The following is a 56,085-nucleotide window of genomic DNA, read 5'->3' as shown; positions in this document are numbered from 1 at the left end:
GGGAACGTGAGCGCCTCCACGCCACCCTCCGTCAGCAGCGCGCGGGCCGCGTCCAGGAGGGCGGCACGTTGCAGCTGACGATGCTCGGCCAGGGTGGCGGCTCGGATCTTCGGCACCGTCCCACTGTACGGAGCCAGCCGGGCCACCGGGACGGCGGCGCACCCTCGCAAACGCCAGGGTGCGGCTCGGCCGGGCGCGGGCTGGTCGTCGCGGGCCTGCCGTCGCGGGCCGGTCGACACCGATCAGGCGACGCGGACCGGTCAGCGCCGATCGGTCAGCACTGATCAGTCAGGGCCGATCGGTCAGCGCAGATCAGTCAGTTTCGCCCGCAGTTGCAGCACGGACTTGGTGTGGATCTGGCTGACCCGACTCTCCGTCACGCCCAGGACCTGGCCGATCTCCGCCAGCGTCAGGCCCTCGTAGTAGTAGAGCGTCACCACGGTCTTCTCCCGCTGGGGCAGGGTGTTGATGGCGCGCGCCAGCAGCTTGCGCAGCTCACGGTCCTCGGCGATCTCGACCGGGTCGTCGGCCCCGGTGTCCACCAGGGTGTCCATCAGACTCAGCCGCTCACCGCCCTCACCGGCCGGGTGGAGCAGTTCGTCCAGCGCCACCACGTTGGCGAGCGAGAGCTGGCTGAAGATCGCGTGCAGGTCCTCGATGGCGATTCCCATCTCGGCGGCCACCTCGGGCTCGTGCGGGGTCCGCCGCAGCCGGGCCTCCAGGGTGGCGTAGGTCCGCTCCACCGCCTTGGCCTTCTGCCGGACCGAGCGGGGGATCCAGTCCAGCGCCCGCAGTTCGTCGATGATCGCGCCACGGATCCGGCTGATCGCATAGGTCTCGAACTTGATCGCCCGGTCGAGGTCGAACTTCTCGATCGCGTCGATCAGACCGAAGATCCCGGACGAGACGAAATCCGCCTGCTCGACATTGGCCGGCAGACCGACTCCGACCCGACCGGCCACGTATTTGACCAGTGGGGAGTAGTGGAGGATCAGCTGTTCGCGGAGATTGGCGTCACCGGTGCTCTTGTAGGAGCGCCAGAGTGCTTCGAGCCCGCTGAGCTTCGGCGCGGTGGCGCTGCGCGCGGCGACAGGGGCGCCGAGGGTGTCCGGCGTCGACGGCGTGGTGGTCGGCGCGGGGGGTGGTGAGCTGTTCGGCGCGGCGGGACCGGCGGGAGCCGCCGGCCGACCAGGCTGAGCACGCGGGCCGGGGGGCGCGGGTGTCGGCACGCCGGCCGGTGGTGGTGTCGCAGCGGCAGCCGGCCCGGGACCGGTCGACGTGGTGACCATCGGACCGGCCTGTCGCCCGAGCCTGCCCGACGACGCGGCACCGGGTGCGAACGGGCCTTGCTGGCGCCGGGGGCCGGTCGGCGGGCCGATCGCCTCGAGGGTGGGCGAACCGCCGCTCTGGCCGGCGTCGACCAGGCCTGCGCCGTCGCGGCGCGCGCCCGCACGGGCGGGCGACGGCACCGAGGCCAGCGCGCTCGGTGTCGTGGCGACCAGCGGCGCCCGCCCTACCCCGCTGCTCTGATTTCGCACGTACGCGCGTCTGCGGGCTCGCGATCGCCCCTCGGTCGCCGGCACCGATGGCAGGACGGCAGCAGAGGGCGCCTGGTCTGCGGGCGCAGCCGCTTCGGCGGCGGCCGCGGTGTTCTGGTCGGCGGCACTGGCCGGCGTCTCGGCAACCCGGCTGGGCAGCTCGGCAGCAGCGGTGCCTGCGGCGGCAGGAGCGACGCCGCCCGAGGGGACCGTCGGGGCAGGCGAAACCGGGGAGGCCGATTGGTCTAGTGGGACTGATGGGGTGCCCGACCGTGGCCTGCCCGGCGGACCGTCCGCCCCGCTCGGGGGAGGCGCCGCGTTCGGTGGTGGCGCCAGGCTCGGTGACGCGTCCCCGCCCGACGGCTCCGGCGTCCCCAGGGGATTCGCCACAGTCGGTGTCGGCAGGACGGGCTTCGCGGGCCGGGCACCGGGGGCGGGACGCGAGTCGGTGCCGGAGCCCCCCGAGGGCAGGCCGGCACTGGTCACCCTGTGTCCGGGAATGTGTGTGGGCATACGTGGGTTTGCGCCGTTCTGCCGAGTCATGTGCTGATAGGGAAGCCATTGGCGAGCGTAGCGTGACCAAGTCCTTGCACAGCGCTACCACCACTGGCCGTCGCCCGTTCCGGTGGCGTTCACTCGGTCGCGGGAGCGTTCTCCGGACGGAGCGCGGCACCGTCGCGCGGCCCGGGCGCCCGTGACCGCATCAACGAGCGCCTGCGGCCGCACGATTCGTCAGCTGTCAACGGATCACCCTCCAGTGCGATCCCGCCCGCTGGACGAATCCCAGCGAGCACAGTTCGTAGAGCTCCTTGAGCACCTGGTCAGCGGGGAGCGCGGCGCGCAGCGCGAGCTCACCGACCGGCGCGCCGAGCGGTCCGGCCGGGATCGCCTCCAGCACCAGGGCGGCGCTGTGGTGCAGCAGGTCCCGCGGCCGGGGTCGGGAGCGGGCCGGCGGCGGCAGGTCGGCCCCGATCGCGCCGATCTGCTCGATCACCTCGGCCGCGTCGGTGACCAGGGTCGCGCCACCGCCACGGATCAGCGCGTGCACGCCGGCCGAGAGCTCGGAGGTGACCGGACCGCAGACGCCCATCGTGTGCCGGTTGAGCTCCTGGGCCCGCCGGGCCGTGCTGAGCGCTCCGCTGCGCGGCGCCGCCTCCACCACGACCGTGCCCCGGGTCAGCGCGGCGAGCACCCGGTTGCGCAGCACGAACCGGAAGCGGTTCGGGTGCTCCCCCGGTGGCAGTTCGCTGACCAGCTGGCCCTGCTCGCTGATCCGGCGGATCAACTCGCTGTTGCCGCGCGGGTAGCGCACGTCGACCCCGCAGGCGAGCACCGCCACGGTCATGCCACCGACCGCCAGCGCACCCCGGTGGGCGGCCGCGTCCACGCCATAGGCGGCTCCCGAGCAGACCACCCAGCCACGCTCGGCGAGCGCTGCCGCCAGCTCGGTCGCGACGTGCGCGCCGTAGGCCGTGCAGGAGCGGGCGCCGACCACGGCGACCGAGCGCAGCGCGAGCAGGCGCAGCGATCCGGTACCCAGGACCCAGAGGCCGATCGGCGCGGCGTCGGCCAGATCGGCGAGCTGGCTGGGCCACTCGGCGTCGCCGGGCACCAGGAACCGGCCGCCGAGGGAGTGCAGGCGTTCGAGGTCGGCAGGCGGATCGACGAGCGCCAGGCGCTCTCGCAGGACTGCCAGGCGCTGCTGATCGAGTCTCAGCTCCCGGTGCGTGCCGCCGCCACGCAGCAGCTCCACCAGCTCGACCGCCGGGCGCGAGCGCAACCAGCGGCCGACCGCGGCGCTGCCCGGCTCGAACAGCCGGGTCAACGCCACCCGGGCCAGCCGCTCCTGCTCCGGCGTCACCGGCGCGGCGGCGCCGCCGAGCGGCAGTTCGGTCTGGACGGCATCGGGCGGTCGGCCGTCCAGCGATGGGCCGTCCCACGGCACGTCATCCGCCGATCGCCTCACAGCCGACCTCCTGACTCCCCGCCGAGCGAGCGGACGCCGCCCGGAAAACCGCGCCGCAGCGCGAGCGCGGTGCGCACTTCGACGGCCCCCGGGGCGTCATGGCCCGCCAGGTCCGCCACGGTCCAGGCGACTCGCAGCACACGGTCCAACCCGCGCGCCGTGAGCAGCCCGCGCTCCATCTCCCGTTCGGCCTCCGCCAGCGAACCCTCCGCCGGCCGCCAACGGGTCCGCAGCTCCCGCCCGGGCACCTGGGCGTTGGTGCGCCACGGCGTCCCGGTGAGGCGGGCCGCCGCCCGCTCCCGCGCGGCCCGCACCCGCTCGGCCACCACCCGGGTGCGCTCGGCCGACCGCTCGCGCCCCAGCAGTTCGGTCCGGGTCACCGGGTCGACCTGGACCCGCAGATCCACCCGGTCCAGCAGCGGTCCGGAGAGCCGTGCCTGATACCTGCTCACCATGGTCGGCGTGCAGTCGCACCCCTCGCCCCGGCGCGAGTGGCGCCCGCAGGGGCACGGATTGGCCGCGAGGCAGAGCAGGAAGTTGGCCGGCAGTCGCAGCGAACCGGCCGAGCGGGCGATGATCACCTCGCCCGACTCCAGCGGCTGGCGCAGTGCGTCGAGCACCCGGACCGGGAACTCCGGTGCCTCGTCCAGGAAGAGCACGCCTCGGTGCGAGAGGGAGACCGCGCCCGGTCGGGGCAGCCCGCTGCCGCCGCCGATGATGGCGGGCATCGTGGTCGAGTGGTGTGGCGCGCAGTAGGGCGGCAGGTCGATCAGCGGGCGGCCCGGCGGCAGCAGCCCGGCCACCGAGTGGACGGCGGTGACCTCCAGCGCCTCGGCCCTGGTCAGGGGTGGGAGCAGGCCGGGCAGCCGCTCGGCGAGCATCGTCTTGCCGGCGCCGGGCGGCCCCTTCAGGTAGAGGTGGTGAGCCCCCGCGGCCGCGATCTCCAGCGCCCGGCGGGCCTCCTCCTGCCCGGCGACGTCGCCCAGGTCGGGCCCGTACTCGGAGTCGGCGGTGGTGCGGCGCACGGCGGTGCCGGGCAGCATCAGTCCGGACATCAACGGGTCGGGGGCGCCCGCCACGGCGTCCGGCGGTTCGTCCGGCACCGGCTCGTCGGTGAGCAGCGCGATCAGCTGCCGCAGGCTGCGCACCCCGAGCACCGAGACCCCGGGGACCAGCGCGGCCTCGGCCGCGGTCTGCTCGGCCACCACCACCTGGCGGTAGCCGGCGTCGGCGGCGGCCAGCACCGAGGGCAGCACGCCGCGCACCGGCCGGACCCGGCCGTCCAGCCCCAGTTCGCCGATGATCAGCAGGTCGGCGATAGCGGGCGGGGGCAGCCGCTCGGCGGCGGCCAGTACGGCGCAGGCCACCGCGAGATCGAAGCCGCTGCCGCTCTTGGGCACCGAGGCGGGACTGAGCCCCACGGTGAGCTTGCGCTGCGGCCACCGCTCGCCGGAGTTGGAGATGGCGGCGCGGACCCGGTCGCGCGCCTCGCTGAGCGCTTTGTCGGGCAAGCCGACGAGGGTGAAGGCGGCGACGCCCGGCTCGAGGTCGGCCTGGACCTCGACCACCACGCCGTCCACCCCGAGCAGGGCCACCGAGCAGGTACGGGCGAAGGCCATCTCAGACCACTCCCCGCAGGTGCTCGATCCGCGCGGCACCGCGGGCCCGGCTGACCACCGAGACCAGGTCGATCCGCACACCGCCGGGCGGCAACGGCACCTCGCCGACGGGTAGCACCGGCACGATCGGTTGTGCGGTGGTCCCGGCGGCCGGCGACGGGGTTGCGGGCGGCGCGGACGTCGCCGATGTCGGCGGCAGCGCCCAGGCGAACCGGGCGAAGTGCTCCGGCCACCGTTCGACCAGCCAGCGCTCGGCGAGTCGGCGCAGCCGGTCGACCTTGGCCGGGCCGAGGGCCTCCTCGGGCTGCTGGAAACTGTGCTCGGAGCGGGTCTTGACCTCGCAGACGGCGATCGTGTCGTCGTCCAGCAGGATGATGTCGAGCTCGCCCTCCGGGCAGCGCCAGTTGCGCTCCAGGACCCGCAGGCCGTCCTCCGCGAGGCGGCGGGCGGCCACCTCCTCGCCATAGCGGCCAAGGGCCGTGTTCGCGTTCTGCATTGGCGATCACCTCCGATTACGGAGGTTGCCGCCGGGCGGCCGAGCCGGCCACGGGGTGTCGTCAGGCTGTGGAGAACCCCGAGGGTGTGGACAGGTGCGGTCGCTCAGTTGGGGGCGGCCGCATGGAGATCATCCGATGAAACGTTCAGCCTGGACGTCCCACCCGTGACATCCCCAACCCCGACATCCCCACCCCGACATCCGCACCCCGACATCCGCACCCCGACATCCGCACCCGCGACGCTCAGCTCCCGAAGCCGGCGTCGTCCGAGGGCAGCTCGAGGTCGCTCTTCGCGAGCTCCTCGATGTTCACGTCCTTGAAGGTCAGCACCCGCACCTTGCGGACGAATCTGGCCGGCCGGTACATGTCCCAGACCCAGGCGTCGGCCATCGAGACCTCGAAGAACACCTCCCCCTGCACCGAGTGCACCTGCAGCTCGTAGTCATTGGTGAGGTAGAACCGGCGCTCGGTCTCGATCACGTACTTGAAGAGGCCGACGACGTCCTTGTACTCCCGGTAGAGCTTGAGCTCCATCTCGGTCTCGTATTTCTCGAGATCTTCCGCGCTCATTCAGGCGTCCCCTCAGGTCGTCGAGTCCTTCCCCATTGTGGACCACGGCACCCGCACTCAGAGGCGGACCGGCTCGATGGGCGGGCCCTGCCGCAGCAGCAGCTCCAGCAGCTCGGCCAGGCGCTCGGGGTAGACCTGCTCGGCCGTCCGGCACAGCTCCGCCACCGTCCACCAGCGCGCCTCGCGCAACTGCTCGCGCTCGTCCGGCGCGCTCCCGGAGCTGTCCAGGGCGGCCGGTGGAGCGTCGGGGGTGCGGGGCAGGCGGGCCAGGTGGAAGGACTGGCGCTGCTCGTACCGCTCGCCGTCGTAACTGAACTCCGCCAGGTCGACGGCCACCACCGGGCCCAGTTCGACCCCGGCCAGCCCGGTCTCCTCGGCCAGCTCGCGCAGCGCCGCCGTCCGGCCGTCCTCCCCCGGCTCCAGCCCACCGCCGGGCGTGAACCACCAGGTGCGCGCCGGCTCGGCGGGGTCGAAGCCATGGAAGAGCAGCACCCGGTCCGCCGCATCGAGCAGCAGTACCCGGGCGGCCTCCCGCCGTCGCACCGGTTCCCGCGCTGCCATCCGAACCCCCTGCCCTGCCGACCAGCCCGACCTGACGGCTACGAGCGCCCCGCCCCGCGGATCCGCCGGACCAGCGTGGCCACCGGGCCGGCCAGCGAGGTCAGCACGATGATCACCGCGCCCGCCGCCATCGCCCAGGCCAGCGGCACCAGCGGCCCGGGCCGGCTGGCCGTCGGGCCGCCCAGCGCGTCGAAGGCCACCGTACGCCCCCACAGACCGGAGTGTCCGAAGGGCCAGACGGTCGCTTCCACCCGCGCCTGCACCTGCGAGGTGGCCACCGTCCCCGCCAGGTCGTCCAGGTGCGTGCGGGAGTCCAGCGAGCCGGTGCGGTTGTCACCGAGCAGGAAGAGCCGCCCGGCCGGGACCTTCGCGCTGAACGCCGCGCTCGGCGGGCCGCCGGGCGCCAGGTAGGACTCGTCGAGCGGGACGCCGTTGACGGTGAAGCGGTGCTGCGCGTCGCAGCAGGCCACCGTGTCGCCACCGACCCCCACCACGCGCTTGACCATGGTCGCGTTGCCCCAGGTCGGGTCGTGGAAGACCACGATGTCGCCGCGCCCGATCCGGTTGCCGTCCACCGTGCGGGCCAGCACGGTGTCGCCGGCCGCGATGGTGGGGGCCATCGAACTGGTGGGCACCGCGTACGGACGGTAGTCCAGCGCGATCATCCCGAAGCCGCCCAGCAGCAGCCCGAGGCCCAGAACCAGGGCCACCCCCTGCAGCACCGCGCCGATCTCCGGGCGCCGCCGGGCGGGCCGGGCCGGGCCGGTGGACGCGGCGGCGGAGCCGGCCGGACCGGGGGTTTCTTCGGCGAGCCTGCTCATCGGGACCGTCCTGGGTACGAGGGACCGGACACGGCGGCGGGCCGTGGCACGTCCGAGCAGATTACTCGTCGGTACCACGGCCCGCGCAAGAGCCGAGCAGGGAGGAACAAGGGCCGAGCGGCCGGCGGAGCGGCTAGGTCCTGTCCGGCCGATCTTGCCGGGCGGACAGGGCCTAGTCGCGACGCTTGCGCCGCAGCCACAGGGCCACCGGCATGGTCCCCACCACACCGAGGGCCGGCGGCACCAGGCCCTCGGCCGAGATGCCCTTCTGGTCGAAGGTGGAGGGCACCGGCAGGGTGGCCCAGTGGTTCACCGGCCAGGCCACCACGAAGGCCCGCCCGACCACGTCGTTCACCGAGACGAAGCCGCCGCCCGGCTCGCTCTTGGTCGGCGGCTGGTCCTGGTGGAAGCGCGAGTCGAGCGAGTCGTTGCGGTGGTCGCCCATCACCCAGATCGCGTTCGCCGGCACCTTGACCGGCCCGAACGGCGTGCCGCCGCACGGGTTGGGGGGCACCATGCCGGGCGTGTAGACGTACGGCTCGTTCAGCGCGACCCCGTTGACCTTGAGCGGCCCGTTGCCCTGGCACTCCACGGTGTCACCTGCGACCCCGATCACGCGCTTGATCAGGTCCTTCTCGTTGGCCGCCGGCATCAGGCCGATGAAGCTGAGCACGTCCTGGACGCCCCGGACCACCGAGTTGGAACTCTGCTGGGCGGTCTCGCCGTCGCCCAGCCAGCCGCCCGGGTCGTGGAAGACCACCACGTCGCCGCGGTCCGGCTTGGCGCCGAACCACGGGGTCAGCTTGTCGACCAGCACCCGGTCGCCGATCTGCAGGGTCTGCTCCATCGACGCGGAGGGGATCGAGAAGGCCTGGACGAAGAAGGTCTTGATGACCAGCGCCAGGACCAGCGCGATACCGATCAGGATCGGCAGTTCCTTCCAGAACGAGCGCTGCTTGCGCTCGCCACCACCGGGCTTCTCCGGCACGTCGTCCACCTCGTCCGGCACCGGCGGCCGGCCTGCTCCGGACTGCCCGGGCGCGCCGTTGTCGGGCAGCTCGCCCTCACCGTGGCCGCCGCCGGGCCCGCCAGGGCCGTCGGTGGGCTCGGATGGCTGTCCGGATTCGGTGGACTGGGCCGTGCGGCCGCCGGAACCCTCAGGCTCGCCGGCCCCGCGGGCGCCGATCACCAGATCCCCCACGACATCTCCTCCCTGCTGTGCGGACGACTGTCGTCCGCGCTCACCAGTGCCGCACAGCCGGCACCACGCCTGTGACCGACCGTGAACCCGGGTCCGGCCGTCCGTCGTCGGACGGCCGGACACCAGCACAGCCTTCGGAACCGTCCCCACGGCCGCGCCGGGGAACGTCTGCACTTCTCTATCACCCCGAGTGGTCCACCCGGGTCTTCCCACACGGCGGCCCGATGGACCGGACGGACCGTCAGTCCGCGCCCGCCGACCGGCGAGCCGCCCGCCAGCGCCGCCGCGCAGCCGGTGAGCCACCGGTGAACGCCCCGAGCCGACGTCGCAGCACGGCAGGCGATACGCCCAACATCCCCATAACGAGTGAGGGTTCCAAGGGATCCGGGCCGGCACCCGGGGATTGTCCGGCCGTCGGTGCGCCCAGGGCCGCCGGGGTGCCGTAGGTCGGCTGGGAGAGCCAGTGCAGGCGGTTCAGCGGCCAGCCGATCAGGAAGGCGCGGCCGATCACGTTCGAGACCGGCACGGTGCCCTGCCACTGCCCGTCCATGTGGTAGCGCGAGTCGGCCGACAGGTCGCGGTGGTCCCCCATCACCCACAGGCGCCCCTTGGGCACCGTGACGTGGAACGGCATCCGCGAGGGCGGGTTGCCGGGTGCGAGGTAGGGCTCGTCGATCGGGCTGCCGTCGACCGTGATCCGGCCGCTGTTGTCGCAGCAGACCACGGTGTCGCCGCCGACCCCGATCACCCGCTTGATCAGGTCCTGCTCGTTGGACGAGGGCAGCAGCCCGACGAAGCTGAAGGCGTCCTTGACGCCCCGGGTGATCGGCCCGTCGCTGCCGGCGCCGGGACTGTTCTCCAGCCAGCCGCCCGGGTCCTTGAAGACCACCACGTCGCCGCGCTGCGGCGTGCTGCCGAACCAGGGGGTGAGCTTGTCGACCAGCACCCGGTCGCCGATCTGGATGGTCTGCTCCATCGAGCCGGAGGGGATCACGAAGACCTGCACGAAGAAGGTCTTGAGCGTCAGCGCGATCAGCAGCGCGACCACCGCGATCACCGGCACCTCGCGCAGCAGCGAGCGCCGGCCCTTGCGGGCGGCCCGCCGCGCGGTGCGGCGGCGCTGGGCGCGGCCGCGAGCGGCGGGCGACGGCGTCCCGGCCTCCTCGGCGGTCTCGGCCTGCGCCGGTTCCGCCGCCCTACCGCGTGCCCCCATGGCCACCGCCCCTCGCTGCCGCGGCGATCGCCGCGAAGCCGGCCGGGGTGTCCAGCGCGGACCAGTGCCCGACCGGGAAGACCACCCAGTCGGCCCGGCCGATCACCTTGGCGACCGGGACGAAGCCGCCCCCGGGGTCGCCGAGGTGGTCCCGGGAGTCGCTGGAGGCGCTGCGGTGGTCGCCCAGCACGAAGAGCTCGCCGGGCGGCACCTGGACGTCGAAGCCCACGTCGGAGGGCGTGTCACCAGGGTGGAGGTAGTCCGACTCGGCCAGCGGCACGCCGTTGACGGTCAGCGCCCGGTCGCCGGGCCGGTAGGTCACCCGGTCGCCGCCGACCCCGATCACCCGCTTGACGAAGATCGAGCCGTCCGAGCCCGCCAGGCCCAGCGCGGCGCCGAACTTGCGCAGCTCGGTGCCCAGGCCGATCGCGTTGTCGCCGCCCGGCACGAAGGAGTCGGTGCCGTCGAAGACCACCACGTCGCCGCGCTCGACGGTGCCGCCGAACTGGTAGGCGAGCTTGTCCACCACCAGCCGGTCGCCGGGGCGCAGCGTGTTCTCCATCGAACCGGAGGGGACCACGAAGGGCTGCGCGACGAAGATGTTGACCAGCAGCAGCACCAGCACGCAGACGGCACCGAGCTTGGCCAGGTAGCCCAGGCTCCAGCGAGGCGGCAGCTCCGCGGCGACATCAGCCTCGACGGCATCGGTCTCGACGGTATCGGTCTCGACGGCAGCATCTTCGACCGCGGCACCTTCGACCGTGGCCTCCTCGGTGCCGGCGGCCGGCGCCGAAACGGCCGCGGACCGCGACGGCGCCCCCGCACCCGCAGGTGCCGAGGTGCCGTCGCGGTCCGCGATCGGTTCATGCGTGCTCATCGGGCTGAGCTTAGCGGCCAACCCTGAGCGTGCCGCACCCCCCGGGCGAGCCCGGGGCGGCGACTCAGCGGTCGCGCTTCTCCTTGATCTTCGCGGCCTTGCCGCGCAGGTCACGGAGGTAGTACAGCTTGGCGCGACGGACGTCACCGCGGGTGAGGACCTCGATCTTCTCGACGACCGGGGTGTGCACCGGGAAGGTGCGCTCCACGCCGACGTTGAAGCTCACCTTGCGGACGGTGAAGGTCTCACCGATGCCCGCACCGTGGCGGCGGATCACGACGCCCTGGAAGATCTGGATACGAGAGCGGTTGCCCTCGATGACCCGGACGTGGACCTTCAGGGTGTCACCGGCGCGGAAGGCCGGGATGTCGGTGCGCAGCGAAGGCGCGTCGACGGCAGCGAGCTTGTTGCTCATGATGCTCTCCATCGCAGGCGCCACGGGCCGCCCACGGAAAAATCGTCACAATGGGGTGCGTTGCGGGTCGCTTCGGCCCTCGATGATCCCCCCGTGGCGAGGGCACCGGACCACCGGACCACCTGACGGAGTCCCGGCGACAGACAACAGCCGCCTATTCTTCCACAGCTTCGGCGGCCTGAAGAAATCGGCCCTGCCGCTCGTCCCAGCCGAGGCCGAGCACGCTGAGCGCCTCGCGCTCCTTCTTGTCGAAATCCTCGGGCCGCCAGCGCCCCACCAGGTCGGGCCGGTTGGCCAGGGTGCGGGCGAAGGCCTGCTCGCGCCGCCAGCGGGCGATCTTGCCGTGGTTGCCGCTGAGCAGGACCTCGGGCACCTCCCGGCCGCGCCACTGGGCGGGCTTGGTGTAGACCGGGCCCTCCAGCAGGTCGGCCATCGCGCCGGGGGCGAAGGAGTCGTCCCGGTGCGACTCGGCGTTGCCGAGCACGCCGGGCAGCAGTCGGGCGATCGCCTCGACCATCACCAGCACCGCGACCTCGCCGCCGGCCAGCACGTAGTCACCGATCGAGGCCTCGACCACCGGCATCCGGGTGGCGGCCTCCTCGATCACCCGGCGGTCGATGCCCTCGTACCGGGCCGGCGCGAACGCCAGCCACGGGCGCCCGGCCAGCTCCTGGGCGAGCTGCTGGGTGAACGGCACCCCGCTCGGGGTGGGCACCACCAGCGTCGGCACCTCCCCCTCGGGTCCGGCCGCGAGCACCGCGTCCAGCGCCTCGCCCCACGGCTCGGGCTTCATCACCATGCCGGGGCCGCCGCCGTACGGGGTGTCGTCCACCGTGCGGTGCACGTCGTGGGTCCAGGACCGCAGGTCGTGCAGGTGCACGTCGAGCTGGCCGCGGGCGCGGGCCTTGCCGACCAGCGAGACGTTCAGCGGCTCCAGGTACTCGGGGAAGATCGTGACGACGTCGAGCCGCATCCCCTGACCGTCGCTCATCGCTCGCTCTCCGGTCCGCCGTCGACCTCGGCCTCACCGTCGTCGATCAGCCCGCGCGGGGGGTCGATGACGCAGCGCTGGTTCTCCAGGTCGATGGTCGGCACGATCCTCTCGACGAACGGGACCAGCACCTCGGTGCCGTCGGCCTTGGTGACGGTCAGCAGGTCCTGGTAGGGCAGGTGGACCACCTCGGTCAGCTCGCCGACCGGGGTGCCGTCGAGCAGCACCACGTCCAGGCCGATCAGCTGGTGGTCGTAGTACTCGTCCTCTTCCTCCGGCCGCTCCTCCGGGTCGACCTCGGCGATCAGCATGGTGTTGCGCAGCGCCTCGGCGGCGGTGCGGTCCTTGACGCCCTCGAAGCGGATCAGCAGCCGGCCGCTGTGCACCTTGCCGGACTCGACGGTCAGCGGCCCGACGGCGGCGGGGTCGGTGAGCAGCACCGCGCCGGGCCCGAGCCGCAGCTCCGGCTCGTCGGTGCGAACCTCGACGAAGACGTCCCCCCTGATGCCGTGGGCACGGCCGATCCGGCCGACGACGAGCTGCACGGTGCACTCCTGAGTACTGGTACCGAGACGGTGTTGCCTGAGAAGAAACAGATCCGGCCGGGACGCATGACGCGTCCCGGCCGGATCAGAAGACGACGGTGGTCGTCAGTGGATGTTGTCCACGTCGACCAGGTCGACCCGGACGTTGCGACCGCCGAGCGCGCCCACCACAGTGCGCAGCGCACGTGCGGTGCGACCGCCACGGCCGATCACCTTGCCGAGGTCATCAGGGTGCACCCGCACCTCGATGCTGTTACCCCGGCGCAGGTTGCGCGAGCGCACCTGGACATCCTCGGGGTGCTCGACAATGCCCTTCACCAGGTGATCGAGGGCGTCCTCGATCACGCTCAGGCCTCGGTGGAAGCGGCGTCGGCGTCAGCCTCGGCCTTGTCCGACTTCTTGGCCTTCGGGGTGATGGCGACACCGGTGGTGGCGTCCTCGAAGCCGGCGACGGCCTTCGCGAACAGGTGCGAGAAGTCCTCGACCTTGGGCTCGGCGACGAGCAGCGGGGCCGGGGCGGGCAGGCCCTTGAACTTCTGCCAGTCACCGGTCAGCTTGAGGATGGCGAGCACCGGCTCGGTCGGCTGGGCGCCGACGGACAGCCAGTACTGGGCGCGGTCGGTGTCGACCTCGATCTTCGAGGGGTTGTAGGTCGGCTGGTAGATGCCGATCTCCTCGATCGCACGACCGTCACGCTTGGTGCGCGAGTCGGCGACGACGATGCGGTAGTGCGGGGAGCGAATCTTGCCGAGACGCTTGAGCTTGATCTTGACTGCCACGGGAGTGGATTCTCCTGGAGTTGACGTGGGTGAGCGACCGCACCACCGCGTGGGGTTGCGGGGGTCGGCCGTTCGAATGACACGCCAGCCGTAGGCGAGAGGGTTCCTGTTGGCTGCCGGGTATCAGCTATCGATTGTGCCACACCGGGCGCGGCTCCCCCGACCGGGGCGGATCCGGTCAGGGGAGCGGCGCACTCAGGTGATCTTGAACGGCTGCTGGCAGGCGCCGCAGACGATCGAGGCCTGGGCCAGCACCGACGGCACCACCCGGACGTTGCGACCGCAGCCGCAGACGGCCTTGACCCGGACGCCGCCGCCCGAGGAGCCGTGCCGGGCCGCCGGACCACGGAACGCGCGCAGCACTCCGCCGTCGGGAGTCCCGGCCACCGCCTGCTGGTGGGCGCCGAGGGCGCCCTCCAGCCGCTCGATGGTCGCGGCGTACCGCTCCTGGGTCTCGGCGAGCATGGTCACCTGCGAGAAGCCGCTACTGGCGTGCGGCTCCACCGGGTGCGCCAACCCCAACTCCGAGGCGAGCAGCAGGAATCGACGGTTGTGGTAGCGCCCGGCCCGGGAGGTGTCCCGGATGTCGCGGGCGGCGGCCAGACCGTGGGCGGCCTCGTGCAGCAGCCGCTCGAAGCCGAGCTGGGTGCCGCAGGCCGAGGACGACTCGCCGATCAGCGCCTCGGGCGAGGCGAGATCGGGCAGGTCGCGATGGTAGGCCTGGATGTCGCTCCAGGCGGCGGCCAGTTCGGCCGCGAGGACGAGGGGCTGTGTCGTGCTCACGCTATGCCAACGAGGGAGTGGGTTCCGACGTTCCATTCTTGAGCGCTCACCGGGAATTCCCGGAGAACTCTCAGCTGGGCGAGACAATGCCCGTGTTGAGCGTTCGAATTCTGACGCAAGACCAACCCCCTCGGTGTCCGCACCCGCCGTTCGTCGCCGGGTCGCCCGATTCCCGGGCACGGCGGAGCGCCGCGCCGCGTTGTTTCGGCCCGGGCCCTGACGAGATTTTGACAGGGCCACGGGCCGTTCACCGTACCGCTAGTTCGCCCGCACTGGGAGTTGACCGGCCAGTAGACGAGGCGTCGTCACCTACTGGTTACTCAATCAGTGAGGGGATAACCCATTCAGTACGCCCGCGCGACGATCGCGACATTGCCTTCCTGATCGTCGGCGGCCGGCACCGAGCCGTCCGCGGCGACGATGCAGCGCACCGAAACGCCCTGCTCGGCAAGCTTCGCCTCGCCCTGCGGGCCGAGCTCGGCCCAGGAGATCCGACCCCAGCCGGTGGCCGCGGCCTCGACGCACTCGTCGAGGGTCTTCACGTCCACCGTGCGGGACTCGCGGCGCTCGCGGGACTGGCGCAGCAGCAGCGCCTGGTCCTCCTCCAGGATGCCGGGCAGCAGCGCGGCCAGGCCGTCGATCGCCACCGGCTCCTTGCCGCCGGGGATGCGACGGGCCAGCATCGCGGTGCCGGCCTCCAGGTCGCGCGGGCCGACCTCGATCCGCAGCGGGACGCCCTTGAGCTCCCAGTCCACCGCGCGGCGGCCGAACGGGGTGTCGGTGCGGTCGTCCACCACGGTGCGGATGCCGGCCGCCTCCAGGGCGGCACCGATCTCGCGGACCTTGGCGATCACCGCGTCGTCGCCCTTGATCGCCAGCACCACGGCCTGGGTGGCGGCCAGTCGCGGCGGCACCCGCAGGCCGTTGTCGTCGCCGTGCGACATGATCAGGCCGCCGACCATCCGGGTCGAGACGCCCCAGGAGGTCTGCCAGACGTACTCGCGCTCGGCGCCCTGCAGCTGGTAGGTGGTGTTGAAGGCCTTGGCGAAGTTCTGGCCCAGCTCGTGGCTGGTGCCCATCTGCAGCGCCTTGCCGTCGCCCATCATGCCCTCGAGGGTGAGGGTGTTGATGGCGCCGGCGAACCGCTCCTTGGCGGTCTTGCGGCCGAGCACCACGTCGATGCCGAGCACGTTGGTCATGAAGTCGCCGTAGACGTCCGTGTGGATCATCGAGGCGTAGGCGCGGGCGTCCTCGTAGGTCGCGTGCGCGGTGTGGCCCTCCTGCCAGAGGAACTCGGTGGTGCGCAGGAAGACGCGCGGGCGCAGCTCCCAACGGACCACGTTGGCCCACTGGTTGATCAGCAGCGGCAGGTCGCGGTGACTCTGCACCCACTTGGAGAAGTACTCGTTGATGATCGTCTCGGAGGTCGGCCGGACCACGACCGGCTCCTCGAGCTCCTTGCCGCCGCCGTGGGTGACCACCGCGAGCTCGGGGGCGAAGCCCTCGACGTGCTCGGCCTCCTTGGTGAGGTAGGACTGCGGGATGAACATCGGGAAGTAGGCGTTCTGCGCGCCCGCCTTCTTGATCCGCGCGTCCATCTCCTGCTGCATCCGCTCCCACAGCCCGTAGCCGTACGGTCGGATGACCATGGTGCCGCGCACCGGACCGTTGTCGGCCAGCTCGGCCTTGTTGATCAGATCCTGGTACCAGCGCGGGAAGTCGTCCGCCTGGGGGGTGAGAACGGGAGCCTTTGCCATGGGGCGAATCGTACGGTGCCCGGCGGGCCGAGTGTGAATCGCTGCCGGTCGACGGAACGGCACGGCCGGCAGCCGGGGGGCGCACGCCCAGCGGGCTCGCGTGCACCGGCGTGCTCCTCTGGACGCCGCGCCCGCGCCGCGCTTCGCTTGAGTCGGGGTCGACAGTGGGGGGAGCAGTAGTGGGGGAGCATTCGCAGCACGTCCGACCGGACCTGATGGGAGGCCACCAGATGGCTTCAGCGCACGGCACGGCCATGGCAGCACGGCTCCAGGCGATCCAGCCCACGCCCGCGGCACGGGCCCGCGACTGGGCCGAGATCCAGGAGCGCACGCTGGTCCCGCTGTACGACGCGGTGCACCAGCGGCTGACCGTCGGCCAGGGCGTCAGCCTGCTGGACCTGGGCTGCCGTTCGGGGCTCGCACTGCTGCTGGCGGCCGGGCGGGGGGCGCGGGTGGCCGGTCTGGAGCCCGATCCGGAACTGCGCGAGCTGGCCAGGGCGCGCCGGCTGTGGGTGACGGCGGGGGCGCCCGCCACCCGGACGGCGCACGACGCGGTCACCGTCTTCGAACCGCTACGGCTGGCCGAGCAGCCGCTGCGGGCGGCCCAGGAGGCGGCCCGCCTGGTGCCGCTCGGCGGCCTGGTGGCGCTGGCCGCCCTCGGGCCCGAGCAGGACTGCCAGAGCGCCGCGGTGCTGGAGGTGGCTCGGCGGCGCGGCGGCCCGCGAAAGGTCGCCGACCCGTTCGGGCTCAGCGGGCCGGGTGAGTTGCCGGCTCTGCTGGCCGGCGCCGGTCTGCGGCTGGTCGCGAGCTCCACGGTGACCTGCCCGTTCGGCTACCCCGACCCGGACAGCGCGGTGCGCGGGCTGCTCGCCACCGGCTGGTTCGACGCGGCGATCGCATATGCGGGCGCCGCTCCGGTGGCCAAGGAGGTCGCCGAGGCGCTGCACCCGTTCACCCGGGCGGATGACACGGTCTGGCTGGCCAACACCTTCCGGTACGTGATCGGCCGGCGGACCTGACGCAGTGGCCGCGGACCTGACGTGGTCTCAGTCCGGAGTCCGCGCAATCCCGTCCATCAGCAACGCCGCCGGACAGGCCCTAGGCCGGCGACCCCGCCGGACGCCACTCCTCCGCGGTCAGCGCGAACCGCTCGTGGTCGCGCCAGGCCCCGGCCAGGAAGAGCATCCGCGGGGTGAACCCCTCGTGCCGGAAGCCGAGTCGAGTCGCCAGCGCGATCGACCGCTTGTTCTCCGGCTGCACGTTGATCTCCAGCCGGTGCAGCCCGAGCCCGCCGGCGGTCTGGTCCGCGAAGCAGGCGTCCAGCACCAGCCGCATGCCCTCGGTCATCCGCCCGGTGCCCGCGTAGGGAAGGTAACTGTCGTAGCCGAGCGCGGCGTTGCAGTAGCGGCCCATCACGATGTTGGACACGTTGCACTTGCCGACCAGGCCGCCGTCGGCCGTGTCGACGATCAGAAAGGTGCGCAGTCCAGGACCCTGACGCTGCAACAGGTCCGGCAGCCCATCCGGCTCCACCGGGTTCCAGCGCCCGATGTGCTCGGCGGAGCGCCGCACCGCCGCGGCGTACAGCACGGCATCGGAGGGCCTGGGGGCGCGAATGGTCACACGGCTCATCCCAACATCATCGGGCATGCGAAGGGCCGGTCGTCACGACCGGCCCTTCGACTCGTCAGCTCGAGTCGTCCTGCTCGACTCCCGAGCTCAGGTCCCGCTCAGAGCAGGTCCTTGAACTCCTTGGGCAGCTCGAAGTCGCTCGGCCCCTTGCCCGCGCCGAGCCCGAACGCACCGCCCTGGGCCGGCTCCTGCGCCGCGCCCGGGCCCAGCGCCCGGCGCTCGGCGGCGGCCGCCTCCTCCTGGGCCCGCTTGAGCGGGTTGCCGCTCTTGCGCTTGCCCTTGGCGGCCGGCGCCTTCTTGCCCGACTTCTTGCCGCCGCCACCCATGCCCGGGATCCCCGGCATGCCCGGGATGCCCTTGCCGGAGGCCATCGCGGTCATCATCTTGCGCGCCTCGAAGAAACGCTCGACCAGGTTGCCGACCTCACCCACGCCGACGCCCGAACCCTTGGCGATGCGCAGCCGGCGCGAGCCGTTGATCATCTTCGGGTCGGTCCGCTCGGCCGGGGTCATCGACTTGATGATCGCGCCGACCCGGTTGACGTCCTTGTCGTCGATGTTGTTGATCTGGTCGCGGATCTGGCCCATGCCCGGCAGCATGCCGAGCAGCTTGGAGATCGAGCCCATCTTCTGGACCTGCTCCAGCTGGGACAGGAAGTCGTCGAGCGTGAAGTCCTTGCCGCCGCCCTGCAGCTTGGCGGCCATCTTCTCGGCCTCGGCCTGCGAGAAGGTCTGCTCGGCCTTCTCGATCAGCGAGAGCATGTCGCCCATCCCGAGGATGCGCGAGGCCATCCGGTCCGGGTGGAAGGCGTCGAAGTCGTCGACCTTCTCGCCGTTGGAGGCGAACATGATCTGCCGGCCGGTGACGTGGGCCACCGAGAGGGCCGCGCCACCGCGGGCGTCGCCGTCCAGCTTGGAGAGCACCACACCGGTGAAGTCGACGCCCTCGAGGAAGGCCTGCGCGGTGGTGACCGCGTCCTGGCCGATCATCGCGTCGACGACGAACAGGACCTCGTCCGGGTTGACCGCGGCCCGGATGTCGGCGGCCTGCCGCATCAGCTCGGCGTCGATGCCCAGGCGCCCCGCGGTGTCGACGATGACGACGTCGTACTGCTTCTGCTTGGCGTACTCGATCGCGTCGGCGGCCACCTTGACCGGGTCACCGACGCCGTTGCCCGGCTCGGGGCCGTAGAAGGCGACGCCGGCCCGGTCGGCCACCACGTTCAGCTGGGTGACCGCGTTCGGGCGCTGCAGGTCGCAGGCGACCAGCAGGGGGGTGTGCTTCTGCTGCTTCAGCCAGAAGCCGAGCTTCCCGGCCAGCGTGGTCTTACCGGCACCCTGCAGACCGGCCAGCATGATCACGGTGGGGCCGGTCTTGGCGTACCGCAGTCGGCGGGTCTCGCCACCGAGGATGTTGACGAGCTCCTCGTTGACGATCTTGATGATCTGCTGCGCCGGGTTCAGCGCGCCGGAGACCTCGGAGCCGAGCGCGCGCTCCTTGACCTGCTTGATGAAGGCCCGCACCACCGGCAGCGCGACATCCGCCTCCAGCAGGGCGATCCGGATCTCCCGGGCGGTGGCGTCGATGTCCGCCTCACTGAGGCGGCCCTTGCCCCGGAGGTTCTTGAACGTCGCTGCGAGGCGGTCGGAAAGAGTGTCGAACACGTCGGTCGCGGGTCCCTTGCGGCATCGGTATGAGTACGGTCGTCGCCCACCAGGGTATCCGGCCGCCCCGGGCTTGGGTCCCACCCGGTCAGCACAAGGCCTGCCGCACCTCCTCGGCCACCTTGCGGGCCACCGCCTCGGCGAGCGGTTCGCCCGCGGTGTCGGTGAGGTAGAACGCGTCCACCGCGTCCGCCCCCAGCGTGCTGACGTGCGCGGTGCGCACCCGCACCCGCGCCGCGTCCAGTGCCCGGCCGATCCGGTGCAGCAGGCCCGGGGCGTCGTGCGCGCGCACCTCCAGGACGGTCGCGGTGGCCGAGACGCCGCCGGGGGCCACCGTGACCACCGGCGGCGGGGTGCTGATCCCCGGGCGACGGGGCACCGCCGCGTCGCGCTCGGCCAGCCGGCGGCCGGGGTCCAGCGAGCCGTCCAGGGCCCGGCGCAGGTCGGCGCGGAGCCGGGTCGCCTCGGGCAGCTCGCCGAACTCGGCGGCCACCCGCCAGGCGAACAGCAGCACCGGTCCCGCACCGATCGGGTCCAGCTCGCGCAGGGTGAGCGAGCGGACGGTGAGCCGGTTCAGCGCGAGCACCCCGGCGACCGTGCCGAGCAGGCCGGGACGGTCCGGGATGGCCAGCGCCAGTTCCACGCCCATCGGCTCGCCCAGCGGCTCCCGGGGCGGCTCACCGGCCGCGCCCACGGCCGGCTCGACCAGCACGGCACGCAGCGTCAGGGACGGCTCGCCGGTCCGGGCCGCCTCCACCGCGAGCCGCTCCTCCTCGGCGGAGGCCGCGGCGAGCGGTTCGGCGACCGGACTCCCGGCCAGCACCACGGCCACCCGCTCCACCAGCCCGGTCACCAGCGAGGCCCGCCAGCTGCTCCAGGCGGCCGGCCCGGTCGCGGTGGCGTCCGCCTCGGTCAGCGCGTGCAGCAGTTCCAGGTGCTGGGCGGTGCCGACCACCTTGGCGAGCATCTCGACGGTGGCCGGATCGTTCGGATCGCGCCGGGTCGCGGTGTCGATCAGCGTCAGGTGGTGGCGCACCAGCAGCGCCAGGGTCTCGGTGTCGTCCTGGTCGAAGCCCATCCGGGCGGCCACGTCGCGCACGATCACCTCACCGGCCTGCGAGTGGTCGCCCGGCCAGCCCTTGCCCAGGTCGTGCAGCAGCGCGGCGACCAGCAGCAGGTCGGGGCGGGAGACCCGGCGGGTCATCGCGGCGGCCTTCACCGCGGTCTCCACCAAGTGCCGGTCCACCGTCCAGGTGTGCACCGCGTTGCGCTGAGGACGGCAGCGCACCCGCTCCCAGTCCGGCAGCAGCCGGGTGATCAGGCCCTCGGCCTCCAGCGCCTCCCAGACCGGCAGGCAGGCCTCCCCCGCGCCCAGCAGGGTGATCAGCTGCTCGCGCGCCTCGTCGGGCCAGGGCACCGGCAGCGGCTTGGTCTCGGTGGCCAGTCGGCGCACCGTGGCGTACCCGACCACCAGCCCGGCCTGCGCGGCGGCGGCCGCCGCGCGCAGCGCCAGCACGGGGTCGGCCGCCGGACGCGCGCCCTGCGCGAGCACCGCCTCGCCGTCCTGCTCGACCACGCCCTCGGCCAGCGGCCGGCGGGCCACCAGGCCGCGGGCCACCGCGTCCGCGCCGCCCGACCGGCCCGCGCCGCCCAGGCCGAAGCGGAACGGACGCCGGCCGCGGGAGCCGCGCGCCGCCAGCAGCCGGTCGACGGCCCGCCAGGTCACGTCGCTCGCGTAGGAGACGGTCCGGGCCGCCTGGTAGACCTGGCGCAGCAGGGTGTCCGCGTCCAGCACGCCGAGGGCGCCGGCCACCCGGTCCTGTTCCTGCAACGCGAGCCGCTCGGTGGCCCGTCCGGTGGCCAGGTGCAGCGCGTCGCGCACGTCGCTGAGCCGGCGCTGGGCGGCGTCCAGGCCCTCCCGGGGCGCGTCGGCCAGCCAGGAGGCGGCGATCGCGTCGAGCGCGACCACGTCGCGCAGGCCGCCGGCCGCCTCCTTCAGGTCGGGCTCCAGCAGGAAGGCCAACTGGCCGTGCCGCTCGGCCCGTTCACGACAGAGCGCGCGCAGCTCGGGCAGCCGCTCGGCGGCCTTGGCCCGCCAGTCGCCCAGCACCGCCGAGCGCAGCGCGCCGGTCAGCTCGGCGTCACCGGCGATGTGCCGGGCGTCCAGCAGGCCCAGCTGCGCCTTCAGGTCGGCGGCGGCCACCGCGCGCGCCTCGGCGGGCTTGCGCACCGCGTGGTCCAGGCCCACCCCGCTGTCCCAGACCGGGTACCAGAGCCGCTCGGCCAGCTCACCGACCGGGCCGCCGTCGTGCAGCAGCAGCAGGTCCAGGTCACTGCGCGGGGAGAGTTCGCCGCGCCCGTAGCCGCCGACGGCGACCAGCGCGACGCCGCCCCGGTCACCGCCCGCCGCGGCGAGCAGCGCGGCGAGCCAACGGTCCGTCAACTCGGCCAGCGCGCTGCGGCGTTCGCGTCCGACCAGGTCGGGGTTGGTGAACAGGTCGGTGCGGGCCGACTGGTAGTCAATCATCACGGCGACTCCGTGGAACGGGCGAGCGGACCCGCGACGGGCTGGTCGCGGGTCCGCTGCTGCGTGAGGGTCAGAGCGCGTCGGGCCCGCGCTCGCCGGTCCGTACCCGGACCACGGTGTCCACCGGGACACTCCAGACCTTGCCGTCGCCGATCCGCCCGGTGCGGGCGGACTTGACCAGGACCTCGATCACTTCCTCGGCGTCGGCGTCCTCGACCAGCACCTCTATCCGGACCTTCGGCACCAGGTCGACGGTGTACTCCGCGCCCCGGTAGACCTCGGTGTGACCGCGCTGGCGGCCGTAGCCGCTGGCCTCGGTGACGGTCAGGCCCTGGACTCCGAAGGCCTGCAGCGCGTCCTTGACCGACTCCAGCTGGTGGGGCTTCACGACTGCGGTGATCAGCTTCATCGGGCGTCGACCTCGGTCTTCTCGGAGCTCTTGTCAGTGACTTTCCCGGGGGCTGTCCCAGCGGATCCCCCAGTGGCTGCCCCAGGTGCTGTCCCGGCGGCCGCAGGAGTGCTCAGCGCCCGGGCGAGGCTGGCCCCCACCGCGCTGAAGTCGTAGGCGGTCTCGGCGTGTTCGGCCTGGTCGATGCCGGCCAGCTCGACCTCCTCGGCGACCCGGAAGCCGATCGTCTTCTGGATCGCCTGGCCGAGCAACCAGGAGAGCACGAAGGAGTAGACCGCGACCACGGCCACGCCGATCGCCTGCTTGCCGAGCTGACTGAAACCGCCGCCGTAGAAGAGACCCTTGGCCGTCTGGCCCACGTGGCCGGTGGCGAAGAGGCCGATCAGCACCGAGCCGATCGCCCCGCCGACCGCGTGCACGCCCACCACGTCGAGCGAGTCGTCGAAGCCGAGCCGGTACTTGAGGCTGATCGCCGCCGCGCAGACGGCGCCGGCGATCAAGCCGATGGCGATCGCGCCGAGCATCGAGACCGAGCCACAGGCCGGGGTGATGGCGACCAGGCCGGCCACCGCACCGGAGGCGGCGCCGAGCGAGGTGAAGGCGCCGTGCCTGAGCTTCTCGTAGGCCAGCCAGCCGAGCATCGCGGCGGCGGTGGCGACCTGGGTGTTCATGAAGGCCATGCCGGCCACGCCGTTGGCGGCCAGCGCCGAGCCGGCGTTGAAGCCGAACCAGCCGAACCAGAGCAGCCCGGAGCCGAGCATCACCAGCGGCAGGCTGTGCGGGCGCATCGGGTCCTTCTTGAAGCCGACCCGCTTGCCCAGCACCAGGCAGAGCGCGAGACCCGCGACACCGGCGTTGATGTGCACGGCGGTCCCGCCGGCGAAGTCGATCACGCCCAGGTGGTCGACCAGCCAGCCGCCGTGGCCGTTGTCGCTGAAGAAGACCCAGTGCGCGACCGGGAAGTAGACCACGGTCACCCAGAGCGCCACGAACAGCGACCAGGCGGTGAACTTGGCCCGGTCCGCGATCGCGCCGCTGATCAGCGCCGGGGTGATCACCGCGAACATCAACTGGAAGGCGGCGAAGGCGGTGACCGGGATCGAGCCGTTCAGGTCGTTCAGACCGATCCCGCGCATCCCGAGGTGGTCGAGGTTTCCGATCAGGCCGGCGCCGGCGTCCTTGCCGAAGCTCAGGGTGTAGCCGTAGAGCACCCAGAGCACGCTGACGATCGCCAGCGCGATGAAGCTCATGACCAGCATGTTGAGCGTGCTCTTGACCCTGACCATGCCTCCGTAGAAGAAGGCCAGGCCCGGGGTCATCAACATGACCAGGGCCGCACTGATGAGCACGAAGGCGGTATCGCCCGCGCTGAAGCCGTCCGGCATCGGCGTCTCCTCCAGATGTCCGCCGCGCCACCCTCGGGATCCCTGTCCCGTGCCACCCGGGGTGTCGGCGATGAAGAGGAGAGTGCCGAAAGCGGGTTTCGGCCAGTGCGGCTCGGTGTTTCGCCGTCGTGACGCCGCCGACGCACCGGTTACGGGTACGTGAACTACGGCCGTGCCATGACAGGCCGTGAGGTACCGTACCGCCGCACAACACCCGGGGTGCGCAGGCGATCACCCCGGGTCCACCGAAAGGGTGAACGTTCAGACCGCCTCGTACTCCGGGATCTGATCCACCACCAGCTCGGCCAGCCGGTTGACGGCCCCGACCGAGCGGTAGTCCCGGCTGGCCGCCGCCGAGGTCTTGCGGACCCGGGTGTTGAGCCGCTCCGAGCGCACCTTCCCGGCGATGTCCACCGCCTCCTCGGCCACCGCAGCGGCCTGCTCCGGCTCGCCGCGCAGCAGGTGCACGCTGGCCATGCCGACCAGGTTGAAGGCGTAGGACCGGGTGTGGTTCTCCTTGTCCGCGCGGAACAGGTCCACTGCGGTGGCCATCACCGGCTCGGCCATCGAGGCGTACCGCGGGCTGCGCGAGGAGTGGTAGGCGAGGTCCCGGAAGGAGTGCGCGTTCTCCGCGTAGAGCTCCGCCTTGGAGAAGAACCGCAGCCAGTTGGGGTCCTGCTCGATCGGCCCGGCATCGGTGAAGGTGTCCTCGGCCAGCCGGACCGCGCGGGCGCAGCGGTTGACCTCGCCGATGTTGGAGTACGCCCGCGCCTCCATCGCGTAGAGCAGCGCCTGCTGGCGCGGCGGGGCGGTGTCCCGGCTGCCGTACTGGGCCAGGTGGATCAGCTCCAGCGCGTCCTCGCCGCGGTTCAGGTGGATCATCTGGCGGCTCATGTCGGTGAGGATCAGCGCGCCGAACGGACGGTCACCGGCCTCCTTGGCCGCGTGCAGCGCCAGCACGTAGTACTTCTGCGCGCTCGGGTGCATGCCCACGTCGTAGGACATCCAGCCGGCCAGGTGGGCGAGTTCGGCGGTCAGCCGGAAGAGCCGCTGGGTCACCTGCGGCGGGTAGGTCTCCTGCAGCAGGTCGGTGACCTCGTGCAACTGGCCGACCACCGCCTTGCGGCGCAGGCCGCCGCCGTTCTGCGCGTCCCACTGGCGGAACATCACGGTGGTCTGCTCGAGCAACTGGAGCTCCGGCTCGGAAAGCCGCCCGGTGTAGGGCTCGCCGCCGTTGGCCGCCGCCAGGATCGGGGTGGGCGAGCCGCCCGGACCCGGGGTGAGCCAGCGCTGCATCGGCTCGATCAGTGCGGCGCCGGCCGTCAGCGCCAGCGAAGTGCCCAGGAAGCCACGGCGGTTGAGCATCAGGTCGCTGCGCGAGTACTCGCTGATCAGCTGCACCGTCTGCGGCCCGCTCCACGGCAGGTCGACCCCGCCGCCGGCCACCGTGGAGACCGGGACGGCGGCGCGCAGGCCCAGGTCCTCGACCGCGACCACCGAGCCGAACCGCTCCGAGAAGAGGTCCGCCATGATCTTCGGGATCGGCTCGCGCGGTTGCTCGCCGTCCAGCCAGCGCCGCACCCGGGAGGTGTCGGTGCTGACGTGGTGCGCACCCAGCGTGCGGGCCTGGCGGTTGACCTGTCGGGCGAACTCGCCCTTGGACCAGCCGCTGCGGGCGAACCACGCCGTCAGTTTCTCGTTGGGCTGCTTCTCTGCCATTGAGGGTCCACCCCTGTCCGCGCGACCCCGCTCGGAGGTCTGCTCGTCTTCCCGCCCGCGCACCCAATGCCCTGGTCCGCGTGCTGAACGTAACCTGCCATGAGCCGTCCGGGGGATGGCTCGCCGGGAATCGCCACCATTCGCCACCCCCCGCAGTGGATCCGCGAGCCCGCCACCGGCGCTTCACTGGTAGCCGGACCCGCCCCGGCCCCGCCTGGCCGACGAAAACATTCAACGGCGCGCTCTGCCCGCCGCGCGCCGCCAAGCGAGAACGTACGCCGGACGCGAGAATTTGACGGTGCGTCACAATCCCGTAACCGCCGGCAACCGAATTCTGTTGGGGGAGGCATGGACAACCTGTTCGGCGATCTGAGGTTCGGCTCGCGCCGCCGTACCCGCGCCACTGCGTGCCGGGCCGCGGCCGAGTACGCCGGGCGCTGGGGCTGGACGGTCGCCCTCGGCGGCTCGCCGGCTCGCGCCGGGTCCGCCGCCCGGCTGCGGCCCGACGGCGGCTGCGCCTGCGGCCGCCCGCGCTGCGCCGCGCCAGGACTGCATCCACCGCTCGGCGCCCCGGGTCCCGAACTGCCCGCCGGCGCCGCCGCGCCCGAAGCCCGCGCGCTGTGGGACGGCGATCCGCAGGCCAGCGTGCTGCTACCGACCGGCCGCGGCTTCGACGTGCTGGACGTGCCCGAGCCGGCCGGGCTGCGCGCCCTGGTCCGGCTGGAGCGGATGGGCACCCAGGTCGGCCCGGTGCTCGCGGCGCCGACCGGCCGGCTGCTCTTCTTCGTGGCCCGCGGCACCGCCGAGAAACTGCCCGACCTGCTCTACCGGATGGGCTGGGACGACGCGGCGCTCGACCTCGGCTGCCACGGCGAGGGCGCCTACCTGGCCGCGCCGCCCACCGTGCTGCCGGGCCTGGGGCCGGTGCGCTGGCTGCGGCACCCCTGCCGGGAGAGCGCGGCCCGCCCGCCGGAGGCCCGGCTGCTGCTCGGCACCCTCGCCTACGCCTGCCACCGCGGCCGGGAGCGGGCGGTGGCGGCCCAACCGATGATGCAGTCGGCCTGGCTGGCCTCCTGAGACCGGCGCCACGAGCAGCCCGGCGCCCTCAGGCCCCGGCGCCTGAAAGCCCGGCGCCCTGAAAACCGGCGCCCTGAAAACCACTGGGCGCCCTCCCCGGTGGGAAGGACGCCCCGGCGGAGCCGACCGGCGGTCAGTCGCCAATCAGCGCGTCGACGAACGCACCCGGCTCGAACGGCGCCAGGTCGTCGGCGCCCTCGCCCAGGCCGATCAGCTTGACCGGCACGCCCAGCTCACGCTGCACCGCGACCACGATGCCGCCCTTCGCGGTGCCGTCCAGCTTGGTCAGCACGATGCCGGTGATGTCCACCACCTCGGCGAAGACCCGGGCCTGCACCAGGCCGTTCTGCCCGGTGGTGGCGTCCAGCACCAGCAGCACCTCGTCCACCGGGCCGTGCTTCTCGACCACCCGCTTGACCTTGCCGAGCTCGTCCATCAGGCCGGTCTTGGTGTGCAGCCGGCCCGCGGTGTCGATCAGCACGGTGTCGGCGCCCTCGGCGATCGCCTCCTTGACCGCGTCGAACGCGACCGAGGCCGGGTCGCCGCCCTCGGGCCCGCGGACGGTGCGCGCACCGACCCGCTCGCCCCAGGTCTGCAGCTGGTCGGCGGCGGCGGCGCGGAAGGTGTCGGCGGCGCCGAGCACCACCGTGCGGCCGTCGGCCACCAGCACCCGGCCGAGCTTGCCGGAGGTGGTGGTCTTGCCGACGCCGTTGACACCGACCACCAGGACCACCGCCGGGCGGCCGTCCTCGTGCTTGGCGGTCTTCAGCGTGCGGTCGGCCTCGGTGCCGATCAGCGCGACCAGCTCCTCCTGCAGCAGCGCGCGCAGCTCGGCCGGGGTGCGGGTGCCGAGCACCTTGACCCGGGTGCGCAGCCGTTCGACCAGCTCCTGGGTCGGGGCCACGCCGACGTCCGCCGTGAGCAGGGTCTCCTCGATCTCCTCCCAGGTGTCCTCGTCCAGCCGGTCCCGGGAGAGCAGGGCCAGCAGGCCCTTGCCGATCGAGTTCTGCGAACGCGACAGCCGCGAGCGCAGCCGGACCAGCCGGCCGGCGGTCGGCTCCGGCACCTCGACGGCGGGCGCCTCGACGGCCTGCTCGGCCTCGACCGCCTCGACGGCCCCCGCTGTCTCGACGGAGTCGGGGAGCTGGACCTCCTCGATGGTCTGCACCGGCGCCTCGCGCGGCGGCGCGGCCTCGTCACCGACCTGCGGCTCGCTCGGGGTCGTCGGCGCGACGGTGGTCGGGCGCTCGACCGGGGGCAGTTCCTTACGTCGTCTGCCGCTGACGACGAGGCCGGTGACCGCTCCGATGGCGACCACGGCGATGACTACGGCAAGGATCACGTATTCCATAACTCACCCAGTATCGGTGACACCGGGCCCCAGCGGCGGCAACCGTGCTCAGACCGTTGCCTCCCGCGGCTGCGGCGCCCGCCGCTCCCGGTGTTCCTCGCGCAGCCGCTGGCTGATCACCTGGGAGATCCCGTCGCCCTTCATGGTCACGCCGTACAGCGCGTCGGCGCACTCCATGGTCAGCTTCTGGTGGGTGATCACGATCAGCTGCGAGCTGTCCCGCAGCTCCTCCATGATCGCGATCAGCCGGCGCAGGTTGGTCTCGTCCAGCGCCGCCTCCACCTCGTCCATCACGTAGAACGGGCTGGGGCGGGCCTTGAAGATGGCGACCAGCATGGCCACCGCGGTCAGCGAGCGCTCGCCACCGGAGAGCAGCGAGAGCCGCTTGACCTTCTTGCCCGGCGGACGGGCCTCCACCTCGACGCCGGTGGTGAGCATGTTGTCCGGGTCGGTCAGCACCAGCCGGCCCTCGCCACCGGGGAAGAGCCGGGAGAAGACGCCCTCGAACTGGGCGGCGGTGTCGTGGAAGGCGGCGGCGAAGAGCTGCTCCACCCGCTGGTCCACGTCCCGGACGATCTCCAGCAGGTCGCGCCGGCTCTTCTTGAGGTCGTCCAGCTGCTCCCCGAGGAACTGGTGGCGCTCCTCCAGCGCGGCGAACTCCTCCAGCGCCAGCGGGTTGACCCGGCCCAGCTGCTGGTAGGCCTTCTCGGCCGCGCGCAGCCGCTTCTCCTGCTCGGCCCGGACGTACGGGCGGGCCTCCCCCGGCTCCTCTCCCTCCTCGGGCGGCTGCGCGGGCACCGGCTGGTCGGGGCCGAAGCCGGCCAGCAGCTCCTCCCCCTCGATGCCGAACTCCTCCAGCGCGCGGGCCTCCAGTTGTTCGATCCGCAGCCGCTTCTCGGCCCGCAGCACCTCGTCCCGGTGCCCGGCGTCGACCAGCTTGTCCAGCTCGTCCTTGAGTTCCCGGCCCCGCTCGCGGATCTCGCGCAGCGCGCTCTCCCGTTCGGCCCTGGCCCGCTCGACCGCCGTGCGCTCGGCGTCCGCCCGGCCCAGCGAGACCTCGAGGCAGCCGAGCAGCTGCCGGGCGCCGACCGCGACCGCCCCCGCCACCCGGGCCTGCACCGCGGCGTGGCGGCGGCGCTCGGCCGCCCGCGCCCTGGCCTCGCGCTCGGCACGGGCCGCGCGGTCCAGGCCGTCGGCCCGGCCGGCGAGCGAGCGGACCCGCTCCTCGTGGGTCCGCACCGCGAGCCGGGCCTCCAGCTCCGCCTGCCGGGCGGCGGTCCCGGCCCCGGCCAGCCGGTCGCGCTCGGCGGGGTCGGGCTCCTCGGACTGCTCCTCGGCCAGCTCCTCGGCGGCGGCGAGCCGCTCGGCCAGCTCGGCGGCGGCCTCGGCCGCGGCGGCCCGGCCCTCCTCGGCACGCCGCACGGCGGCGGCGGCGCGCTCGGCCTCGCCGGCGGCGGCCCGCGCCTGGCCCCCCAGCCGACCGAGCGAACCGGCCACCTCGGCGCGCTGCTTCTCGGTCCGGCGGCGCTCGGCGGCCAGCCGGTCCAGCTGCTCGGCGCACTCGCGGCGGTGGTCCTTGGCCTCGGCGAGCCGCTCGGCCAGTTCGGCGCAGCGGCCGGTCAGCTCCTCGATCGCGCGCGCCGCCGCGTCCACCGCGGCCTGGGTCTCCAGCTGGCTGGGCGGTCCGGCCGAGCCGCCCTGGGCGAGGTGGGCGGCCAGCAGGTCGCCGTCGGCGGTGACGGCGGTCAGCTCGGGGTGGGCGGCGAGCAGCCGGCGGGCGGCGTCCAGGTCGGCGACCACCGCGGTGCGGGCCAGCAGGATCCGCACCGCGTGCAGCAGCTCGGCGGGGCCTGCCACCAGCTCGGCGGCCCAGCGGGCCCCCTCGGGAGCGGGCCCGACCGGCTGCTCGGCACCGACCGAACCGGCCGGCCCACCCGCGATCAGCAGCGCCGCACGGCCCGCGTCCCGCTCGCGCAGCAGCCGCAGCGCGGCACTCGCCGCCTGCGGGTCGGCGACCGCGACGGCGTCGGCCGCCACGCCGAGCGCGGCGGCCACCGCCACCTCGTGCCCGGGGGTGACGGTGAGCAGCTCGGCCGCCGGGCCGAGCAGGCCGGCCAGCGGTTCGGCGCCGTCCAGCAGCGCTCCGGTGCCGTCCTTGCGCCGCAGGCCGAGCGAGAGCGCCTCGTGACGGGCCGTCAGGGCGGCGCGCTCCCGCTCCGCGACGGCCGCGGCCTCGCGGACCGCGCTCAGCTCCCGTTCGGCGCCGGCCAGCGCCTCACGCGCCTGCTCGTGCGCCGCCTCCAGCTGCTCGTCGCCGGATTCCAGGCCCGCGACCTGCTCCTGGAGCAGTTCCCACTCGGCCTGCGCGGCCTCGGCGCGCAGCGCGGCCTCGTCCCGGGCGGTGGCCAGGCGCTCGATCTCGGCCTGCGCGCCGGCGGCCCGGGAGGCGGCCGCGGCGGCCTGGCCCTGCAGCCGGGCGAGCCCTTCACGGCGGTCCGCCACCGCTCGGGCGGCCGCCTTGAGCCGCTGCTCCTCCTCGGTGAGCGCGCGCTCGGCGGCGGCCCTGGTCTCCACCGCCTCGGCCAGCGCGTACTGGGCCTCCTCCAGTGCCTCGGCCAGCGCGGCCTCCTCGGCCCGGACCCGCTCGGCCTCGGCGGCCAGTTCCTCCGGGTCGCGACCGCGCCGTTCCTCGGCCTGGTCCGCGCTGCCGGCGTGCCGGACCTTGGCCTCGGCCAGGCCGATCGTCCCCCTGGTGCGTTCGACCAGCGCGGAGAGCTGGTACCAGGCCTGCCGGCTGGCCTCCAGGCGCGGCCCGAGCTGCTCGACCTGCGCCTCCAGCACCGCCTCCCGCTGCCGGGCCCGCTGCAGTTCCTGTTCCACGGCCGACTGGCGCAGCCGCAGCGCCAGCTCGTCCGCCACCTCGGCCTTTATGGCCTGACGCAGCGTCAGCAGATCGTCGGCGAGCAGCCGCAGCCGGGCGTCGCGCAGCTCGGCCTGGATCCCGGCGGCCCGCCTGGCGATCTTGGCCTGCCGGCCGAGCGGGCCGAGCTGGCGGCGCAACTCGGCCACCAGGTCCTGCACCCGGTTGAGGTTGGCGGCCATCGCGTCCAGCTTCCGCAGCGCCTTCTCCTTGCGCTTGCGGTGCTTGAGCACGCCGGCGGCCTCCTCGATGAAGGCACGGCGGCCCATCGGGTCGGCGTGCAGCACGGAGTCCAGCCGGCCCTGGCCGACGATCACGTGCATCTCCCGGCCGATGCCGGAGTCGGAGAGCAGTTCCTGGATGTCGAGCAGCCGGCAGGTGTCGCCGTTCAGCGCGTACTCGCTGCCGCCGTTGCGGAACATCGTCCGGGTGATCGTCACCTCGGCGTAGTCGATCGGCAGGGCGCCGTCACTGTTGTCGATGGTCAGACTGACCTCGGCCCGGCCGAGCGGGGCCCGCCCGCTGGTCCCGGCGAAGATGACGTCCTCCATCTTGCCGCCGCGCAGCGATTTGACCCCCTGCTCGCCCATCACCCAGGAGAGCGCGTCGACCACGTTGGACTTGCCCGAGCCGTTCGGGCCGACCACACAGGTGATGCCCGGCTCGAAGCGCAGGGTGGTCGCCGAGGCGAAGGACTTGAAGCCGCGCAGCGTCAGACTCTTGAGGTGCACAGCGATCGACTGTATCCGCCCGCTGCGCCGGTTTCGGGAGGGCGGGCCGTGGGCAGCATCGGACAAACAGAACGTGACGGGGGGAGAGACGACGAAGGGACGCCGGTGAAGGCGTCCCTGATGATCGCGTCCCGCCGCAGGACGCCCGGTCCGATCAGTCGATCAGCACGGATGCTCCAGTGGCGGAGCGGACAACATCCGCGCGCGGCAAAGCCGGCCGGTACGGGACCGGTCGACCTGGATTGTGCTTCAGGTGAGTGCGGGCTCCCGCTGTCCGAGGCCGATACTGTCGAGCAGGGAGTGCTCGTCAGCGACAGCCACCAGTGCGTCGTTCTCGGCCTGCATCCGAACAAGTTCGGCTTCCAGGTCCTGGACGCGCTGCTGAAGCCGCCGCATCTCGGACAGCATTCGCGGGTCGGGACCGCCGACGTACCCGAGAAGCGCCTTTGCCATGATGTATGGTCCTCCACGCTGAGTGACCGAACCGGTACGGTACAGGTCGAGGGGAAGGGATTGACGCGCGCGCTCGCGAATGCCGGGCAGCCGGCTTGCCAGCCTGGTCAGGCACTGTGGATGTACGGCCACAGGGCATGGCCCTGCCCGAAATCACGGTCGCGTGCGCGGGCTTCCAGCGTCTCACCAAAGACCGTACGGGTCAACACGATCACCGCGTGCTACGGCGCCGCTGTCACCTGCATGGCGGTCGACTCACGCCACGGGTAGCGGATGACACCACCGAACGTCCGGTGGATCACTGCACGATGCGGAGTTAACCACGAGTGGACGGCGATGGCAACCACCGCTCCAGCGGCCCACCATCGGGCAGCGGACCTGCCCTGATCTCTCGGGCACCGCTGCCGCCGCTGCCGCCGCTGCCGCGGCGCCCGCGGTTCTCCCGCGGGCGCGCTCAGCGGATCGCGAAGCCGTCGTAGCCCTCGCCGGTGGCGCTCCAGATCTCGGTGACGCCGGTCACCCGTCCCGGGGTGCCCGGGCCGCGGAGCAGCGCGAGCAACTGCTCGCAGCCGGCGTGCGGGCCCTCGGCGACCACCTGGACCCGGCCGTCGCCGAGGTTGCCGGCGTAGCCGGTCAGTCCGATCTCCAGCGCGCGGGCCCTGGTCCACCAGCGGAAGCCGACCTGCTGGACGGTGCCGCGCACCCAGATGGTGGCCCGTACGTCTTCGTCGTGCATCCTCCGACCTTAGGGCGTGACCGCCTCAGCAGGCCGGGCCCGCTCCGTGCGGAGCGGGCCCGGCCTGCGGCGCGGTGGGAGCGGCCTACCAGTCGCCGCCGCCGAAATCGCCACCGCCGCCGAAGTCGCCGCCACCGAAGTCGCCGCCACCGCCGAAGTCCCCGCTGCCGAAGCCGCCGAAGTCCGCCGGGTTGAAGTCGCCACCGGAGACGTCGCCGCCCTGGTACTGCTCGCCGCCGCCCGGGAAGCCGCCGTCGAACCCGGCACCGTAGCCACCGTCGTAGCCGCCGTCGGCCCAGCCGCCACCGGAGAAGACCGAGCCGAGCATGGTGCCGACCAGCAGGCCGGGCAGCAGGCCCGAGCCGTAGCTGTCGAAGTAGCCGCCCGCCCAGGGCCCGTAGGCCGGGCCGGCGTTCCAGTACGGCTGCGGGCCCTGAGCGGTCTGCACGGTGCGGATCGCCGGGTCCAGGCCGGTGGCCAGGCGCTGCGCGTCGGCCGCGCAGACCGGCACCGAGCGGGCCGCGCCGCCCATCGGCGCCCACTGCGCGTCCTGGACCGAGGGGCCGTGGCGCGGGTCGAAGAAGCACGGCGGACGGCGCTCCGGCAGCGGGCGGCCGGCCCGCCGGGCGGCCAGCGTGGCCAGCGAGAACCGGCCGTCCTCCAGCGCCTCGGTGACCGCCTTGACGTCCGCCGGGCGCTTGGCCTCGTCCATGGTGCGCTTGGCCCGCTCGTAGGCGTCCAGCGCGTGCTCGTAGTCGGCGCGCTGCGTGTCGTCCGCGCCGGGGGCGCCCGGCGTGAAGTCCAAGCGCTCCAACTCCTCACCGAAGGCGGTGATGTCCTCGTCGACCACGGTGCGCAGCGCGCGCAGTTCGGCCGCCAGCTGCTCGGCCCGGCGCTTGCGGGCCCGGCAGACCAGCAGGAAGGCGCCGCCGCCGACCAGCGCGAGCAGCACCAGCGGGACCACGATCAGCGCGGCGCTGAACCCGGAGCCGCCCGCGCCGGGCGCGTGACCTCGCACCTTCGGCGCGGCGTTGGTGACGAAATCGGTCAACGTCGCGTTGATATCTCCGTGGTGGGAGTCGAACGCGGCCTGGGCGTAGTTGCGAGCGGTCAGCTCGCTCATCGCGGCGCCATCGGTGCGGACGGCGAACTGGTCGCCGCGCCAGACCGCGTAGACGCCGGTGATGCCGGCCTTGGTGCGCAGATCGGCGATGACGGTGCTGGCCGGGTACTGGCTGGTGGCCGGCAGCACCGCGACCAGGATCGGCTTGTCGACGTCCTTGATCTTCTTGGTCAGGGCGTCGGCCTGGGCCTGGGAGAACTGGCCGGTCATCGCCGGATCGACGTAGACCTTGCCCTGCTTGAGTGCCGCGGACGCGTCGTCGAGCCCGCCCGCGGCGACGGCGGCGCCGGGGGCGAGCAACAGAAGCAGTCCGAGCAACATCGCCAGGACCGCACCCTGCCCGGCCGCCCGGGAGCGGTGAAGAACGATTCTCATGGACCAGACGCTACCGGTCCGCTCATCGGACCAGTCGGGAGCGGGTCGGCCGGCGCCGTCCGGCCGACCCGCCTGCGAGCCGTCAACTGCCAGCGACCCCATGATGGTTACCATGTCAACCAAGTAGGATCCAAAGTCAGATCAAAACTTATTCTCTTACGCAAGCGTTACGTAGCGGGAGTCGAGGAACCGTCGAGCGATCCGAAGTCGTCCCAACGCTTGCTAGATTGCGCAACTGTCACACGCCGGCGGTCGCCGGCTCGACCGCCGGCGACACCGGCCGACCGGACGAGGTAGGGGACATGGCAGGCCAACGGGCGAGCACGCCCACGAGCGAGGCACCGGACCAGCTGCGGCCCCGGGGCCGAGCACGCGGCGCACAGCTGCCGGCCCCGCGGCGCGGCGCGGACACGCCGCTGCCCGACCAGGGCCAGGCCCCGGCGCGGCGAGCCGCCCGGTCCCGGGCCGGCACCCGGACCCGCCGCCCCAATCCGGGCGCCACCGTGCTGGCGGCGCTCGGCCTGCCCGTGATCGGCGCGTTCACCGACGAGTTGCTCGGCTCCGCGCCCGGCGGGGTCTTCACGGTGCTGACCGTGCTCGGCACCGCCGCCGCCGGCTGGCTGGCCACCCGGGCCGGCTGGTGGTGGGTGCTCACCGCAGTCGCCCCGGTGGTGCTCGGCTGCACGGCCGGCGCCGAACTGCTGGCCAACCGGGCGCAGTACGCCAACACCAAGGCACTGGCCACCGGCGCCGCCAAGTGGGCCGTGCACGGCTTCCCGGTGATGGCCTACGCGCTCGGCGCCGCGCTGCTGGTGATCGTGCTGCGGGTCGTCCTGGAGCACCGGCAGCGTCCGGAGCGGCAGAAGAGGAGCCGCCGTGGCTGACCGGCCCAGCCCCGCCCGCCGCGCCGCCGCCAAGCCCGGCAGGCCCAGGCCCGGACGACGCTCGCCGCTGCTGGTCGCCGGACGCATGGTGGCCTGCGTCACCTCGCTCGCGGTGCTCGGCACCTGCGGCTTCACCTGGTACGCGGTCCACGCGCTGTCCAGCGACATGACCACCTCCAGCGCGCTGGACGAGATCAGGAACGGCGCCCCGCCGCACCTGGACAACTCGGTGAACCTGCTGCTGATCGGCCTGGACAGCCGCAAGGACATGAACGGCAACGACCTGCCGGGCGAGTTCGTCCAGGACGAGCTGCACGCCGGCTCCAGCAGCGAGGTCGGCGGCTACAACACCAACACCCTGATGCTGATGCACATCCCGGCCAACGGCGGGCAGGTCACGGCGCTCTCCATCCCGCGCGACGACTACGTCCAGACCGTGGGCGCGGACGGCAGGATGCACAAGATCAAGGAGGCCTACGGCATCGCCAAGGCGGCCGCCGAGGCCAAGCTGGCGAGCAAGGGCCTGAACAAGGCCGAGCTGGAGCGGCAGAGCCGGGAGGCCGGGCGCAAGGCGACGCTGGCCACCGTGCAGAGCTTCCTCGGCGTGCCGATCGACCACTTCGCCGAGGTAAACCTGGTCGGCTTCTACGACATCGCCAAGGCGGTGCAGCCGATCACGGTCTGCCTCAACAACGCCACCAAGGACCCCGCGATGGCGGGCCAGGGTTCCGGTGCCGACTTCCACGCCGGGCTCAACACGCTCAACGCCTCGCAGGCGCTCTCCTTCGTCCGCCAGCGCCACAACCTGGCCGGCGGCGACTTCGACCGCACCCACCGCCAGCAGGCCTTCATCGCCTCGGTGGTGAAGAAGCTCAAGGACCAGGGCGTGGTCGGCGACCTCGGCAAGATGCAGCAGCTGCTCGACGTGGTCAAGAAGGACGTGGTGACCGACGACCGGTGGAACGTGCTGGACTTCGCGCAGCAGGCGCCCAACCTCTCGGGCGGCCACGTCGAAGCCAACACGCTGCCGATCGCCGGCTTCGCGACGATCAACGGGCAGGACGTCAACAAGGTCGACCCGGTGCAGATCAAGCGGATCGTCCAGCAGCTGATCGGACGCGACCCGTTGCCGGCCGGCAACACCGTGGACAGTGCGAGCCAGGCCCCGGCGCCGAGCCCGGACGCGCCCACCGCCCCGAGCCCGGCCGCCGACCAGGGCGCCAAGGCGAGCGGCACCGTCGACGTGACCAACACCTCCACCGTCCCGCACGCCGCCGACACCGAGGCCAAGGCGCTGACCGCACTCGGGTTCACCACCGGCCGCACCGCCCAGGGCGCCCGGCAGAGCCGGACCACGGTGGCCTACGGCCCCGGTGCGAAGGACGCGGCCGACCAGGTGGCGGCCCGCTACGGCGTGACGGCGACCGCGAATCCCGCCGTCAAGGCCGGGCACGTCCAGCTGACCCTGGGCAGCACCTTCACCCCACCCGCCGGGACGGCCAACGGCTCCGCCCCGGCCGCCGCCGCGCCGACCGCCGCCGCCACCCCCGGTGCCGGCGACCCGGCGGCCGGTCTGCCGATGCAGGGGCCCGCGGTGAGGATGGGCGGCATCCCCTGCGTCGACTGACCAGGTCCACGGGACGGGACAGGGTTTCGCCGGGCCCTGTCCCGCAGGGCATAGTGGGACCCATCCCGCCCTTCGCGCACCGCGCGCCTCGATCGGAGTTTCAGTGATCATCGGCCTGGTGACCGCCGTCGCGGCCTCCACCTGCTACGGCGTCGGCTCGGTGCTGCAAGCGGTCGGCTCGCGCCGCTCGGCCCGTGAGGAGGGCCGGGCCGAGTCGGCGGGTGCCGCGAAGACCCAGGTCACCGAGCACGGCGGGCCCAGCCTGAGTTCCACCGCCAAGGCCGTGGTCACCTGGGAGTTCATCCTCGGCACGGTGCTCGACTTCGTCGGCTTCCTGCTGGGCGCGCTCTCCGCCCGGTTGCTGCCGCTCTTCCTCTCCCAGACGGTGATCAGCGCCAACCTGGTGATCACCGCGCTGTGCAGCATCAAGCTGCTCGGCATCCGGCTCAAGCGCCCGGAGTGGACCGCGATCGGGGTGGTCTGCGGCGCACTGGTGATGCTCGCGCTGGCCGCCGGGCACGAGGGCACCGGCACGGTGCCGCTGGCCACCCACTGGTGGCTGCTGCTGATCGCGATCGCGGTGATCGGCGGCGGCGCGCTGCTGGTGCGCCGGCTCGGCACCAACGGGGCGATCGTGGCCGGGCTGCTCTCCGGCCTCGGCTTCGGCGCGCTCGGCATCGGGGTGCGGATCCTGAACGGCGTGAACCCCTTCGACCTCGGCCAACTGGTCAGCGACCCGGCGCTGTACGCGATCCTGGTCGGCGGCCTGGGCGGGATGTACCTGCACACGGTCGCGCTGCAGATCGGCTCGGTGAACGGCGCCACCGCCGCCCTGGTGGTCGGCGAGACGGTGGTCCCCGGCATCGTCGGGGTGGTCTGGCTGGGCGACGCGACCCGGGCCGGACTGGGCTGGCTCGGCCTGCTCGGGTTCGTGCTCGCGGTGGCCGGCGCGGTGGCGGTGGCCCACTACGGGGAGGGCGAGGGCGCCATCCAACTGGAGGCGCGCGAGCACCAGACCGCCGCGCACTGAGCCGGCGCCCGTCGGCCGGTGGCCCGCCGGCCCGCGGTCAGTGGTCAGGCGGCCAGTGCTCAGGCGGCGCGCTGGCGCGGCACCCGCTGGCAGCGCGGGCAGAAGTAGCTGGAGCGGTTCATCCAGGCGGCCCGCCGGATCGGGGTGCCGCAGCGGTAGCAGGGCTCGCCCTCTCGACCGTAGGCGTCCAGCGAGCGGGAGAAGTAGCCGCTCTCACCGTTCACGTTGACGTAGAGGCTGTCGAAGCTGGTGCCGCCGACGGCCAGCGCGGCCGTCATCACCTCGCGGGCGTTGGCCAACAGCAGTTGCCCCAGCGGGCGGGTGAGGGTGTCGGTGGGGCGGTCGTAGTGCAGCTTGGAGCGCCAGAGCGCCTCGTCCGCGTAGATGTTGCCGACCCCGCTGATCAGGCTCTGGTCGAGCAGCGCGCGCTTGACCGTGGTGCGCTTGGCGCGCAGCGCGGTGAGGAAGCCGGCGTCGTCGAAGCGCGGGTCGAGCGGGTCCCGGGCGATGTGCGCGAGCGAGTGGGGCAGCCCGTCGGCGTCCAGTTCCTCGACCGCGAGGTGGCCGAAGGTGCGCTGGTCGACGAAGCGCAGCTCGCGCCCGCCGTCGGTGAACCGCAGCCGGACCCGCAGATGGGTCTCGTCCGGGGTGGCCGGGTCCTGCACCAGCAGTTGCCCGCTCATCCCGAGGTGGCCGAGCAGCCCGAAGGTGCCGTCCGCGAACGGCAGCCAGAGGTACTTGCCGCGCCGCCGGGCCTCGCCCAGCGTGACGCCGCCGAGCCGGGCGGCGAAGTCGGCGCCGCCGGCGGCCTGGCGGCGCACCGCACGCGGGTGCAGCACCTCGGCCGCGGCGACGGTGCGGCCGCTGACCCAGCGGGCCAGACCGCGCCTGACCACCTCGACCTCGGGGAGTTCGGGCACGGCCGACGCCTCTCTCGAACGCTCTCAGGCGGCCGGACTGGTCGGGCCGTCGCCGTACTTGGCCTTGATCGCCCGCCACGCGCTCTCGGCGGCCTTCTGCTCGGCTTCCTTCTTCGAGCGTCCGGTCCCGCTGCCGAAGGCCTCGCCGGCCACCCGGGCGGCCGCGTTGAAGGTCTTCTCGTGGTCCGGGCCGGACTCCTCGACCACGTACTCGGGCACGCCGATGCCCACCGAGGCGGTGAGCTCCTGCAGGCTGGTCTTCCAGTCGAGACCGGCGCCCAGCTGGGAGGACTCCGCGATCAGCGGGTCGAAGAGCCGGTGCACGAAGTCGGTCGCCGACTCCAGGCCCTGGTCGAGGTAGATGGCGCCGATCACGGCCTCGACGGTGTCCGCGAGGATCGAGGACTTGTCGCGACCGCCGGTGCCCTCCTCGCCCTTGCCGAGCCGGATGAAGGTGCCGAGCTCCAGACCGCGTCCCACCTCGGCGAGCGCACGGGAGTTGACCACCGCGGCCCGCAGCTTGGCGAGCGTGCCCTCCGGCACATCCGGGTGGATGCGGTAGAGGGTGTCGGTCACCACCAGGCCCAGTACCGAGTCGCCCAGGAACTCCAGGCGCTCGTTGGTGGGCAGGCCGCCGTTCTCGTAGGCGAACGACCGGTGCGTCAGGGCACGCACCAGAAGGGCGCGCTCGAGTTCGAACCCGAGGCGCCCTTCCAGGACGTCGTATGCGGTCGAGGCCGGCCCGCCGCCCTTCAGCCCGTTGCTGGCCGAGGACTTACGGGTTGAGTTACCGTCCGACATCGATCGATGCACCCCGCCGATCAGACCGAGAGGACCTGGCGACGGTTGTACGTGCCGCAGCTCGGGCACGCGATGTGACCCAGCTTCGGCTCGTGGCAGCGGTCGCACGCCACGAGGGCCGGGACGACGGCCTTCCAGTTGGAACGGCGGTGGCGCGTGTTGCTGCGCGACATCTTCCGCTTCGGAACAGCCACGGCTACTTCTCCTGGTTCTCGGCGAGACCCTCACGGGTGTCGCTGTCCTTGTTCTCGTCACCCTCGTCGCCGGGGGCGGCGGAGAGTCCCTGCAGAGCCGCCCACCGGGGGTCGGCGGCGTCATGGTGGTGGTCCGGGTCGTCGCTGAGCCGCGCTCCGCACTCGGAGCACAGGCCCAGGCAGTCTTCCTGGCACACCGGCTGCAACGGCAGTGCGAGCACCACCGCGTCACGCAGCACCGGTTCGAGGTCGAAGAAGTCGCCCTCCAGCCGGTAAGTCTCTTCCTCGTCCTCGTCGGACTGCTCGTCCTCGGAGGACTTCCTGGTCCGACCGCGCTCGTCGGTCTCCGGGTAGTAGTACAGCTCCTGGAAGTCCACATCGAGGTCGTCCTCGACCGGCTCCAGGCAGCGCCCGCACTCACCCGTCACATGGGCCTCGGCGGTGCCCGAGACGAGCACTCCCTCGACCACCGACTCCAGGCGCAGCTCCAGGGTGATCTCGCTGCCGGTCGGAACACCGATCACGTCCGCGATCCCCAGGCCCTCGGGGGCCTTGAAGGTGCGCTCCACCGTACGCATCGAGCCGGCGCGGCGGCCGAGCTCATGCGTGTCGAACACGAGCGGGTCGCGGTGGTCGAGGCGGTTCACGGTTCCTGGCTTCCTGGCGGCGGGCGCATCTCTGCGCGGCGCGAGTGGTCTGTTGCTTGTGGGGTCCGGCCCGCCCTGCGGTTACGCGGGCAGCCGAACAATCCGGCGGCAGAGAGCCGGAGTGGTCAGCGTACCCGACGGTTCGCCCAGGCCCAACTTTCGCTCCCCGGCCCCGCGCTCAGCGGCCGCCGAGCTCCCGCAGCCTGGTCATGTCGATCATGCTGGTGTCGAAGAAGCTGGTCTCGTCCAGCGAAGCGGGCTGGACCGCCTGGACGGGCTGGGCCGGCGCCTGCTGGTAGTACCCGGGGTCGTAGGCGGGCTGGGCCGGGTAGCCGGCCGGCTGCTCCTGGTAGTAGCCGGTCGCGTACGGGTCGCCCTGCTGCTGGCCCTGCTGGTAGTACTGGCCCGCGTACGGGTCGCCCTGGCCGGCCGCCGGGTCGTAGCCGCCACCGTAGGCGTCCTGGTAGCCGGCCTGCTGCGCGGCGGCGTACTGGACGGCGTTCGGCTCGGCGTACTCCTGGGGCGGGTAGGCCGGTGCCTGCTGCTGGAAGCCGGCGCCCTCGCCCGGGGCGGCCTGCCAGCCGGCCTGCGCGCCCGGCGCGGCGAGCGCGGGCTCCTGCGGCCAGCTCTGCTGCGCCGGGACGTCCTCCCGGTACCAGGGCTGCTCCTCGTCGCCCTCGGCGGCGAAGCCGGCGGCCACCGCCTCGGCCCGGTCCTTCTGCTGCTGGGCCTGGTCGGCGGCGGCCAGGTAGGCGCCGAGCTCGTCGATGGGGGCCTTGCCGATCAGCTTGTCGCGGCCCCGGCCGACCGCCTCCAGGGTGCCGCCGAGCACCGCCTGGAGGGTGGCGAGCTTCGCGTCCACGTACTCGTCGACCTCGGGGCTGGGGCTGATGGCGGGCTGGAACTCCTCGCCGTCCTCGACCTCGTAGGCGCCCTCGCCGCGCAGCTTGTCGCGGCCCCGGCCGACGGCGCCGAGCGTCTTGGTCAGCACCACCTCGAAGTTGGCCAGCTTGCTGTCGACGTAGTCGTCGGCCTCCTGGCGCTTGACGGCGACCTCCTCGCGCGCCTCCGCGAGGATCCGGTCCGCCTGGGCCTGCGCCCGGCGGACCACCTCGGTGTCGGAGATCAGCGAGCCCCGCTCGCTGTGCGCCCCCTGGATGATCCGCTCGGCCTCGCCGCGGGCGTCGGCCACCATCTGCTCGTGGTCGGCCATCACCGACTGGGCCTGGGCGAGTTCGGCGGGCAGCTCCTCACGCAGCCCCTGCAGCAGCGTCACCAGCTCGGCCCGGTTCACCACACAGGAGGCCGACATGGGCATCGCGCGGGCGTTCTCGACCACGGCGATGATCTCGTCGACTCTGTTCTGCACGTCCACGGGGCTTCTGTCTTTCCGTGAGTACCGCGGGGCGGGACTACAGACTGTACGTCAGAATCCGCGGCCCTCTTCTCCCTACTGGGCGGCCCGTTCGGCGATCCGCTCCACCAGGCGGCGGTGCACCAGCGGCGGGATCAGGTGCGAGACGTCGCCCCCGTAGGAGGCGACCTCCTTGACCAGGGTCGAGGAGAGGAAGCTGTAGGTCGGGGAGGTGGGCACGAAGAGCGTCTCGACGCCGGTCAGGCCGCGGTTCATCTGGGCCATCTGCAGCTCGTAGTCGAAGTCGCTGACCGCGCGCAGGCCCTTGACGATGGCCGGGATGTTCCGGTCCCGGCAGAAGTCCACCAGCAGCCCGTGGTGCGACTCGACCACGACATTGCCGTACCGCTCGCAGGTCTCCTCGATCAGCGCGATCCGCTCCTCGACGGTGAACAGGCCCTGCTTGTTCTTGTTGATCAGCACCGCGACGTGGACCACGTCGTAGAGCTGGGAGGCCCGCTCGATGATGTCGAGGTGCCCGTTGGTGATCGGGTCGAACGAACCCGGACAGACGGCGCGGCGCATTGCGGTGTACTTCCCTCTCGGTAGTGGTCCCCGGCCGGTGCGGCCGTGGTCAGACGGCCTGCCCGTACCAGAGCGTGCCCTCGCCGTAGCGGCGGGAGCGCAGCGCTTCGAATCCCCCGGGCCAGGCGAATTCGCCGCCCCGGGTGCTGCGTTCCACGGTGACGAGTGCGTCGTCCGTGAGCCAGCCCCCAGCTCGGAGTGTGATCAGCATCTCGCGCAGTTCGGCATCGGTCACCGCGTAGGGCGGGTCCAGGAAGACCAGGTCGTACGGCTCGCCGGGAGCGGCCCCGGCCACCACCCGCTCGGCCCGATCGGCCCGCACCTCGGCGCCCGGCAGCGCCACCGTCTTGACGTTGGCCCGGATCACCCGGGCCGCGGCGGCGTCCGCCTCCACCAGCAGGACCTGGGCCGCACCCCGGGAGAGCGCCTCCAGGCCGACCGCGCCGGAACCCGCGAACAGGTCGAGCAGCCGGGCCCCGGCGAGGGTGCCGCGCAGCGCCGCCAGGGTGGAGAACATCGCCTCGCGGGCCTTGTCGGAGGTCGGTCGGGTGCCCCGGCCGGGCGGTACGGCCAGTCGGCGGCCGCCGGCCGCCCCGGCGATGACGCGGGTCATGAGTGCTGGTTCCCTCTCTGCTTTCAGTGGCCACGCTATATGGACCGGCCTGCCAGAGAGGCCTCCGGGCCCGCCGCACGCGACGCGGCGGCGGGCCCGGAGGCGGACGGGTGGGCTACTCCTGCGGGGCGGCGGCGCCGAGCAGGCCGGGCGAGGCGTAGCGGGACCAGGAGAGGCAGCCGTCGGGCGGGCAGTGCTCGGGGCGGCGCGGGTCGTGGCCCAGCTCGCGCAGCTTGCTGCGGACCGAGTCGGGCGTGCGACCGAACCGGGCGGCTATCCGGGCGATGGTCTCGTTCTCGTGGAAGCGCCGGACCAGCTCCTCCTCGTGCTGCGGCACCCAGGGGGCGCCGTGTCCGGGGTAGAGCTCGCGCAGCACGTCGCGGTCGGGGATGGGCTCGGAGACGTCGGCGACGATCGCCAGCGCGCGCAGCGCGCGGTTCAGCGCGATCCGCAGGCTGGCGACGTCCTCCACCGGGAGGCGGAGCTTGCCGGCGGCCAGCGGGGCGGCGGCGGCCCCCTCGCGCCAGCCGGTCAGGGTGAGGGTGACCTCTCGGTCGTCGTCGCTGGCGAGTTCGACCCGGAAGACCTTGTCGCCCAGCGGGAGCTCGTTGAGATGACGGAATGCCATGGCAGGACCCCCAAATGTCGTGCCAGGAACGAAGCTTGAGGCTCCGTCCTGAACAGCTCCATTGTCGCGCGCGGCACTGACAATCGGCGGGTCGTGGGTGTGCGCCCGAAAGCCGTTCAGCCCTTGCCGAGGTGGGCCGTTCAGCCCTTGTCGAGGTAGGCCGCGCGGTCCTCGTCGAGCAGGCCGTCCAGCGCCGCCCGCAGGTCCTGATGGTCGGTCAGCTCCGGGTCGGCGGCGACCAGCGCGGCCGCCTCGGTCCTGGCCTCGGCGATGACCTCCTCGTCCTCCAGGACCGAGAGCACCTTGAGCGAGGACTTCACGCCGGACTGGGCCTGGCCGAGCACGTCGCCCTCGCGGCGCTGCTCCAGGTCGATCTTGGAGAGCGCGAAGCCGTCCAGGGTGCCGGCCACCGCTTCCAGCCGGGCCCGGGCCGCGCTGCCGGCCGGCATCTCGCTGACCAGCAGGCAGAGTCCGGGTGCGCTGCCACGCCCGACCCGGCCGCGCAGCTGGTGCAGCTGGGAGACGCCGAACCGGTCCGCGTCCATGATCACCATGGCGGTCGCGTTGGGGACGTTGACGCCGACCTCGATCACCGTGGTGGCGACCAGTACGTCGAGTTGCCCGGCCGAGAAGCGCTTCATCACGTCGTCCTTGGCCTCCGGCGCCAGCCGGCCGTGCAGGATCTCCACCCGCAGCCCGGCCAGCGGGCCCTTGGCGAGCATCTCGGCGGTCTCCACCACGCTCAGCGGCGGGCGCCGCTCGTCACCGGCGGCCCCCAGGTCCTCGGGGTCGTCGCCCTCGGCCTTGCGCTTCTTCTTCGCCGGCTTCTCCGGCGGCTCGTCGCCGATCCGCGGGCAGACCACGTAGGCCTGGTGGCCCTTGGCCACCTCCTCGTTGATCCGCTCCCAGGCGCGGGCCAGGAAGTTGGGCTTCTCCACCGCGGGCACCACATGGCTGGAGATCGGCGAGCGGCCGGCCGGCAACTGGTCGAGGACCGAGGTCTCCAGATCGCCGAAGACCGTCATGGCGACCGTGCGCGGGATCGGGGTGGCCGTCATCACCAGCAGGTGCGGCGGCTGCCCGCCCTTGGCCCGCAGCGCGTCGCGCTGCTCGACGCCGAACCGGTGCTGCTCGTCCACCACCACCAGGCCGAGGTCCCAGAACTTCACCTTGTCCTCGATCAGCGCGTGGGTGCCGATCGCGATCCCGGCGTCCCCGCACTGCATGTCGCTGAGCACCTGCCGGCGGGCCGGCACGCCCATCGAGCCGGTGAGCAGCACCACCTTGGTGCCGAGCTCCGAACCGCCGAGCATCCCGCCCTCGGCCAACTCCCCCATCATCTCGACGATCGAGCGGTGGTGCTGCTGGGCCAGCACCTCGGTCGGCGCGAGCAGCACGGCCTGCCCACCGGCGTCCACCACGGCGAGCATCGCGCGCAGCGCCACCAGCGTCTTGCCGGAGCCGACTTCGCCCTGCAACAGCCGGTGCATCGGGTGCTCGCTCGCCAGGTCGGCGAAGATCTCGGCGCCGACCGCCTGCTGACCGTCCGTCAGGGTGAACGGCAGCTTGGCGTCGAAGGCGTCCAGCAGCCCGCCCGGGCGGGCCGGGCGCGGCACGGCGGGCAACGCGTGCGCGGCGGCCCGGCGCTGGGCGAGGGCGACCTGGAGCACGAAGGCCTCGTCCCAGCGCAGCCGGTCACGGGCCCGCTCCAGCTCGGCCTGGTTGCGCGGGCGGTGGATCAGTTCGAGTGCCTCGGGCAGCGGCAGCAGCCCGCGCTCGGCGCGCAGCGTCTCGGGCAGCGGCTCGCCGACCGCGCCGAGGTGGGTGGTGAGCGCCATCTCGATCGCCAGTGAGAGCTTCCAGCTGGGCATCTGGGCGCTGGCCGGGTAGACCGGGATCATCCGGCCCGCGAACTGCGCGGCGGTGCCCGAGTCGGTGTCCTCGTCGATCAACTGGTAGTCGGGCGAGGCCAGTTGGCGGGTGCGGTTGAAGACGCCGACCTTGCCGGCGAACAGGCCCTGCAGGCCGGGCTTGAGCTCCTTCTGCCGCCAGCCCTGGTTGAAGAAGACCAGCGAGAGCCGCCCGCGCCCGTCGGTGACCACCACCTCCAGGCGGTCGCCCTTGCGGCCGCGGAACGGGATCAGGGTGACCTTCTCGATCCGGGCCAGCACGGTGACGTGCTCGTCGATCTCCAGCTCGTCCAGGCTGGTCAGCTGACCGCGCTCGGCGTAGCGGCGCGGATAGTGGTGCAGCAGGTCACCGACCGTGCGCAGCTTGAGGCTGTCGGCGAGCACCTTCGCGGTGCGGTCGCCGACCAGCTTCGTCAGGGGTTCGTCGAGAGCAGCCATCGCCCCCTATGGAACACCACGCGGCGGACAACGCGGGCGCTACTCGACCCCGATGAGCAGCGGCGCGCTCTGCTGGCCGCCCGGGTAGACCACCGTGTCGACCTCCGGACGCTGCCGCCGGGCGTGCGCCACCAGGCGGTCGGCCAGATCGTGGGGGGCGCCCTCGCCGATCACCAGGGTGACCAGTTCCCCGCCGGCCGCGAGCATCCGGGAGAGCACCTCGGCGCCGGTGCGGGCGATCCCCGAGCCGATCACCGCGACATCGCCGTCGATCAGGCCGAGCACGTCACCGGCCTGGCAGACCCCGGCCATGGTCCAGGACTCGCCCTCGGCGACGGCCAGTTCGGCGTACCGGGTGGCACCGGCCGCCGAGGTCATGGCGACCACGTCCTCGTCGAAGCGGTGGGCCACCTCGTGCACCGCGAGCGCGGCCAGGCCCTGCACCGGGGAACGGGTGGGCAGCACGGCGATCCGCACGCCCTCCTCGCGCAACTGGTCGGCGGCCGCGCCCGCGCCGGCCCGCAGCTCGGGGTCGTTGAGCAGCACGATCACCTCGCTCGCGGCGCACCGGCGGACCGCCTCGGCGAGTTCGGCGCTGGACGGCGGCGCGTCCGGGTCGGCGGCCAGCACGGCCGCGCCGGCCGCCCGGCACAGCTCGGCCAGACCCGCTCCGGTGACCACGCTGAGCACCGCGCGGTCGCTCCGCTCGCCGGCCAGGCCGGTCCCGGCCCCGGCGCGGGCGCCGGCCCGCGCGGCGGCCTCGGCGAAGTGGGTGATCCGGATCCGGTGCGGGCGACCGGCCGCGAGTCCGGCCTCCACCGCCGCGCCCGCGTCGTCCACATGCACGTGCACGTTCCACAGCCCGTCGCCGCCGCCGACCACCAGCGAGTCGCCGAGCGCGCCGAGGTCGGCGCGCAGCGCGGGCAGCGCCTCGTCCGGGGCGTCCAGCAGGTAGATCACCTCGAAGGCGGGATGCCCGGGCAGGCGCTCGGGCTCGCTCGCGCAGGCGTTCCCGAAGTGGGCCGAGGCCACGACCGGCAGGTCCTCGCCGAGCGCGACCGGGCCCATCGGCTCGCGACCGGCCACCGCGTCGGCCAGCGCACCGAGCACGGCCACTAGACCGCGCCCGCCGGCGTCCACCACGCCCGCCTGGGCGAGCACCGGCAGCTGCGCGGGGGTGCGCAGCAGGGCGGCGCGCGCCGCCCGGTGGGCCGCGGCGGCCACCTCGGCCAGCTGGTCGGCGGCCTGCCCCGCCCCCTCGGCGGCGCTCCTGGCCACCGTCAGCAAGGTGCCCTCGACCGGCTCCGCCACCGCCTGGTAGGCCGCGTCCGCGCCCCGGGCCAGTGCCTGGCACAGCGCGCGCGGGCCGCCGCCCCGCTCGGCCAGGATCTCGGCCGTCCCGCGCAGCAGCTCGGCCAGGATCACCCCGGAGTTGCCCCGGGCGCCGAGCAGCGCGCCCTTGGCCATCGCCTTGACGGCGGTCTCCAGGTCGGGGGCGGCCGCGCTCTCGAAGCACTGCTCGACGGCGGCGGTGGCGGCCTCCACCGTCAGGTAGAGGTTGGTCCCGGTGTCCCCGTCCGGCACCGGGTAGACGTTGAGCGCGTCGATCTCCTCGCGGGCCTGGCCGAGGGCCGACAGCGCGAGGCGGCACCAGGTGCGGACGGCGGGGGCGTCGAGCGTCTCCAGCACCGGGTCTCCTCCAGATGAACGCGACGGCAACGCGATGTTGCCGCGGGATGGGCTTCTGGCAGGTTATCGGGGCGGCCGCGGCCCTGGCCGCCGAGCGATCAAGGACGGGCACGACGGAGCGATCAAGCGATCGGACATGGTAGTTTCTTGGAGCGGGAGCACTCGATGTATGCTGCTCCGGTTGCCTGGAACAACCCGGGCTCCCCCTTGAACCGATCCGAACCACGTGAGTGGCCAGGGTGGATCAGCCGGGGTTTTTCGAACGTAACTGATCTGAAGTCTTGGAGTGACTCCTGTGGCTGCCAACTGCGACGTCTGCGGCAAGGGGCCGGGCTTCGGCAACAACATCTCCCACTCGCACCGCCGTACCCGTCGTCGTTGGAACCCCAACATTCAGACGGTGCGCGCTGTGATCGGGCGTACGCCGAAGCGGCTCAACGTCTGCACCTCGTGCATCAAGGCCGGTAAGGTCTCGCGCTGACGCGCAGACCGGCGCGCCGGTCCTCCGGTAGGCCGATCCATCCTCGGATGGGTCGGCTTATTGCTGTTACCAGCCTGTTTTGAGCAACGCTGTGGGGCCCGGCCGGGCGGCCGGGCCCCACAGCGTTGCTCAAAACAGCGTTGCTCAGCCGCGCAGTCGCCAGCCGTGGTCGACCGGTCCGATCCCCGCACCCAGCGGGAAGCCGGCCCGGATCGCGCCGGTGACGTACTCCTTGGCCGCGCCCACCGCCGCCGGCAGCTCCCGGCCCTTGGCCAGCTCCGCGGCGATCGCGCTGGCCAGCGTGCAGCCGGTGCCGTGGGTGTGCCGGTTGTCATAGCGGGGCGCGCGGAACCAGTACTCCTCGCCGTCCCGTCCGGCCAGCAGGTCCGCTGCCTCACCGGCCAGGTGGCCGCCCTTGACCAGCACCCAGCGCGGGCCGAGCGCCAGCAGCGCGTCGGCGGCCGGGCGCATCTCGCCCTGTTCCAGCACGGTGATCCCGGTCAGCTGGGCCACCTCGTGCAGGTTCGGCGTGGCCAGCGTGGCCAGCGGCAGCAGCCGCTCGCGCAGCGTGGCGACCGCCTCGGCGGCGAGCAGCGCGTCGCCGTGCTTGGAGACCCCGACCGGGTCCACCACGATCGGCGCCCGGACGCCCGAGAGCAGGTCGGCGACGGTCTCCACCAGCTCGATCGAGGCCAGCATGCCGGTCTTCACGGCCTGCACCCCGATGTCGTCCAGCACGCTGCGGAACTGCGCGCGGACGGCCTCGGCCGGCAGCTCCCAGTAGCCCTGGACGCCGAGCGAGTTCTGCGCGGTGACGGCGGTGATCACGCTCATCCCGTGCGTACCGAGGGCCAGCATGGTCTTCAGATCGGCCTGGATGCCGGCGCCGCCGCCGGAGTCGGAGCCGGCGATGGTCAGGACGCGCGGGGGGGCCGGCGTGGGAACGTCAACGGGCATGGGCCCAACCTACCGGGCGCGCCTCAGAGCACGGCTTCGGACTCCACCCAGCGGTCCGGCGGCACGGTCTTCAGCCGGGTGACCGCCTCGGCCACCGGGATCAGCTGGATCTCGGTGCCGCGCAGTGCGGTGAAGTGTCCGAAGGCGCCCTTGTGGACGGCCTCCACGGCGTGCCAGCCGAACCGGGTGGCCAGCACCCGGTCACGGGCGGTGGGGGTGCCGCCGCGCTGGGTGTGGCCGAGGATCACCGGGCGGGCCTCCTTGCCGAGCAGGTCCTCCAGCTCGTGGGCCAGCCGGGTGCCGATCCCGCCGAAGGTCCGGTGGCCGAACTGGTCGACCCCGCCGTGGTCGAATCGGAGCGTGCCGGGCATCGGCTCGGCGCCCTCGGCCACCGCGATGATGGCGAACTTCTTGCCGCGGGAGAAGCGCTCCTCGATCATCCGGGCGACCGCCTCGATGTCGAAGGGCTTCTCCGGGATCAGGATGCCGTGCGCGCCGCCCGCCATCCCGGCGGTGAGGGTGATCCAGCCGGTGTGACGGCCCATCAGCTCCACCACCAGGACCCGCTGGTGCGACTCGGCGGTGGTCTTCAGCCGGTCGATCGCCTCGGTCGCGACGTGCACGGCGGTGTCGAAGCCGAAGGTGACGTCGGTGGCGTCGATGTCGTTGTCGATCGTCTTGGGCACCCCGACCATCGGCAGGCCGGCGTCGCTGAACATCTTGGCGGCGGTCAGCGTGCCCTCGCCGCCGATCGCGATCAGCGCGTCGATCCCGAGGTTGCCGGCGAGCGTCCGGGCGTTCTCGACGGCCCACTCGATCCGTTCCCGGCGCACCCGGGCCGAGCCGAGGACGGTGCCGCCCAGGGTGAGCAGGCCGGTCACGTCGTCATGGCCGATCACCCGGGCGCGGCCCTCGATCAGTCCGAGGAACCCGTCCTCGATGCCCACGATCTCGTCGCCGTGCACGTCCAACCCTCGGTGCACCACCGAGCGGATCACCGCGTTGAGCCCGGGACAGTCGCCACCACTGGTCAGGACACCGATGCGCATGGGGGAAGCCTACGCGCTGGCCGATACCCCGCCGGGTGTCCAACACTCACTCGTTCGGCTGCCTCAGTCGGCGGCGAAGTGGTCCCAGCCGGCCGTCCGGTCCCAGGGCGCGCCGTCCACCGTGACCCGGCCGGTGCGTCCCGGCTTGGCGGCCCCGCTGACCTCGCCGACCACCCGCCAGCGGGCCGGCAGTTGGACGCCGGCCGGGAAGGTCGCCGCGATCGCGTGGTCCTCGCCGCCGGAGAGCACCCAGACCAGCGGGTCCACCCCGACCGCCTGCCCGATGTCGGCCATCTGCGCGGGGACGTCGAAGTCGGCGGCGTGCAGGTCGATGTCCATCGCGCTGGCGGCGGCGACGTGGCCGAGGTCGGCGACCAGCCCGTCGCTGACGTCGATCATCGCGGTGGCGCCCAGCTCGGCCGCCGCCGGGCCCGCGTGGTAGGGCGGCTCGGGCCGCCGGTGCGCCTCGACGAAGGCGCGCGGCGAGCGGAAACCGCGGGAGAGCACCGTCAGCCCGGCCGCCGACCAGCCCAGCCAGCCGGTCACCGCGACCACGTCGCCCGGCTGCGCGCCGGAGCGCTTCACCGGCTCGCGGCCCTGCAGGTCGCCCAGCGCGGTGATGGCCAGCGTGATGGTGTCGCCGCGCACCACGTCGCCGCCGACCACTCCGGCCCCGGCCACCTGGCACTCGTCGCGCAGACCGTCCATCAGTTCGGTCGCCCAGGTGGTCGGCAGGTCGGCGGGCACCACCAGGCCGAGCAGTATCGCGGTGGGCACCGCGCCCATCGCGGCGATGTCGGCGAGGTTCTGCGCGGCGGACTTGCGGCCCACGTCGTAGGCGGTGGACCAGTCGCGGCGGAAGTGCCGGCCCTCGATCAGCACGTCGGTGGTGGCCACCACCCGCCGGTCCGGGGCCCGCACCACGGCCGCGTCGTCACCCGGGCCGAGTTCCACCGCCGGGGTGAGCGGCAGCCGGGCGGTGAGCTCCCTGATGAGACCGAACTCGCCGAGCTCGCCCACGGTCCCCTGCATGTGCCGTCCTCTCCGCGTCAGCTCCCGGACACGCGATGCGCGCCCCGCGCGAAGCGTAACGCCCGCCGGAGGTCTCCCCTCGCGGGCCCGGTGCGCGGTAGCGTGGTGATCCAGTCTCTGCGGCGTGCCCGCCCCCACCCGACCCCGCGCGGGCCGCGCCCCTTGTCCCCGCTCCGCCACCCCGAGCCGCCGGGAGGTCCTCCGTGGTACAGGCATACATCCTGATCCAGACCGAAGTGGGCAAGGCCACTGTCGTGGCCCAGGCCATCACCAAGATCGAAGGAGTCCTCCAAGCCGAGGACGTGACCGGCCCTTACGACGTGATCGTGCGGGCCGAGGCCGGCACGGTCGACGACCTGGGCCGGCTGGTGGTGGCGCAGATCCAGCAGGTCGAGGGCATCACCCGGACGTTGACCTGTCCGGTGGTCCATCTGTAGCAACGCCGCGGCGCCGCACCCGGTCCTCGGGTGCGGCGCCGCGGCGCGCCCGCCCAGCTGTCAGCGCAGCCCGGTGGAGCGGCGCAGCGCGGCCTGCAGCAGCCGGTCGATCAACTCGGCGTAGGGCACGCCGGTGGCCTCCCACATCTTGGGGTAGGCCGAGATCGGGGTGAAGCCGGGCAGCGTGTTGATCTCGTTGACCACCCAGCGGCCGTCGGTGAGCAGGAAGAAGTCCACCCGGGCCAGGCCCTCGCAGGCGAGGGCGTCGAAGGCCTCGACCGCCTGGCGGCGGATCTCGGCGGTCTCCTGCTCGGTGAGCCGGGCCGGGATCTGCACGTCGGAGGAGTCGATGTACTTGGCCTCGAAGTCGTAGAACTCGTAGCCCTCGCCGACCAGCACCTCGGCCGGCAGGCTGGCCCGCGGGCCGTCCTCGAACTCCAGGACCGCGCACTCCAGCTCGCGGCCCTCCAGCATCGCCTCGACGATCACCTTCGGGTCGTGCCGGCGGGCCTCCTCGATCGCGGCGTCGAGTGCGGCCACGTCCTTCACCTTGGTGATGCCGATGCTGGAACCGGCCCGGCAGGGCTTGACGAAGACCGGCAGGCCCAGCGCCGCGACCCGCTCCCGGGCGGCGGCGCGACCGGCCTCGCTCTCCCAGTCGCGCGGCCGGATCACGGTGTACGGGCCGACGCCGAGCCCGAAGGACTCCAGCACCCGCTTGGTGTACTCCTTGTCCATGCCGACCGAGCTGGCCAGCACACCGGAGCCGACGTAGGGCACGCCGGAGAGCTCCAACAGGCCCTGCAGCGTGCCGTCCTCACCCCACGGGCCGTGCAGCAGCGGGAGCACCACATCGACCTCGCCGAGCAGCTTGGGTGCGGCGCCGGGCTCGTTCCAGACCACCTCCCGGGAGACCGGGCTGGCCGGCAGCGCCAGCTGGCCCTCGGTGGACTCGGCGACCTGGTCGACATCGGGCATCCGCCCGTCGCTGATCGCCATCCGGGCCGGTTCGTCGGCGACCAGCGCCCAGCGGCCCTGCTGGGTGATGCCGACCGGCAGCACGTCGTACTTGGTCCGGTCGATCGCCCGCAGCACGCTGGCGGCGGTGACCACCGAGACGCCGTGCTCGGAGGAGCGACCGCCGAAGACGATCGCGACTCGCGGCTTCGCCGCCTGGTTCGGGGAGGTCGATTCGATGCTCATATCGAAGGTGAGACTACCGTGCGGACCATTCGGTTCCAGATCATCGCCGCCGGTTCCAGGCGAGCGCCGCGCCGCCGATCCGCACCACGACGGTCACCACTGGGCCGGTCATCGTTCGCGCTTGGCGGATCGGCCCATCAGGTCCTTCAGCACCTCCTGGGTGGGCCGCCCGTTGTGCACCACGTCCACCACCGCCGCGACGATCGGCATGTCGACGCCGTTGCGCCGGGCCAGATCCAGCACCGACTCGCAGGACTTGACGCCTTCGGCGGTCTGCTTGGTGGCCGCGATCACCTGCTCCAGGGTCATGCCCTTGCCCAGGTTGAACCCGAAGGTGTGGTTGCGGGAGAGCGGCGAGGAGCAGGTGGCCACCAGGTCGCCCATCCCCGCCAGGCCCGCGAAGGTGTGCGGGTCGGCACCGAGCCGCTCGCCGAGCCGGGTGATCTCGGCCAGGCCACGGGTCATCAGGGTGGCCTTGGTGTTGTCGCCCAGGCCCATCCCGTCGGCCATCCCGACCGCCAGGCCGATCACGTTCTTCACCGCGCCGCCCAGCTCGCAGCCGATCACGTCGGTGTTGGTGTACGGGCGGAAGTACGGCGTGTGGCAGGCCTGCTGGAAGCGCTTGGCGACCTCCTCGTCCGCGCAGGCGACCACGCTGGCGGCGGGCTGCCGCTTGGCGATCTCGGGGGCCAGATTGGGCCCGCTGACCACCGCGACCCGCTCCGGGCCCACCCCGGCCACCTCGCGGATCACCTCGGTCATCCGCTTGGTGGTGCCGAGCTCGATGCCCTTCATCAGGCTCACCAGCACGGTCTGCGGGCCGATCAGCGGCTTCCAGGCGGCCAGGTTCTCGCGCAGCGTCTGGGAGGGCACCGCTAGCACCGCGAAGTCGGCGCCGGCCAGCGCGGCGGCCGGGTCGGTGGTGGGGAGCACGGCGTCGGGCAGCACCAGCCCGGGCAGGTACTCGGGGTTGGTGCGGGTGGCCGCGATGCTGTCGACCAGTTCCTTGCGGCGGCCCCAGAGCGCGACCTCGCAGCCGGCGTCGGCCAGGATCATCGCGAACGGGGTGCCCCAGGAGCCGGTCCCGAAAACGGCGCAGCGGGTCATCGGCCTGCCTCCTCGTCATGCTCGGCGGTGTCACGCTCGGCGGCGCTCGCCGTGCGCTGGGCCGCCTTCTGCTCGGCCGACTTCTGCTCGGCCGACTTCTGCTCGGCCGACTTCTTCTGGGCCGATTTCCTTTGGGCCGACTTGCGCAGGTCGAACCGCTCGGCCGGCGGCTGCTCATCGCGGATCTCGGCCAGCACGGCGGTGATCGCGTCCATGATGTCCTCGGTCGCCTCGCGCAGCACCTGGCTGGTCAACTCCCGGCCCTGGTAACGGCTCAGGTCCACCGGCGGGCCGGCCGCCACCACCACCTTCTTCCGCGGGAAGAGGCTGACCTTGGCCGGGCGCCCGCCCAGCCCCTTGCCGTACGGCGGGACGATCTCGTGCGCCCCCCAGTGCGCCACCGGGATCACCGGCGCGCCGGTCATCAGCGCCACCCGGGCTGCGCCGCTCTTGCCGGTCATCGGCCACAACTGCGGGTCCCGGGTGATCGTGCCCTCCGGGTAGAACTGCACCACCTGGCCGTTGTCGATCGCCGAGATCGCGGCCCGGAAGGCCTGGGCGGCGTCGGTGGAGTCGCGGTACACCGGGATCTGGCCGGTCTTGCGCAGCATGAATCCGATGAACGGCACCTTGAAGAGCGAGGACTTGCCCAGTATCCGCGGCGGCCGGCCGCTGTTGTACTGGAAGTGGGCGTAGACCACGGGGTCGATCACCGAGTTGTGGTTCACCACCGTCAGGAAGCCCCCTTCCTTCGGGAAGTGCTCCCAACCGCGCCACTCGGGCTTCACCAGTGCGGTCGTCACCGGCTTCACCAGGACCGCCGCGAAGCGGTACCAGACTCCGTAGTCCGCGTTGCCGAAACTGGCGTACGAGCGGCGGGCCACCCCAGGTCCTCCATCGTGTCGCGCGGCACCGTGGAGTGCCGCGACAGAAATCCATCGCATGATCGCATCCGGGCCTCCCCGACCTGCCGGGTCCGGGAGACCCTGGTCATCCTCGCCGGGCCGCACGGCCATGTCGAGCAGGGCCGGGTGCGGGTCGGCGCCGAGTGACCAATCGCACGCCACCGCCCGGGGCGCGCTGGCGGAGCCTGACGGACCGACGCGAGAATGTCGCGGATGACCCAGCACACCGTACGCCCCCATGCCCCCGCCGCGCGGGGCCGGTCGGCCGCCTGGAGCCTGGTGCTGCCGGTGAAGTCGCTGGCGCGGGCCAAGAGCCGGCTCGGCCCGTACGCCGGGGCGCGCCGGCCCGAGCTGGCGCTCGCCTTCGCGCTGGACACCGTGGCCGCCGCGCTGCGCTGTCCGGCGGTGGCCCAGGTGCTGGTGGTCTCCCGCGACCCGGTGGCCGGTGACCGGCTGGCCGCGCTCGGCGCGCTGCTGGTCACCGACGAGCCGGACGAAGCTGACGAACAGAGCCGGCAGCACGGGCAACTCGTCGACGGGCTCAATCCCGCGCTGGCGCACGGCGCGGCGCACGCGCGGCGGCTGCGCCCCGACGCGCCCCTGGCGGTCCTGTCGGCCGACCTGCCGGCGCTGCGCCCGGCCGAACTCGCCCGCGTGCTGGGCGCGGTGCCGGCCGGGGCGCGCGCCTTCCTGGCGGACGCCCCGGGGATCGGCACCACGCTGCTGGCCTGCGCCGCCGGGCAGCCGTTGCGCCCGGCCTTCGGCGGCGCCTCCCGGCAGCGGCACGCGGCCGGCGGTGCGCTCGAACTCGCGCTGCCGGACGTGCCCTCGGTGCGACGGGACGTGGACACCGCCGCCGACCTCGCCGAGGCGCTGGCGCTCGGGGTCGGCCCGCACACCCGGGCGGTGGCGGCAGCCTTGGTCTGAGCCCGCTCTATGCTGCTGGCATGCAGGCCACCGCGTTCACCTTCGACCCCGACACCCGGGCCGGCTCCGTGCTGCTCGACGACGGCACGCCGCTGCCCTTCGACGCGGCCGCGTTCGACGCCGGCGGGCTGCTCCTGCTGCGTCCGGGGCAGCGGGTGCGGATCCGCACCGAGGGCAGCGGCGAGCAGCGCCGGGTGGTCTTCGTGACGCTCCAGACCTTTCCCGATCCCGGGAACTGACGCCCGGTGAACTGACGCACCGTCAACCAGCCGAACCGCCCGACCCGGTCACAGCGAAAGCCGCGGCGGGGGGCGGCGGCGGGGGGGGGGGGGGGGGGGGGGGGGGGGGGGGGGGGGCGGGGGGGGGGGGGGGGGGGGGGGGGGGGGGGGGGGGGGGGGGGGGGGGGGGGGGGGGGGGGGGCGCCGGCGGGCG

The 56,085-nt window shown here is 73.1% G+C and carries 54 protein-coding genes (1 of these 54 only partly in view); 9 read left to right on the top strand and 45 right to left on the bottom strand.

The window, feature by feature from the left end:
* The 18 genes from ABH937_RS32300 to proS form a co-directional block, all read right to left on the bottom strand.
* Nucleotides 1-92 carry the 5' end (the start) of a TetR/AcrR family transcriptional regulator gene (locus tag ABH937_RS32300; protein ID WP_280694161.1) on the bottom strand. Its footprint begins 523 nt before the window's first position, so 92 of the gene's 615 nt are visible here — the first part of the coding sequence; its start codon is at nt 90-92; its stop codon lies off the left edge, out of view.
* Nucleotides 93-302: 210 nt separating this feature from the next.
* The gene (gene whiG, locus ABH937_RS32295) at nt 303-1,229 is read right to left on the bottom strand and encodes an RNA polymerase sigma factor WhiG (protein WP_370220260.1); all 927 of its coding nucleotides are present in this window, start codon (nt 1,227-1,229) and stop codon (nt 303-305) included.
* A gap of 1,048 nt (nt 1,230-2,277) precedes the next feature.
* Nucleotides 2,278-3,504, bottom strand: a complete 1,227-nt coding sequence (gene dprA / locus ABH937_RS32290) for a DNA-processing protein DprA (protein ID WP_370146892.1) — start codon at nt 3,502-3,504, stop codon at nt 2,278-2,280.
* Entirely contained in the window at nt 3,501-5,123 is a 1,623-nt protein-coding gene (locus ABH937_RS32285; RefSeq protein WP_280694115.1) for a YifB family Mg chelatase-like AAA ATPase, read from the bottom strand. Before ABH937_RS32285 ends, dprA begins: the two co-directional genes overlap by 4 nt.
* Before the next feature lies 1 nt (nt 5,124).
* Nucleotides 5,125-5,619 carry a YraN family protein gene (locus tag ABH937_RS32280; RefSeq protein ID WP_280694116.1) on the bottom strand — a complete coding sequence of 165 codons (495 nt, stop codon included), beginning with the start codon at nt 5,617-5,619 and terminating at the stop codon, nt 5,125-5,127.
* Nucleotides 5,620-5,863: 244 nt separating this feature from the next.
* The gene (locus ABH937_RS32275; RefSeq protein WP_101382377.1) at nt 5,864-6,190 is read right to left on the bottom strand and encodes a DUF2469 domain-containing protein; all 327 of its coding nucleotides are present in this window, start codon (nt 6,188-6,190) and stop codon (nt 5,864-5,866) included.
* A 57-nt stretch (nt 6,191-6,247) separates the two neighbouring features.
* A complete protein-coding gene (locus ABH937_RS32270; RefSeq protein WP_280694117.1) occupies nt 6,248-6,751 on the bottom strand; it encodes an NUDIX hydrolase in 504 nt (167 codons plus the stop codon).
* Nucleotides 6,752-6,789: 38 nt separating this feature from the next.
* Entirely contained in the window at nt 6,790-7,572 is a 783-nt protein-coding gene (lepB, locus tag ABH937_RS32265; protein ID WP_370220255.1) for a signal peptidase I, read from the bottom strand.
* A gap of 172 nt (nt 7,573-7,744) precedes the next feature.
* Nucleotides 7,745-8,773 (bottom strand): signal peptidase I, encoded by a 1,029-nt coding sequence (gene lepB, locus ABH937_RS32260; protein WP_280694119.1) that lies wholly within the window; start codon nt 8,771-8,773, stop codon nt 7,745-7,747.
* 241 nt (nt 8,774-9,014) lie between these two features.
* Nucleotides 9,015-9,986, bottom strand: coding sequence for a signal peptidase I (gene lepB, locus ABH937_RS32255; RefSeq protein ID WP_280694120.1), 972 nt, complete (start codon nt 9,984-9,986; stop codon nt 9,015-9,017).
* The gene (gene lepB, locus ABH937_RS32250; RefSeq protein ID WP_280694121.1) at nt 9,970-10,863 is read right to left on the bottom strand and encodes a signal peptidase I; all 894 of its coding nucleotides are present in this window, start codon (nt 10,861-10,863) and stop codon (nt 9,970-9,972) included. Before lepB (ABH937_RS32250) ends, lepB (ABH937_RS32255) begins: the two co-directional genes overlap by 17 nt.
* A gap of 64 nt (nt 10,864-10,927) precedes the next feature.
* Nucleotides 10,928-11,278 (bottom strand): 50S ribosomal protein L19, encoded by a 351-nt coding sequence (gene rplS / locus ABH937_RS32245; RefSeq protein WP_280694122.1) that lies wholly within the window; start codon nt 11,276-11,278, stop codon nt 10,928-10,930.
* A 154-nt stretch (nt 11,279-11,432) separates the two neighbouring features.
* Complete coding sequence (gene trmD, locus ABH937_RS32240; protein ID WP_280694163.1) at nt 11,433-12,251, bottom strand: tRNA (guanosine(37)-N1)-methyltransferase TrmD; 819 nt, start codon at nt 12,249-12,251, stop codon at nt 11,433-11,435.
* 14 nt (nt 12,252-12,265) lie between these two features.
* Nucleotides 12,266-12,814 carry a ribosome maturation factor RimM gene (gene rimM, locus ABH937_RS32235; protein ID WP_280694123.1) on the bottom strand — a complete coding sequence of 183 codons (549 nt, stop codon included), beginning with the start codon at nt 12,812-12,814 and terminating at the stop codon, nt 12,266-12,268.
* A 105-nt stretch (nt 12,815-12,919) separates the two neighbouring features.
* Nucleotides 12,920-13,159 carry an RNA-binding protein gene (locus ABH937_RS32230; RefSeq protein WP_280694124.1) on the bottom strand — a complete coding sequence of 80 codons (240 nt, stop codon included), beginning with the start codon at nt 13,157-13,159 and terminating at the stop codon, nt 12,920-12,922.
* A gap of 2 nt (nt 13,160-13,161) precedes the next feature.
* Nucleotides 13,162-13,593 (bottom strand): 30S ribosomal protein S16, encoded by a 432-nt coding sequence (gene rpsP, locus ABH937_RS32225; protein WP_184935375.1) that lies wholly within the window; start codon nt 13,591-13,593, stop codon nt 13,162-13,164.
* Between the two features lie 195 nt (nt 13,594-13,788).
* On the bottom strand, nt 13,789-14,376 hold the full coding sequence (locus ABH937_RS32220; RefSeq protein WP_280694125.1) for a hypothetical protein: 588 nt from the start codon (nt 14,374-14,376) through the stop codon (nt 13,789-13,791).
* 344 nt (nt 14,377-14,720) lie between these two features.
* Nucleotides 14,721-16,133, bottom strand: coding sequence for a proline--tRNA ligase (gene proS, locus ABH937_RS32215; protein WP_280694126.1), 1,413 nt, complete (start codon nt 16,131-16,133; stop codon nt 14,721-14,723).
* 230 nt (nt 16,134-16,363) lie between these two features.
* Here proS and ABH937_RS32210 point away from each other — a divergent pair, with 230 nt between their 5' ends.
* Nucleotides 16,364-17,152, top strand: a complete 789-nt coding sequence (locus ABH937_RS32210; protein WP_280694127.1) for a class I SAM-dependent methyltransferase — start codon at nt 16,364-16,366, stop codon at nt 17,150-17,152.
* 79 nt (nt 17,153-17,231) lie between these two features.
* Here the strand turns inward: ABH937_RS32210 and ABH937_RS32205 are convergent, their stop codons facing one another.
* From ABH937_RS32205 to ABH937_RS32180, 6 genes are all read right to left on the bottom strand, one after another.
* Nucleotides 17,232-17,765, bottom strand: coding sequence for a GNAT family protein (locus ABH937_RS32205; RefSeq protein ID WP_280694128.1), 534 nt, complete (start codon nt 17,763-17,765; stop codon nt 17,232-17,234).
* Nucleotides 17,766-17,863: 98 nt separating this feature from the next.
* Nucleotides 17,864-19,429, bottom strand: coding sequence for a signal recognition particle protein (gene ffh / locus ABH937_RS32200; protein WP_280694129.1), 1,566 nt, complete (start codon nt 19,427-19,429; stop codon nt 17,864-17,866).
* An 88-nt stretch (nt 19,430-19,517) separates the two neighbouring features.
* Entirely contained in the window at nt 19,518-21,956 is a 2,439-nt protein-coding gene (locus tag ABH937_RS32195) for a [protein-PII] uridylyltransferase (RefSeq protein ID WP_348533713.1), read from the bottom strand.
* Between the two features lie 70 nt (nt 21,957-22,026).
* Entirely contained in the window at nt 22,027-22,365 is a 339-nt protein-coding gene (locus tag ABH937_RS32190) for a P-II family nitrogen regulator (RefSeq protein ID WP_280694131.1), read from the bottom strand.
* On the bottom strand, nt 22,362-23,750 hold the full coding sequence (locus ABH937_RS32185; RefSeq protein WP_280694132.1) for an ammonium transporter: 1,389 nt from the start codon (nt 23,748-23,750) through the stop codon (nt 22,362-22,364). The genes ABH937_RS32190 and ABH937_RS32185 overlap by 4 nt, the downstream gene beginning before the upstream one ends.
* 261 nt (nt 23,751-24,011) lie before the next feature.
* Nucleotides 24,012-25,469, bottom strand: a complete 1,458-nt coding sequence (locus tag ABH937_RS32180; protein WP_280694133.1) for a hypothetical protein — start codon at nt 25,467-25,469, stop codon at nt 24,012-24,014.
* Between the two features lie 348 nt (nt 25,470-25,817).
* On the opposite strand from ABH937_RS32180, the gene ABH937_RS32175 reads away from it, so the two are divergent.
* Nucleotides 25,818-26,546: a bifunctional DNA primase/polymerase gene (locus ABH937_RS32175; RefSeq protein ID WP_280694134.1), complete on the top strand. Its 729-nt coding sequence runs from the start codon at nt 25,818-25,820 to the stop codon at nt 26,544-26,546.
* 133 nt (nt 26,547-26,679) lie between these two features.
* On the opposite strand, the gene ftsY is transcribed toward ABH937_RS32175, so the two are convergent.
* The 5 genes from ftsY to ABH937_RS32150 all read right to left on the bottom strand — a co-directional run bounded on the left by ftsY (nt 26,680) and on the right by ABH937_RS32150 (nt 34,235).
* On the bottom strand, nt 26,680-27,897 hold the full coding sequence (gene ftsY, locus ABH937_RS32170; protein ID WP_280694135.1) for a signal recognition particle-docking protein FtsY: 1,218 nt from the start codon (nt 27,895-27,897) through the stop codon (nt 26,680-26,682).
* 48 nt (nt 27,898-27,945) lie between these two features.
* The gene (gene smc / locus ABH937_RS32165) at nt 27,946-31,548 is read right to left on the bottom strand and encodes a chromosome segregation protein SMC (RefSeq protein WP_370220253.1); all 3,603 of its coding nucleotides are present in this window, start codon (nt 31,546-31,548) and stop codon (nt 27,946-27,948) included.
* 249 nt (nt 31,549-31,797) lie between these two features.
* Nucleotides 31,798-32,001, bottom strand: a complete 204-nt coding sequence (locus tag ABH937_RS32160) for a hypothetical protein (protein WP_035846027.1) — start codon at nt 31,999-32,001, stop codon at nt 31,798-31,800.
* Between the two features lie 454 nt (nt 32,002-32,455).
* Nucleotides 32,456-32,737 (bottom strand): acylphosphatase, encoded by a 282-nt coding sequence (locus ABH937_RS32155; RefSeq protein ID WP_280694137.1) that lies wholly within the window; start codon nt 32,735-32,737, stop codon nt 32,456-32,458.
* An 85-nt stretch (nt 32,738-32,822) separates the two neighbouring features.
* A complete protein-coding gene (locus tag ABH937_RS32150) occupies nt 32,823-34,235 on the bottom strand; it encodes a hypothetical protein (RefSeq protein WP_370220252.1) in 1,413 nt (470 codons plus the stop codon).
* A gap of 302 nt (nt 34,236-34,537) precedes the next feature.
* Between ABH937_RS32150 and ABH937_RS32145 the strand changes: the two genes are divergently transcribed.
* From ABH937_RS32145 to ABH937_RS32135, 3 genes are all read left to right on the top strand, one after another.
* Nucleotides 34,538-35,119, top strand: coding sequence for a DUF6542 domain-containing protein (locus ABH937_RS32145; RefSeq protein WP_280694139.1), 582 nt, complete (start codon nt 34,538-34,540; stop codon nt 35,117-35,119).
* Entirely contained in the window at nt 35,112-36,746 is a 1,635-nt protein-coding gene (locus ABH937_RS32140; protein ID WP_280694140.1) for an LCP family protein, read from the top strand. Before ABH937_RS32145 ends, ABH937_RS32140 begins: the two co-directional genes overlap by 8 nt.
* A 103-nt stretch (nt 36,747-36,849) precedes the next feature.
* Complete coding sequence (locus ABH937_RS32135) at nt 36,850-37,776, top strand: hypothetical protein (RefSeq protein WP_280694141.1); 927 nt, start codon at nt 36,850-36,852, stop codon at nt 37,774-37,776.
* 59 nt (nt 37,777-37,835) lie between these two features.
* Here ABH937_RS32135 and mutM read toward each other — a convergent pair whose 3' ends face one another.
* The 10 genes from mutM to ABH937_RS32085 all read right to left on the bottom strand — a co-directional run bounded on the left by mutM (nt 37,836) and on the right by ABH937_RS32085 (nt 47,555).
* A complete protein-coding gene (gene mutM, locus ABH937_RS32130; RefSeq protein WP_280694142.1) occupies nt 37,836-38,696 on the bottom strand; it encodes a bifunctional DNA-formamidopyrimidine glycosylase/DNA-(apurinic or apyrimidinic site) lyase in 861 nt (286 codons plus the stop codon).
* Nucleotides 38,697-38,720: 24 nt separating this feature from the next.
* On the bottom strand, nt 38,721-39,497 hold the full coding sequence (rnc, locus tag ABH937_RS32125; RefSeq protein ID WP_280694143.1) for a ribonuclease III: 777 nt from the start codon (nt 39,495-39,497) through the stop codon (nt 38,721-38,723).
* 20 nt (nt 39,498-39,517) lie between these two features.
* A complete protein-coding gene (rpmF, locus tag ABH937_RS32120) occupies nt 39,518-39,691 on the bottom strand; it encodes a 50S ribosomal protein L32 (protein ID WP_030056747.1) in 174 nt (57 codons plus the stop codon).
* 2 nt (nt 39,692-39,693) lie between these two features.
* A complete protein-coding gene (locus ABH937_RS32115; RefSeq protein WP_370220251.1) occupies nt 39,694-40,338 on the bottom strand; it encodes a DUF177 domain-containing protein in 645 nt (214 codons plus the stop codon).
* A gap of 178 nt (nt 40,339-40,516) precedes the next feature.
* Complete coding sequence (locus ABH937_RS32110) at nt 40,517-41,707, bottom strand: cell division initiation protein (protein ID WP_348533714.1); 1,191 nt, start codon at nt 41,705-41,707, stop codon at nt 40,517-40,519.
* Nucleotides 41,708-41,788: 81 nt separating this feature from the next.
* On the bottom strand, nt 41,789-42,277 hold the full coding sequence (coaD, locus tag ABH937_RS32105; protein ID WP_280694146.1) for a pantetheine-phosphate adenylyltransferase: 489 nt from the start codon (nt 42,275-42,277) through the stop codon (nt 41,789-41,791).
* 49 nt (nt 42,278-42,326) lie between these two features.
* Entirely contained in the window at nt 42,327-42,890 is a 564-nt protein-coding gene (gene rsmD / locus ABH937_RS32100; RefSeq protein ID WP_280694147.1) for a 16S rRNA (guanine(966)-N(2))-methyltransferase RsmD, read from the bottom strand.
* Nucleotides 42,891-43,005: 115 nt separating this feature from the next.
* Nucleotides 43,006-43,518 carry a hypothetical protein gene (locus ABH937_RS32095; RefSeq protein WP_280694148.1) on the bottom strand — a complete coding sequence of 171 codons (513 nt, stop codon included), beginning with the start codon at nt 43,516-43,518 and terminating at the stop codon, nt 43,006-43,008.
* Between the two features lie 140 nt (nt 43,519-43,658).
* Nucleotides 43,659-45,866 carry an ATP-dependent DNA helicase RecG gene (gene recG, locus ABH937_RS32090; RefSeq protein ID WP_370220250.1) on the bottom strand — a complete coding sequence of 736 codons (2,208 nt, stop codon included), beginning with the start codon at nt 45,864-45,866 and terminating at the stop codon, nt 43,659-43,661.
* 39 nt (nt 45,867-45,905) lie between these two features.
* A complete protein-coding gene (locus ABH937_RS32085; protein ID WP_370220249.1) occupies nt 45,906-47,555 on the bottom strand; it encodes a DAK2 domain-containing protein in 1,650 nt (549 codons plus the stop codon).
* A gap of 295 nt (nt 47,556-47,850) precedes the next feature.
* Between ABH937_RS32085 and rpmB the strand changes: the two genes are divergently transcribed.
* Nucleotides 47,851-48,036 carry a 50S ribosomal protein L28 gene (gene rpmB / locus ABH937_RS32080; RefSeq protein WP_035846000.1) on the top strand — a complete coding sequence of 62 codons (186 nt, stop codon included), beginning with the start codon at nt 47,851-47,853 and terminating at the stop codon, nt 48,034-48,036.
* Between the two features lie 144 nt (nt 48,037-48,180).
* On the opposite strand, the gene thiD is transcribed toward rpmB, so the two are convergent.
* From thiD to ABH937_RS32065, 3 genes are all read right to left on the bottom strand, one after another.
* On the bottom strand, nt 48,181-48,993 hold the full coding sequence (gene thiD / locus ABH937_RS32075) for a bifunctional hydroxymethylpyrimidine kinase/phosphomethylpyrimidine kinase (RefSeq protein WP_280694151.1): 813 nt from the start codon (nt 48,991-48,993) through the stop codon (nt 48,181-48,183).
* 23 nt (nt 48,994-49,016) lie between these two features.
* Nucleotides 49,017-50,042 (bottom strand): ATP-dependent 6-phosphofructokinase, encoded by a 1,026-nt coding sequence (locus ABH937_RS32070; RefSeq protein WP_280694152.1) that lies wholly within the window; start codon nt 50,040-50,042, stop codon nt 49,017-49,019.
* Between the two features lie 63 nt (nt 50,043-50,105).
* Nucleotides 50,106-51,074, bottom strand: a complete 969-nt coding sequence (locus ABH937_RS32065) for a thiamine-phosphate kinase (RefSeq protein ID WP_280694153.1) — start codon at nt 51,072-51,074, stop codon at nt 50,106-50,108.
* Nucleotides 51,075-51,277: 203 nt separating this feature from the next.
* Here ABH937_RS32065 and ABH937_RS32060 point away from each other — a divergent pair, with 203 nt between their 5' ends.
* Nucleotides 51,278-51,511 (top strand): Lrp/AsnC ligand binding domain-containing protein, encoded by a 234-nt coding sequence (locus ABH937_RS32060; RefSeq protein ID WP_280694154.1) that lies wholly within the window; start codon nt 51,278-51,280, stop codon nt 51,509-51,511.
* A 60-nt stretch (nt 51,512-51,571) separates the two neighbouring features.
* On the opposite strand, the gene ABH937_RS32055 is transcribed toward ABH937_RS32060, so the two are convergent.
* From ABH937_RS32055 to ABH937_RS32045, 3 genes are all read right to left on the bottom strand, one after another.
* Nucleotides 51,572-52,714 carry a D-alanine--D-alanine ligase family protein gene (locus tag ABH937_RS32055; RefSeq protein WP_280694155.1) on the bottom strand — a complete coding sequence of 381 codons (1,143 nt, stop codon included), beginning with the start codon at nt 52,712-52,714 and terminating at the stop codon, nt 51,572-51,574.
* A gap of 108 nt (nt 52,715-52,822) precedes the next feature.
* Nucleotides 52,823-53,821 carry an NAD(P)H-dependent glycerol-3-phosphate dehydrogenase gene (locus ABH937_RS32050; RefSeq protein ID WP_280694156.1) on the bottom strand — a complete coding sequence of 333 codons (999 nt, stop codon included), beginning with the start codon at nt 53,819-53,821 and terminating at the stop codon, nt 52,823-52,825.
* Nucleotides 53,818-54,705 (bottom strand): 1-acyl-sn-glycerol-3-phosphate acyltransferase, encoded by an 888-nt coding sequence (locus ABH937_RS32045; protein WP_370220248.1) that lies wholly within the window; start codon nt 54,703-54,705, stop codon nt 53,818-53,820. Before ABH937_RS32045 ends, ABH937_RS32050 begins: the two co-directional genes overlap by 4 nt.
* A gap of 234 nt (nt 54,706-54,939) precedes the next feature.
* On the opposite strand from ABH937_RS32045, the gene cofC reads away from it, so the two are divergent.
* Nucleotides 54,940-55,653 carry a 2-phospho-L-lactate guanylyltransferase gene (gene cofC, locus ABH937_RS32040; RefSeq protein WP_370220247.1) on the top strand — a complete coding sequence of 238 codons (714 nt, stop codon included), beginning with the start codon at nt 54,940-54,942 and terminating at the stop codon, nt 55,651-55,653.
* A 20-nt stretch (nt 55,654-55,673) separates the two neighbouring features.
* Nucleotides 55,674-55,892: a hypothetical protein gene (locus tag ABH937_RS32035; protein WP_280694159.1), complete on the top strand. Its 219-nt coding sequence runs from the start codon at nt 55,674-55,676 to the stop codon at nt 55,890-55,892.
* The last annotated feature ends 193 nt before the right edge of the window (nt 55,893-56,085 follow it).

It is taken from the genome of Kitasatospora sp. GAS1066B, assembly GCF_041262605.1.
Lineage (GTDB): Bacteria > Actinomycetota > Actinomycetes > Streptomycetales > Streptomycetaceae > Kitasatospora.
Note: the sequence above shows the minus strand (reverse complement) of the source record. Positions and strands in the feature narration are given on the sequence as shown.

Bases quoted from the DNA above. Each gene is read 5' to 3' on its own strand.
- ABH937_RS32035 (WP_280694159.1), top strand. From the start codon at position 55,674: ATGCAGGCCACCGCGTTCACCTTCGACCCCGACACCCGGGCCGGCTCC.
- ABH937_RS32065 (WP_280694153.1), bottom strand. From the start codon at position 51,074: ATGCAGGGGACCGTGGGCGAGCTCGGCGAGTTCGGTCTCATCAGGGAG.
- ABH937_RS32195 (WP_348533713.1), bottom strand. From the start codon at position 21,956: ATGATTGACTACCAGTCGGCCCGCACCGACCTGTTCACCAACCCCGAC.
- ABH937_RS32145 (WP_280694139.1), top strand. From the start codon at position 34,538: ATGGCAGGCCAACGGGCGAGCACGCCCACGAGCGAGGCACCGGACCAG.
- rsmD (WP_280694147.1), bottom strand. From the start codon at position 42,890: ATGACCCGCGTCATCGCCGGGGCGGCCGGCGGCCGCCGACTGGCCGTA.
- ftsY (WP_280694135.1), bottom strand. From the start codon at position 27,897: ATGGAATACGTGATCCTTGCCGTAGTCATCGCCGTGGTCGCCATCGGA.
- ABH937_RS32150 (WP_370220252.1), bottom strand. From the start codon at position 34,235: ATGAGAATCGTTCTTCACCGCTCCCGGGCGGCCGGGCAGGGTGCGGTC.
- ABH937_RS32055 (WP_280694155.1), bottom strand. From the start codon at position 52,714: ATGAGCATCGAATCGACCTCCCCGAACCAGGCGGCGAAGCCGCGAGTC.
- recG (WP_370220250.1), bottom strand. From the start codon at position 45,866: ATGGCTGCTCTCGACGAACCCCTGACGAAGCTGGTCGGCGACCGCACC.
- ABH937_RS32205 (WP_280694128.1), bottom strand. From the start codon at position 17,765: ATGAGCCGTGTGACCATTCGCGCCCCCAGGCCCTCCGATGCCGTGCTG.
- ABH937_RS32190 (WP_280694131.1), bottom strand. From the start codon at position 22,365: ATGAAGCTGATCACCGCAGTCGTGAAGCCCCACCAGCTGGAGTCGGTC.
- thiD (WP_280694151.1), bottom strand. From the start codon at position 48,993: ATGCCCGTTGACGTTCCCACGCCGGCCCCCCCGCGCGTCCTGACCATC.
- proS (WP_280694126.1), bottom strand. From the start codon at position 16,133: ATGGCAAAGGCTCCCGTTCTCACCCCCCAGGCGGACGACTTCCCGCGC.
- coaD (WP_280694146.1), bottom strand. From the start codon at position 42,277: ATGCGCCGCGCCGTCTGTCCGGGTTCGTTCGACCCGATCACCAACGGG.
- cofC (WP_370220247.1), top strand. From the start codon at position 54,940: ATGACCCAGCACACCGTACGCCCCCATGCCCCCGCCGCGCGGGGCCGG.
- rplS (WP_280694122.1), bottom strand. From the start codon at position 11,278: ATGAGCAACAAGCTCGCTGCCGTCGACGCGCCTTCGCTGCGCACCGAC.
- ABH937_RS32210 (WP_280694127.1), top strand. From the start codon at position 16,364: ATGGCTTCAGCGCACGGCACGGCCATGGCAGCACGGCTCCAGGCGATC.
- rnc (WP_280694143.1), bottom strand. From the start codon at position 39,497: ATGTCGGACGGTAACTCAACCCGTAAGTCCTCGGCCAGCAACGGGCTG.
- lepB (WP_370220255.1), bottom strand. From the start codon at position 7,572: ATGAGCAGGCTCGCCGAAGAAACCCCCGGTCCGGCCGGCTCCGCCGCC.
- ABH937_RS32270 (WP_280694117.1), bottom strand. From the start codon at position 6,751: ATGGCAGCGCGGGAACCGGTGCGACGGCGGGAGGCCGCCCGGGTACTG.
- ABH937_RS32175 (WP_280694134.1), top strand. From the start codon at position 25,818: ATGGACAACCTGTTCGGCGATCTGAGGTTCGGCTCGCGCCGCCGTACC.
- ABH937_RS32155 (WP_280694137.1), bottom strand. From the start codon at position 32,737: ATGCACGACGAAGACGTACGGGCCACCATCTGGGTGCGCGGCACCGTC.
- ABH937_RS32275 (WP_101382377.1), bottom strand. From the start codon at position 6,190: ATGAGCGCGGAAGATCTCGAGAAATACGAGACCGAGATGGAGCTCAAG.
- ABH937_RS32285 (WP_280694115.1), bottom strand. From the start codon at position 5,123: ATGGCCTTCGCCCGTACCTGCTCGGTGGCCCTGCTCGGGGTGGACGGC.
- ABH937_RS32050 (WP_280694156.1), bottom strand. From the start codon at position 53,821: ATGACCCGCTGCGCCGTTTTCGGGACCGGCTCCTGGGGCACCCCGTTC.
- ABH937_RS32180 (WP_280694133.1), bottom strand. From the start codon at position 25,469: ATGGCAGAGAAGCAGCCCAACGAGAAACTGACGGCGTGGTTCGCCCGC.
- ABH937_RS32160 (WP_035846027.1), bottom strand. From the start codon at position 32,001: ATGGCAAAGGCGCTTCTCGGGTACGTCGGCGGTCCCGACCCGCGAATG.
- lepB (WP_280694121.1), bottom strand. From the start codon at position 10,863: ATGAGCACGCATGAACCGATCGCGGACCGCGACGGCACCTCGGCACCT.
- ABH937_RS32095 (WP_280694148.1), bottom strand. From the start codon at position 43,518: ATGGCATTCCGTCATCTCAACGAGCTCCCGCTGGGCGACAAGGTCTTC.
- lepB (WP_280694120.1), bottom strand. From the start codon at position 9,986: ATGGGGGCACGCGGTAGGGCGGCGGAACCGGCGCAGGCCGAGACCGCC.
- ABH937_RS32070 (WP_280694152.1), bottom strand. From the start codon at position 50,042: ATGCGCATCGGTGTCCTGACCAGTGGTGGCGACTGTCCCGGGCTCAAC.
- trmD (WP_280694163.1), bottom strand. From the start codon at position 12,251: ATGCGGCTCGACGTCGTCACGATCTTCCCCGAGTACCTGGAGCCGCTG.
- ABH937_RS32185 (WP_280694132.1), bottom strand. From the start codon at position 23,750: ATGCCGGACGGCTTCAGCGCGGGCGATACCGCCTTCGTGCTCATCAGT.
- ABH937_RS32280 (WP_280694116.1), bottom strand. From the start codon at position 5,619: ATGCAGAACGCGAACACGGCCCTTGGCCGCTATGGCGAGGAGGTGGCC.